Origin of the sequence: Streptomyces sp. NPDC007875, assembly GCF_042868035.1 — a bacterium.
GTDB lineage: Bacteria > Actinomycetota > Actinomycetes > Streptomycetales > Streptomycetaceae > Streptomyces > Streptomyces antimycoticus.
In genome coordinates this window covers 1-57,671 of record NZ_JBIADZ010000025.1, presented here as the reverse complement: position 1 = coordinate 57,671, position 57,671 = coordinate 1, and the positions used below count along the sequence as shown (strand labels likewise).

Annotated in this window: 41 protein-coding genes and 1 rRNA gene (1 of these 42 running past the window's edge); 23 read left to right on the top strand and 19 right to left on the bottom strand. The window is 71.7% G+C overall.

Annotation, left to right across the window (positions count from 1 at the left end; translation table 11 throughout):
* The 4 genes from ACFYOY_RS37195 to ACFYOY_RS37180 form a co-directional block, all read left to right on the top strand.
* Positions 1–3,777: the 3' portion of an FtsK/SpoIIIE domain-containing protein gene (locus tag ACFYOY_RS37195; RefSeq protein ID WP_388592060.1), read on the top strand. Its footprint begins 897 nt before the window's first position; 3,777 of the gene's 4,674 nt are visible here — the last part of the coding sequence; the start codon falls outside the window, past its left edge; its stop codon occupies positions 3,775–3,777.
* Positions 3,778–4,054: 277 nt separating this feature from the next.
* Positions 4,055–5,413, top strand: a complete 1,359-nt coding sequence (locus ACFYOY_RS37190; protein WP_351896048.1) for an extracellular solute-binding protein — start codon at positions 4,055–4,057, stop codon at positions 5,411–5,413.
* Positions 5,414–5,437: 24 nt separating this feature from the next.
* Positions 5,438–6,808, top strand: a complete 1,371-nt coding sequence (locus tag ACFYOY_RS37185) for a sugar ABC transporter permease (RefSeq protein WP_351896053.1) — start codon at positions 5,438–5,440, stop codon at positions 6,806–6,808.
* Complete coding sequence (locus tag ACFYOY_RS37180) at positions 6,805–7,686, top strand: carbohydrate ABC transporter permease (RefSeq protein WP_059144547.1); 882 nt, start codon at positions 6,805–6,807, stop codon at positions 7,684–7,686. The genes ACFYOY_RS37185 and ACFYOY_RS37180 overlap by 4 nt, the downstream gene beginning before the upstream one ends.
* A 69-nt stretch (positions 7,687–7,755) precedes the next feature.
* Here ACFYOY_RS37180 and ACFYOY_RS37175 read toward each other — a convergent pair whose 3' ends face one another.
* A complete protein-coding gene (locus tag ACFYOY_RS37175; protein WP_388592057.1) occupies positions 7,756–8,343 on the bottom strand; it encodes an SRPBCC family protein in 588 nt (195 codons plus the stop codon).
* A 116-nt stretch (positions 8,344–8,459) separates the two neighbouring features.
* Here ACFYOY_RS37175 and ACFYOY_RS37170 point away from each other — a divergent pair, with 116 nt between their 5' ends.
* The 7 genes from ACFYOY_RS37170 to ACFYOY_RS37140 all read left to right on the top strand — a co-directional run bounded on the left by ACFYOY_RS37170 (position 8,460) and on the right by ACFYOY_RS37140 (position 13,954).
* Positions 8,460–9,119, top strand: a complete 660-nt coding sequence (locus ACFYOY_RS37170) for a TetR/AcrR family transcriptional regulator (RefSeq protein WP_351906255.1) — start codon at positions 8,460–8,462, stop codon at positions 9,117–9,119.
* 410 nt (positions 9,120–9,529) lie between these two features.
* Entirely contained in the window at positions 9,530–10,573 is a 1,044-nt protein-coding gene (locus ACFYOY_RS37165) for a medium chain dehydrogenase/reductase family protein (RefSeq protein ID WP_388592054.1), read from the top strand.
* 218 nt (positions 10,574–10,791) lie between these two features.
* The gene (locus ACFYOY_RS37160) at positions 10,792–11,403 is read left to right on the top strand and encodes an ABC transporter permease (RefSeq protein WP_388592052.1); all 612 of its coding nucleotides are present in this window, start codon (positions 10,792–10,794) and stop codon (positions 11,401–11,403) included.
* A 36-nt stretch (positions 11,404–11,439) separates the two neighbouring features.
* Positions 11,440–11,853, top strand: a complete 414-nt coding sequence (locus tag ACFYOY_RS37155) for a Dabb family protein (RefSeq protein WP_351903356.1) — start codon at positions 11,440–11,442, stop codon at positions 11,851–11,853.
* Between the two features lie 23 nt (positions 11,854–11,876).
* Positions 11,877–12,086, top strand: a complete 210-nt coding sequence (locus tag ACFYOY_RS37150) for a DUF397 domain-containing protein (protein ID WP_388592050.1) — start codon at positions 11,877–11,879, stop codon at positions 12,084–12,086.
* Positions 12,087–12,203: 117 nt separating this feature from the next.
* Entirely contained in the window at positions 12,204–12,746 is a 543-nt protein-coding gene (locus ACFYOY_RS37145) for a DUF4232 domain-containing protein (protein ID WP_351903353.1), read from the top strand.
* 308 nt (positions 12,747–13,054) lie between these two features.
* Positions 13,055–13,954, top strand: coding sequence for a hypothetical protein (locus tag ACFYOY_RS37140; protein ID WP_388592048.1), 900 nt, complete (start codon positions 13,055–13,057; stop codon positions 13,952–13,954).
* A 12-nt stretch (positions 13,955–13,966) separates the two neighbouring features.
* Here ACFYOY_RS37140 and ACFYOY_RS37135 read toward each other — a convergent pair whose 3' ends face one another.
* On the bottom strand, positions 13,967–14,491 hold the full coding sequence (locus ACFYOY_RS37135; protein ID WP_351903350.1) for a MarR family transcriptional regulator: 525 nt from the start codon (positions 14,489–14,491) through the stop codon (positions 13,967–13,969).
* A 42-nt stretch (positions 14,492–14,533) separates the two neighbouring features.
* Here ACFYOY_RS37135 and ACFYOY_RS37130 point away from each other — a divergent pair, with 42 nt between their 5' ends.
* Positions 14,534–15,499, top strand: a complete 966-nt coding sequence (locus ACFYOY_RS37130) for a DMT family transporter (RefSeq protein ID WP_388592046.1) — start codon at positions 14,534–14,536, stop codon at positions 15,497–15,499.
* Here the strand turns inward: ACFYOY_RS37130 and ACFYOY_RS37125 are convergent, their stop codons facing one another.
* Together ACFYOY_RS37125 and ACFYOY_RS37120 are read right to left on the bottom strand one after the other, a co-directional pair.
* Positions 15,500–15,820 carry a transcriptional regulator gene (locus tag ACFYOY_RS37125; protein WP_014061154.1) on the bottom strand — a complete coding sequence of 107 codons (321 nt, stop codon included), beginning with the start codon at positions 15,818–15,820 and terminating at the stop codon, positions 15,500–15,502. It abuts the gene before it with no gap.
* Positions 15,807–16,331: a hypothetical protein gene (locus ACFYOY_RS37120; protein WP_351903343.1), complete on the bottom strand. Its 525-nt coding sequence runs from the start codon at positions 16,329–16,331 to the stop codon at positions 15,807–15,809. Before ACFYOY_RS37120 ends, ACFYOY_RS37125 begins: the two co-directional genes overlap by 14 nt.
* A 307-nt stretch (positions 16,332–16,638) precedes the next feature.
* On the opposite strand from ACFYOY_RS37120, the gene ACFYOY_RS37115 reads away from it, so the two are divergent.
* The 3 genes from ACFYOY_RS37115 (at position 16,639) to ACFYOY_RS37105 (ending at position 22,045) form a co-directional block, all read left to right on the top strand.
* Positions 16,639–19,083, top strand: coding sequence for a CDP-glycerol glycerophosphotransferase family protein (locus ACFYOY_RS37115; protein ID WP_388592043.1), 2,445 nt, complete (start codon positions 16,639–16,641; stop codon positions 19,081–19,083).
* Positions 19,084–19,169: 86 nt separating this feature from the next.
* Positions 19,170–21,011: a stealth family protein gene (locus tag ACFYOY_RS37110; protein ID WP_388592041.1), complete on the top strand. Its 1,842-nt coding sequence runs from the start codon at positions 19,170–19,172 to the stop codon at positions 21,009–21,011.
* The gene (locus tag ACFYOY_RS37105) at positions 20,984–22,045 is read left to right on the top strand and encodes an FkbM family methyltransferase (protein WP_351903334.1); all 1,062 of its coding nucleotides are present in this window, start codon (positions 20,984–20,986) and stop codon (positions 22,043–22,045) included. Before ACFYOY_RS37110 ends, ACFYOY_RS37105 begins: the two co-directional genes overlap by 28 nt.
* 357 nt (positions 22,046–22,402) lie before the next feature.
* On the opposite strand, the gene ACFYOY_RS37100 is transcribed toward ACFYOY_RS37105, so the two are convergent.
* Positions 22,403–24,088 (bottom strand): hypothetical protein, encoded by a 1,686-nt coding sequence (locus tag ACFYOY_RS37100; protein WP_388592039.1) that lies wholly within the window; start codon positions 24,086–24,088, stop codon positions 22,403–22,405.
* On the opposite strand from ACFYOY_RS37100, the gene ACFYOY_RS37095 reads away from it, so the two are divergent.
* The 3 genes from ACFYOY_RS37095 (at position 24,078) to ACFYOY_RS37085 (ending at position 28,517) form a co-directional block, all read left to right on the top strand.
* A complete protein-coding gene (locus tag ACFYOY_RS37095) occupies positions 24,078–24,206 on the top strand; it encodes a hypothetical protein (RefSeq protein WP_388592037.1) in 129 nt (42 codons plus the stop codon). The genes ACFYOY_RS37100 and ACFYOY_RS37095 overlap by 11 nt on opposite strands.
* A gap of 62 nt (positions 24,207–24,268) precedes the next feature.
* The gene (locus tag ACFYOY_RS37090; protein ID WP_388592035.1) at positions 24,269–26,299 is read left to right on the top strand and encodes a hypothetical protein; all 2,031 of its coding nucleotides are present in this window, start codon (positions 24,269–24,271) and stop codon (positions 26,297–26,299) included.
* Positions 26,300–26,513: 214 nt separating this feature from the next.
* Positions 26,514–28,517, top strand: a complete 2,004-nt coding sequence (locus tag ACFYOY_RS37085; protein WP_388592033.1) for a glycosyltransferase — start codon at positions 26,514–26,516, stop codon at positions 28,515–28,517.
* Positions 28,518–28,533: 16 nt separating this feature from the next.
* On the opposite strand, the gene ACFYOY_RS37080 is transcribed toward ACFYOY_RS37085, so the two are convergent.
* From ACFYOY_RS37080 to ACFYOY_RS37070, 3 genes are all read right to left on the bottom strand, one after another.
* On the bottom strand, positions 28,534–30,543 hold the full coding sequence (locus tag ACFYOY_RS37080) for a glycosyltransferase family 2 protein (RefSeq protein WP_351903319.1): 2,010 nt from the start codon (positions 30,541–30,543) through the stop codon (positions 28,534–28,536).
* Positions 30,544–30,593: 50 nt separating this feature from the next.
* On the bottom strand, positions 30,594–32,855 hold the full coding sequence (locus ACFYOY_RS37075; protein ID WP_388592031.1) for a CDP-glycerol glycerophosphotransferase family protein: 2,262 nt from the start codon (positions 32,853–32,855) through the stop codon (positions 30,594–30,596).
* 376 nt (positions 32,856–33,231) lie between these two features.
* Positions 33,232–38,190, bottom strand: a complete 4,959-nt coding sequence (locus ACFYOY_RS37070) for an NAD-glutamate dehydrogenase (RefSeq protein WP_351903313.1) — start codon at positions 38,188–38,190, stop codon at positions 33,232–33,234.
* A gap of 492 nt (positions 38,191–38,682) precedes the next feature.
* Here ACFYOY_RS37070 and ACFYOY_RS37065 point away from each other — a divergent pair, with 492 nt between their 5' ends.
* Positions 38,683–39,249, top strand: coding sequence for a DJ-1/PfpI family protein (locus ACFYOY_RS37065; protein ID WP_043241320.1), 567 nt, complete (start codon positions 38,683–38,685; stop codon positions 39,247–39,249).
* Positions 39,250–39,430: 181 nt separating this feature from the next.
* Here the strand turns inward: ACFYOY_RS37065 and ACFYOY_RS37060 are convergent, their stop codons facing one another.
* Positions 39,431–40,099, bottom strand: coding sequence for an HAD family hydrolase (locus ACFYOY_RS37060; protein WP_351903310.1), 669 nt, complete (start codon positions 40,097–40,099; stop codon positions 39,431–39,433).
* 35 nt (positions 40,100–40,134) lie between these two features.
* Positions 40,135–40,641 (bottom strand): DUF6912 family protein, encoded by a 507-nt coding sequence (locus ACFYOY_RS37055; RefSeq protein ID WP_093462289.1) that lies wholly within the window; start codon positions 40,639–40,641, stop codon positions 40,135–40,137.
* Between the two features lie 726 nt (positions 40,642–41,367).
* Between ACFYOY_RS37055 and ACFYOY_RS37050 the strand changes: the two genes are divergently transcribed.
* Positions 41,368–41,760, top strand: a complete 393-nt coding sequence (locus ACFYOY_RS37050; protein ID WP_388592028.1) for an Rv3235 family protein — start codon at positions 41,368–41,370, stop codon at positions 41,758–41,760.
* 225 nt (positions 41,761–41,985) lie between these two features.
* On the opposite strand, the gene secA is transcribed toward ACFYOY_RS37050, so the two are convergent.
* Complete coding sequence (gene secA / locus ACFYOY_RS37045) at positions 41,986–44,829, bottom strand: preprotein translocase subunit SecA (protein WP_351903304.1); 2,844 nt, start codon at positions 44,827–44,829, stop codon at positions 41,986–41,988.
* Between the two features lie 242 nt (positions 44,830–45,071).
* Here secA and ACFYOY_RS37040 point away from each other — a divergent pair, with 242 nt between their 5' ends.
* Entirely contained in the window at positions 45,072–45,728 is a 657-nt protein-coding gene (locus tag ACFYOY_RS37040; RefSeq protein WP_351903302.1) for a GNAT family N-acetyltransferase, read from the top strand.
* Positions 45,729–45,834: 106 nt separating this feature from the next.
* Positions 45,835–47,019, top strand: a complete 1,185-nt coding sequence (locus ACFYOY_RS37035; protein WP_388592025.1) for a winged helix-turn-helix domain-containing protein — start codon at positions 45,835–45,837, stop codon at positions 47,017–47,019.
* Between the two features lie 166 nt (positions 47,020–47,185).
* On the opposite strand, the gene ACFYOY_RS37030 is transcribed toward ACFYOY_RS37035, so the two are convergent.
* From ACFYOY_RS37030 to mtnA, 7 genes are all read right to left on the bottom strand, one after another.
* Positions 47,186–47,935 carry a response regulator transcription factor gene (locus ACFYOY_RS37030; RefSeq protein WP_351903296.1) on the bottom strand — a complete coding sequence of 250 codons (750 nt, stop codon included), beginning with the start codon at positions 47,933–47,935 and terminating at the stop codon, positions 47,186–47,188.
* 221 nt (positions 47,936–48,156) lie between these two features.
* Positions 48,157–48,846 (bottom strand): ribosome hibernation-promoting factor, HPF/YfiA family, encoded by a 690-nt coding sequence (gene hpf / locus ACFYOY_RS37025; protein WP_351903293.1) that lies wholly within the window; start codon positions 48,844–48,846, stop codon positions 48,157–48,159.
* Positions 48,847–49,160: 314 nt separating this feature from the next.
* Complete coding sequence (locus ACFYOY_RS37020) at positions 49,161–50,006, bottom strand: ComF family protein (protein WP_388592109.1); 846 nt, start codon at positions 50,004–50,006, stop codon at positions 49,161–49,163.
* Positions 50,007–50,126: 120 nt separating this feature from the next.
* On the bottom strand, positions 50,127–52,004 hold the full coding sequence (locus tag ACFYOY_RS37015) for an LpqB family beta-propeller domain-containing protein (RefSeq protein WP_351903290.1): 1,878 nt from the start codon (positions 52,002–52,004) through the stop codon (positions 50,127–50,129).
* A complete protein-coding gene (gene mtrB, locus ACFYOY_RS37010; protein WP_388592022.1) occupies positions 51,994–54,030 on the bottom strand; it encodes an MtrAB system histidine kinase MtrB in 2,037 nt (678 codons plus the stop codon). Before mtrB ends, ACFYOY_RS37015 begins: the two co-directional genes overlap by 11 nt.
* A 1-nt stretch (position 54,031) precedes the next feature.
* A complete protein-coding gene (gene mtrA / locus ACFYOY_RS37005; RefSeq protein ID WP_030416996.1) occupies positions 54,032–54,709 on the bottom strand; it encodes a two-component system response regulator MtrA in 678 nt (225 codons plus the stop codon).
* Complete coding sequence (gene mtnA, locus ACFYOY_RS37000; RefSeq protein ID WP_388592020.1) at positions 54,706–55,863, bottom strand: S-methyl-5-thioribose-1-phosphate isomerase; 1,158 nt, start codon at positions 55,861–55,863, stop codon at positions 54,706–54,708. Before mtnA ends, mtrA begins: the two co-directional genes overlap by 4 nt.
* A gap of 149 nt (positions 55,864–56,012) precedes the next feature.
* Here mtnA and ACFYOY_RS36995 point away from each other — a divergent pair, with 149 nt between their 5' ends.
* On the top strand, positions 56,013–57,281 hold the full coding sequence (locus ACFYOY_RS36995; protein WP_351903233.1) for a hypothetical protein: 1,269 nt from the start codon (positions 56,013–56,015) through the stop codon (positions 57,279–57,281).
* 299 nt (positions 57,282–57,580) lie between these two features.
* Here ACFYOY_RS36995 and rrf read toward each other — a convergent pair.
* Positions 57,581–57,671, bottom strand: a 5S ribosomal RNA gene (gene rrf / locus ACFYOY_RS36990); the annotation flags it as partial.

Here is a 57,671-nt window from a genome sequence, read left to right as displayed (position 1 = left end):
GGTGACGAGCCTCACTCGGCGTCCGGGCCGTACGAGGCCGGCGCGGGCGCCGGGGCGCGGGACCCCCGCCGGGGCGAGGAGGACTGGGGCCCGGGCACGGGACCCACCGAGGGGCGCGGCACGGGCGCCGGGGTGCCGGGCGGGGCGGGGGGCCACAGCCACCGGGACGACGACGGATGGCACCCCGGCGAGGGGGCCGCCGCCGGGAGGCGCGGCGGCGCGGGCGGTCGCGGGTCCGGCCACGAGGACCAGGACGGGCAGGGCGGCCACTGGCCTAGCGGCGGCTCGGTGAGCCCGGGCGGCTCTCCTTACGGCGCCGCGGGTGCCGTTCGGCGCGGTGAGCGGCCGCGTGGCGAAGGACACGGCGAAACGGGCGGACGCGGCCGGGGCCCGCAGGGGCCCTCGGCCCCCGCCGACCAGCCGTACGACGACCCGTCCACCACCCCCACCCGACGCGGCGAGCGCATCCCCCGGCCGGGAGCCGCCGGACACGGCCCGGCGGGGCAGCCCGAGCGGACAGCCCAGGACCGGCCCGGCACGCGCGGCAGCGGCGGTCAGCCGAGCCAGGGCCAACGGCCGACCGACCCCCAATCCCCGGGTGCCACCCCGCGCGGCGGGCACCCGCACGGCCAAGGGCGCGGCGAAACCCCCGAGCGTGCGTACCCCGGCGGCCAGCCTGGGCCGCGCGCCGGACACGGCCCGGCCGACCGCTCGGCCGACCCTGGCCGCACAGGCCGCGGCGCGGCTCCCGGCGACTCGCCGTACGGCGGCGCGGGCCGCGGTCGGCAGGGCGAGGGCGACGCGGGTTACGGCGCCGCCCCACGCGGCGGGCAGCCCTACAGCCAGGGGCACGGCGACACGGACGGGCGCGGCCGACGCCCACAGCGGCCCTGGTCCGCGGGCAACCAGCCCGCCGACGCGAGCCCCGGCGGCTCGCCGTACGGCGGCGCGGACGCAGGCCACAGCCGCCACCATGACGGCGACGCCGGCTCCGGGCGGCAGCCGGGTGCCGGTTACGGCGCCACCCGGCGCGGCGGGCAGCCATACGACCAGGGACGCTCCGCCACCGGCGGACAGCCCGCCGACACGGGCTACCAGGGAACGCCCTACGACGGCCCAGCAGCCGCTCCCGGACAGCGCACCCCCTACTCCGGCGGCCAGCCGGGCGCCGGGCCGCGCGGCGGACGCGGCCCGGGCGACCGCTCGGCCGACGCCGGGCGGCCACGGCCCGGGGGCTCAGGCGCCGACGGCCCCGGGCGGCGTGAGGCGGGGGATCGTACGCATGCCGGGGCCTATGCGCTGGACGCGCCGGGGGCGCAGGCGCGGCGGCGGGGGATAGGGGCCTGGGTGCGGCAGCTGGCCGGGGGGAAGGCGGCCGAGCGGGGCGGGGTGCGGCAGGACGGGGGCGCGCGGGGCGCGGCGGAGCGGGCGGCCGCGGAGGCGGAGGTGCTGCAGCGGCGGTGGCCGGATCCGGCCACCGTGTTGATGACGGCGCTGGGGCCCGGCTCCCGGTTGTGGGAGCGCACCCAAGGGCATCCGGACGCGCTCACCGTGCGTCTCGGCTCGGCCGACCAGCTGGCGGCCGACGGCGGGTTGCTGGCCGCCGCACCCGTGACCGTCGATCTGCGGCGGTCCGGCTCGCTGGGGCTGGCGGGGCCGCGGGCGCGGGTGGCGGGGCTCGCCCGCTCCGTCGTGGCGCAGTTGGCGGCGCTGCACTCACCGGCCGCGCTGGAGATCGTCCTGATCAGCGGCGAGGAGCGGCTCGCGGAGTGGTCGTGGCTCGGCTGGCTGCCGCAGCTCCAGCCGATGCGCGGCCAGGACTGCCGGTTGCTGCTCGCGTATGACGGCGAGCAGGCCACGGCCCGTACGGACGAGCTGACCCGGCGGCTGGAGGACGGGCCGCTGGGCCCCGGCTGGGCGAGCGCCTCCCCCGCGGCCGCGGCGTCCGCGGCGGCGCGCCACGTCGGGCCGCGCACCGTGGTGGTCGTGGACGGCGCCCCCGGTCCGGCCGCGCTGCACGACACGCTCGCCCGGCTGGCGGTGAGCGGCTCCGCGGCCGGAATCCATCTGCTCTGTCTGACCGAGGCGCCCGCCGCATCGCCCGTGTCTCCGCTGCCGATGAGCTATGAGGCCGCGTGTGCCGCGTCCGCGGCCTTCGCGGCCTCCGGGGTGGCGGCCGTGCTGAGCGGCGATGTGGCCACGGGGCTGCAGATCGTCCATGGGGACGGGGACGGAGCCACGTCCGGCATCGCCGGGGTCACTGGTGTCTCCGGGGTCACCGGTGTCTCGGGGATCACCGGCGCGACCGGCGCCACCACGACCGTGACCGTGGACGCGGTGTCGGGGGCGTGGGCCGAGCGGTTCGCGCGGGCGCTCGCGCCCCTGCGCCCGGCCGCCTCCGCGCAGGGCGGCGCGTTCGGCGGCTCCGACGGCCCACCGACCGTTCCGCTGCCGGACTCGGCGCGGCTGCTGGACGAGTTGGGCCTGGCGCGGGCCACGCCCGCGTCGCTGCTGGCCCGTTGGGCGGCCGCGGCGGACGAGGTCCCGGCGGGCGGCCGGGCGCTGGCGGTGCTCGGTGCCGGGCCGCGCGGCGCGCTCGCGGTCGATCTGGCCGCCGACGGTCCGCACGCACTGATCGACGGCACGGCGGGCACCGGTAAGACGGAGCTGCTGCGCTCGTTCGCCGCGTCGCTCGCGGCCGCCGAAAGGCCGGACCGCCTCGAGCTCATCCTCGTCGACGGAGCCGGGGCCGGAGCGGGCGAGGGGCTGCAGGTGTGCACGGATCTGCCACATGTCTCGACACATCTGGCGGCCACCGACCCGGTACGGATGCGGGAGTTCGCGCAGGCGCTCAGCTCGGAGCTCAAGCGCCGCGCCGAGTTGCTGGACCGGCTGGATTTCACCGCCTGGCACGCCCGGCCCCACCACGGCGACGGCGAGGGCGGCAGCGGTGGAGGTGACGGCGCCGCCGACCCGGGCGGCACTCCTGGCGCCCCCGGCCCCGGTTCGGCCCGCGTCGTCGCGCCCCGCCCGCCCGGCGATATCGACCCGCCGCCCAGCGACACCCTCCACACGCTCAATCTGCGCGCTCAGCGCACCGCGAGCGCGGCAGCCACAGCGGCAGCTACCCGCTCCCGCCCCTTCCTCCCCCGTCTCGTCGTGCTCGTCGACGATTTCGACGCGCTGGTGGCCCCGGCCCTCGGCAGCCCCGGCCGCCCGGCGGCCGGTTCGGTCGTCCGCGCTCTGGAGGCGATCGCCCGCGACGGCGCCCGCCTCGGGGTGCATCTGGTCGTGGCGTCCGGCCGCCCGGACCGTACGGCGGACACGGTGGCCGTCGAGCGGGCCGGACTCCGGATCGTCCTGGACCCGCGCCCGCTGAACCCAGCCCACCCCACGGCCCCCACCCACCCCGCCCACCCCGGGGAGCCCGAGCGGCCCGATGCGGCCCCCGCCGCATCGCCACGCTCGGTCACATCCGCCCCCGCAGCCGCAGCTGCCCCGGGCGGCGACCCGGCCCCGGGCCGTGGACGGCTGTTCCGCCCGGATGACACCGGGGGGACCCCGTTTCAGGCGGGCCGGGTGACTGGACGGATACCGCGCACCGCCACGCAGCGGCCCACCGTCGTGCCGCTGGAATGGCGGCGGATGGGCGATCCGCCCGCCCGCCGGCCGCTGCGCGAGCTGGGCAACGGCCCCACCGACCTCGCACTTCTGGCCAGTGCGCTGCAGCGCGCCGCGCAGTCGGCGGACGCGCCCACCGCACCCGCGCTGATCTGACCGCCCTTGCTCGTCACTGCCCGCCGCGGGCCGCGCCCTGCCCGTTTCCCGACCGTTCCCGAGCGATCCTGTCGGTCCTGACCGGCTTTCCGAGCCGTTCTGCCCAACCTCCCGTCTGACCCACCTGCCCCGTTCTCTGCCGATCGTTCATCACGGCCCGATCACGATCCGTGAGTGAACGCCGAACGCAGTATTGCCACGTTCGGTGACCGGGCGTAGGACTACTCGCACGGGACACGGCCGCACGGGGGCGGTCGGCATCGGAGGGAACACGGGGATGCACGTATCGCTTCCTGCGAAGCGTTCGACACGAGCTGCGGTGGCCCTGCTGGCGGCGGGAGCACTCATGCTCACCACCGCGGGCTGCGGCGGTGACGACGGAGACACGGTAAGCGGCGGTCCGCCGCCGAACACCGTGAAACTGCCGAATCTCAAGGGGCAGAAACTCCAGGTCACCGCGGTATGGACGGGTACCGAGCAGGAGAACTTCACCAAGGTGCTGAAGGAGTTCGAGAAACGCACCGGCGCCAAGGTCTCCTTCGTACCCAGCGGTGACGACATGGCGGGCTTCGTCGGCTCGAAGGTCGCGGGCGGCGCCCCGCCGGATGTCGCGATGGTCGGACAGGTCGGCGTCATGCGCGAGTTCGCCCAGAAGGGCTGGGCCAAGCCGCTCGGCGCCGCCGCCAGTGCCGAGCTGGCCAAGAACTACGCCAAGGGCTGGCAGAACCTCGGCTCGTACCAGGGCAAGCCCTACGGGGTGTACTTCAAGACCAGCAACAAATCCCTGCTCTGGTACAACACCTCCGCGTTCGACTACGCGGGCGCGAAGGTGCCGAAGACCTGGCAGGAATTCCTGGCGCAGGCCCAGCTGGTCTCCGACTCCGGCACCGACGCGGTCGCGATCGGCGGCCAGGACGGCTGGACGCTCACCGACTGGTTCGAGAACGTCTATCTCTCCCAGGCGGGCGCGGAGAAGTACGACCAGCTCGCCCAGCACAAGATCAAGTGGACCGATCCGTCGGTGAAGAAGGCGCTCGAGACGCTCGCCGAGCTGTGGGGCACCAAGGGCCTGGTCGCGGGCGGCCGGAGCGGTGCGCTGCAGACCGCGTTCCCGGACTCCGTCACCAAGGCGTTCGGCAACAAGGCGGAGCCGGACGCGGGCATGGTCTTCGAGGCCGACTTCGTCGCCGCCAACGTCGCCGACGCGGGCGCGGAGCTGGACCAGGACGCGAAGGTGTTCCCGTTCCCGGCGGTGGGCGACAAGGCACCGGTGGTGACCGGCGGCGACGTCGGCGTGGCGCTGACGAACAGCAAGGCGGCGCAGGCGCTGCTCACCTTCCTCGCCTCCCCGGACGCCGGGACGATCTGGGCCCAGTCCGGCGGGTTCATCTCGGCGAACAAAAACGTCAAGTTCAGCGCCTATCCCAATGCCTCGATGCGCAAGATCGCACAAGCGCTGATCGCGGCGGGCAATGACTTCCGGTTCGACATGTCCGACCAGGCTCCCGCCTCCTTCGGTGGCAAGCCGGCCCAGGGCGAATGGAAAGCGCTCCAGGACTTCCTCAAGAACCCGAGGAATGTCGAAGGCATCCAGCGCCAGCTGGAAGCGGATGCCGCCAAGGCGTACAAGAACTGACCACTCGACCGGGAGAACCACATCATGTCGACCGCGACAGCGGACGGCGCGGCCACACCTGGCCGGGCATCGTCCGCCCCACCGGCAAACCGACCGGGCGCCAAAAAGAAGAGCGTCATGGGCACCCGCCCCTGGCTGGCGGCGGTGTTCCTGCTGCCCGCCCTGGTGCTGCTCGGGGCGCTCGTCGTCTATCCGATCGGCTACTCCGTCTACCGGAGCTTCTTCGACGCCTCGGGCAATGGCTTCGTCGGCCTGGACAACTACCAGGAGATGTTCTCCGACGACGCCACCAAGACGGCGATCAAGAACAACATCATCTGGCTGATCCTGGCCCCCACCGTCTCCACCGCCCTGGGCCTGATCTTCGCCGTGCTCACCGAACGGGTGCGCTGGGCCACCGCCTTCAAGCTGGTCGTCTTCATGCCGATGGCGATCTCGATGCTGGCGGCGGGCATCATCTTCCGGCTGGTCTACGAACAGGACCCGGACAAGGGCGTGGCCAACGCCATGTGGGTGAGCGTGCATGACTCCTTCAGCGAGTCGCCGCCGTTCCCCGGCGCCCATCCGCGTCCCACCGCCGGGCTGACCGAGGCATCCAACGGCTCGTTCACCACCCGGGACACCGTCCGCGCCGGCACCCCCGCCTCGCTGCCGCTGGTCGCGGCCAAGCGCGGGGACATCAGCGGGGCGCAGGACGCGAAGGCCGCCAAGGCCGAGCCGGGGAAGGTGACCGGCACCGTCTGGTTCGACTTCACCCGGGGCGGCGGGGGCGAGCAGGGCGCCATCGACAAGGGCGAGAAGGCGATGGCCGACCTCAAGATCGAGGCGGTCAAGGACGGCAAAGTCGTCGCCCGGACGACATCGGGGGCGGACGGTACGTACACCCTCCCGGCCAAGGCCGAGGGCGCCCAACTACGGCTGCCCGCTTGGAACTTCGCCCAGCCGTACAACGGCGTGGACTGGCTCGGCCCGTCCATCGTCACCCCGGCCATCATCGGCGCCTACGTCTGGATCTGGGCCGGTTTCGCGATGGTGCTGATCGCGGCGGGGCTCGCGGGAGTGCCGCGTGAGCTGATGGAGGCCGCGCGGATGGACGGCGCCACCGAGTGGCAGGTCTTCCGGCGGATCACGGTGCCGATGCTGGCGCCGGTGCTCTCCGTCGTCGTCGTCACACTGATGATCAACGTGATGAAGATCTTCGACCTGGTGTACATCATCGCGCCGGGCCCCTCGCAGGACGACGCCAATGTGCTGGCGCTCCAGCTCTTCCAGTCGTCCTTCGGCACCGACGTCAACCAGGGCCTCGGCAGCGCGATCGCCGTGCTGCTGCTGTTGCTCGTGCTGCCCATCATGTTCATCAACATCCGCCGGATCCGAAGGGAGAGCCGCCGATGACCAGCGCGGACACGGTCGTACAGGCGAAGCAGTCCCTGGTCGCGCGGATCGCCGCCCGCGCCGGCGGCGGGGTGATGCGGGTCGTCCTCCTCCTGATCGGCCTGCTGTGGCTGATGCCGACCGCCGGACTGCTGCTGTCCTCCCTGCGGGACCCGGCCGAGGTGGACCTCTCGGGCTGGTGGAAGGTCTTCACCGACCCCGGACAGCTCACCTTCAGCGGCTATGACGAGATCCTGGGCAATCAGCAGATCACCGACTCGCTGTGGACCACCCTCGCGATCACCGTCCCGGCGACGCTGCTGGTCGTGGTGATCGGCGCCCTGGCCGGTTACGCCTTCGCCTGGATGGACTTCCCCGGCCGCGACTGGTGGTTCCTCATCGTGGTCGGCCTGCTGGTCGTCCCGGTCCAGGTCGCGCTGATCCCGGTGGCCAAGCTCTTCGGCGAGATCGGCATCTTCCAGACCACCACGGGCGTGGTCCTCTTCCACACCGCCTTCGGCCTCCCGTTCGCGATCTTCCTCCTGCGGAACTTCTTCGCCGAGATCCCCCGCGAACTGCTGGAGGCGGCCCGCCTCGACGGCGCGGGCGAGCTGCGGCTCTTCCTGCGCGTGGTGATGCCACTGGGCGGCCCGGCCATCGCCTCGCTGGGCATCTTCCAGTTCCTGTGGGTCTGGAACGACATGCTGGTCGCCCTGATCTTCGCGGACAGCGGCAACCCGCCGATCACGGTCGCCCTGCAGCAGCAGGTCCGGCAGTTCGGCAACAACATCGACATCCTCGGCCCGGGCGCCTTCGTCTCAATGCTCATCCCGCTGGCGGTCTTCTTCGCCTTCCAGCGGCAGTTCGTGGCGGGCGTGATGGCGGGCGCGGTGAAGTAACCACCGCGTCCTCCAGCCACCACCGGCCCGGCGCCCCCTCCAAGGGGACGCCGGGCCGCCCCTTTGTGGTCAGTGACAGCCGGACCGCGTCTCGGCGGTGTCCTTCAGTCGTTGCATCCAGTCCTTGAGGCCCGCGTCGAGGCTGCTCTGACTGCCGGGGATGTCGGCTTCGACGGGAGGGCCTGCCCAAGACTCCTCCGTGGTGGCGAGCACGCCGCCCTTGACCGGCTTGAAGGTGAACAGGTGGACACCGGTGATGCCATTCACGGGCGCGCCCCATGCGGTGCACCGCAGCGGCTTGACCGTTTTGACCGTCGACTTGACCTTCATGTTCTGCGGTGACCATTCGAAGGACGAACCCGGGCGCAGCGGCCCCGGTGTCGTCTTCCGCGCCGGGGTGATCTCCGGTATCCAGCTCGCCCAGCTGTCGATGTCCGTGTGCAGACGCCAGACCGCCGTCAGAGGCGCCTTGATGAGAACACTGGCCCTGCTGATCACGGGGGCGTCCTTGTCGACGGTCACCCCCTGGCAGTCCTGGTAGGTCCGGGCACTCGGCCGCGCCTCGTCCGCCGCCGCCACTGGCTGCACGGCCAGAGTCACCGTCGTGCCGAGTGCGGCGACAGCGACACCCTTCAGGAGCTTGCGTCGTGCGTTCATCAAGGTCTTCCTCTTCTCGATCGCTTACGCGCATGCTTACAACCGTAAGGCTACGACTGTAAGTCGAGCACGACAAGAGGTTCACGCCAATAAACTTCGGGGTGTAAGGTTACGGAGTGGAGAAGACCAGCGCGGCAGGCCCGGCCGCACCAAAACGGGCGCGCGCACGCAACCGTCGCGGCGAGGGCAGTCGCCTGCGCGAGGACATCGTCTCCGCCGCCGCGGCACTGCTCGACGAGACCGGCGACGAACACGCCATCACCCTGCGGTCGGTCGCCCGCAAGGTGGGCATCGCCGCCCCGTCGATCTACCCGCACTTCCCCGACCAGCCGGCCATCATGCTGGCCGTCGTACAGCGGGAATTCGCCGAACTGGAAACCCTCCTGCGCTCCGTCGTACAGGAGGCCGGCGATGACCCACGAGAACAGCTGTATGCGGTCTGCCGGTCCTACCTCGCCTTCGCGAAGAGCCACCCCGAGCGCTATCGCACGATGTTCGGCGGCCTCTGGATGCCAACCCTGGGCGACAACTCCCTGACCGAGGAGGACCTCGTCACCCTCGGCTCGACGGCCATACAGGTGCTCGTCGACGTACTCACGGACTGCGCCGCCGCGGGCCAGTGCGCCATCAGCGACCCGGCGCTCGACGCGATCACCCTGTGGCTCAGCCTGCACGGCCTCGCGCACCAGCGTGCTGTCATCCGCGCCTTCCCCTGGTCCGAGGAGCGCATCGCCGACTCCATCATCACCAGGATCACCTGCCTCAAAGACGCCTGATCGCCGCCCCGGGGAACACCCGATCACCGCCCCGGGCAACGCCTGGCCACCGCCCCACGGCAACGCCTGATCGCCCCCTCGGCCACGTCTGGCCACCACCCCCGGACAACGCCTGATCGCCACCTCCGGGCTACCCACACACCCACCCAGGGACGACGGACGCGCCGTCGGCGACAGTGACCCCCGCCCACCCCGCACGGCACCCGGAGGCCGAGGGCGGTGAGCCCGGCGACCCCCTCTTCGAGGGCCTTCACCCCTTCTTGAGACCGGTCCACATCGAGGCCCGCGCCGGTCTTCTTCGATTCGTAACCTTACAGCGCGAAGTTTACAGCCGCATCCTCTTGTCGCACTCGACTTACATGCGTAGCCTTACTTGCGTAAGCACACAGTCGAAGCCTCGAGGAGCCCCCATGAGCACGCCGGTCGTCACCCGCGCCACCGAGATCGTCCTGCCCGGCGCGGTCGAGCCGAGCGGCCTGGAGGTCCGGACCCGTGACCTTCCCGCTCCGGACACGGGCCGGGTCCTCCTGCGGATGGACGCGACCGGAGTCTGCTTCGCCGAGCAGCAGATGCGCCGCGGCAAGTACTACGACCAGCCGCCGTTCCCCTTCGTGCCCGGGTACGACGTGGTGGGCACCGTTACCGCGACGGGGCCCGGCGTGGACGCGGGGATGACCGGACGCCGGTTCGCCGCGGTCACCAAGGTCGGCGCATGGGCCAGTCATCTGCTCATCGACGCCGCGGAGCTGATGCCGGTGCCGGACGGCATGGACGCGGCCACCGCGGAGACCGTGGTCGTCAACGGGATCACCGCCTGGCAGATGCTGCACCGGACGGCCAAGGTGCGCGCCGGCGGAACCGTCGTGGTGCTGGGCGCCAACGGCGGTGTCGGCTCCATCCTCGTGCAGTTGGCCCGGCACGCCGGGATCACGGTGATCGGCACGGCCTCGGCACGGCACCACGCGAGCGTGCGCGAACTGGGGGCGATCCCGGTCGACTACCGCGACCCGGCCATGTACGACCAGATCCGGGAGATCGCGCCGGACGGCGTCGACGCGGTCTTCGACCACGTCGGCGGCCCCGGAGTGGCGCAGTCATGGCGACTGCTGCGCCGGGGCGGAACCCTGGTCTCGTACGGCACCGCGGCGACGAAGAACGAAGAGGGCAGCTCGCAACTGCCGGTGCTGAAGCTGTTCGGGCAGCTCGCGGCATGGAACTCGCTGCCCAACGCCAGGAGCGCGCACTTCTACAACTTCTGGGCGGGCCGGCGCTGCCGGACGGAATGGCGGCGCCGACTGACCGAGGACCTCACCGAGGTGCTGCGCCTGGTGGCCGATGGCGTCCTCACCCCGCAGATCGCCGCCGAGATCCCGCTGTCCGACGCCGCCTCGGCGCTGGCGCTCGCCGAGTCCCGCACCGTTATCGGCAAGGTCGTCCTCGTCCCGGGGGCCTGACCGGCGCGTTCTGCACCCGCACGCCTCTGACCACGGCGGCCGACGCGCTGATGCCGCGCGGCATCTCGCGGCCCACCGCCACGCACCACCCACTCAGCCCGGTACGGGCAGCTTCCCGGACCACGTACGACGTATACGTGCCGACTCTCGGCCACCTCTGCCGGTCCGTCCATCGCGTCAGTTCCCCCCACCCCCACCACCACCCCGGAGGTTCCGTCATGCCCCTCGCCACCGCTGTCCCCCAGGTCACCGCCCCCAGCACCGCCGCCGCAATGCGCTCACCGGGCGAGGTCGACAACCGCCCGGCCTACATCGGCTTCGGACTCGCCTACGTGTTCGGGCACGGCTCCGCCGCACTCTCCAAGGGCACCAGCCCGCTGCTCGATCTGCCCGCCTGGCTGCCCATGGCACTCCTCGGCGCCGGACTCGCGGCCGGCACCGTCCAAGCCACCCGCGCCGCCCTGCGCGCCCAGCGCGGCGCCGCGGGACCGGACCTCCTGTCCGGCAAACTGCTCGGCGCCTCCTGGCTCATCGGCTTCGCCGCCCTGTTCCTCGCCATCACCGGCCTGTCGTCCGCCGTCGAGATGCCCGACCTGCAGTCCATGCTCTGGCCCACCGGATCCGGCCTCATTGTCGGCTTGCTCTACGTCAGCGAAGGCGCCGCACGCCGCAACGTCCTGCACTACGGCCTCGGCGTCTGGCTCGCGCTGACCTCCACCGCCGCGCTCTTCCTCGGCACCCCCGGCCTCTACTGGGTCCTCGCCATCGCCGGTGGCGGCGCCTACGCCGTCGCCACCGTCCTCGAACGCCGCCGCCTCGGCGTCCGCTGACCGCCCGCCTTCACCCACCACGGCAAGGAGAACCCGATGATCTACCACGGCATCCGCATGAAGCTCAGGAAAGGCGTCACCTCCCAGCAGATCGACGAGGCGCTGGACTGCCTCAAGGACCAGGGCCGGGCCATCCCCGCGGTGAAATCGTTCATCTTCGGCCGCGAATACAACAGCGACTTCGACTGGAGCGCGGTGTTCGCCCTGGAAGATCTGGATGCGTACTGGGAGTACCTCATCCACCCGGCGCACGTGACATCGGAACGGGTCGGCTTCCCTCTGATCGAAAGGTTCGAAAGCTTCGACATCTCCGACACCCCCCACCCCGAACTGGGCGCCAAGATCGCAGAGCTGCAGAAGCGGCACTACGAAGCCGACCCGGGACTCGCCGAGCTGCTGTCCGGCCTCGACTCCCACACCGGCAGCAGCGCCCTTGCGCACAAGAGTTGACCCGCGGCAGTTTGACAACCACCGTGGAGCGAGTGTCCCGTCCCGATCTGAACGGCGCCGCGTGGCGCAAGAGCAGCTACAGCAATCAGGCGGGTGGCGACTGCGTGGAGGTGGCCGACGGCATACCCGGCGTCGTCCCCGTCCGTGACAGCAAGCGGCCTGACGGCCCCGCGCTGGTCTTCCCGGCAGGTTCCTGGGCCGCCTTCATTGATGAGCTGAAGTTGGGAGCATGACTGTCGGAAATTGGCTCTCCGGCGCACGGAACCTCCCCCGGACGTCGCACATCTTCAGGTGCGCAGGCGCGCACTGACTTCGCGCGCCGATTGGCATCCGAGGGGACCCAAAACTTCATGAAGAGCAAGCTGACCGCCGTGGCCCTTGCGGCCCTCGTCGTCGCGGGCACTGCCGCTACAGCCATCCCGGCCTCGGCCGCCACCGCCAAGGCCGCGCCGACCCGCTGCCACACCGCCGACCTGAAGGCCGGCTTCGCCATGGGGGAGGACGCGAAGCCGGAGATGGATCAGACCGAGAGGCAAACCCAGGCGTACATCTGGTTCACCAACCAGAGCAACCGCACCTGCACCCTGTCCGGCTTCGCCGGTGTCGACATGATCGGCGCTCAGAACACCGACGGCACCTGGTCACTGGCGCGCTCCTCCAAGGCGCCCGAAAAGATGATCCTGGAGCCGGGAGACACGACGGACTTCAGCATCAACCTGCTCCCGGTGGCCGATTCCACGCCGCAGAAGGAGAAGTTCGTTCCGGCGAAGTTCCTGGTCACCCCGCCGAACGAGACGGCGCACTTCACCCTGAAGTGGCCCTTCGGCGGCCAGATCCTCAAGCAGGACGGCGCCACCCACCCGGCCACCTATCTCAACCCGGTCGGGCTGTAACCAAGCCGGACAGCCTCTCGCCGCCGTCCCTGAGTCGGCGAGGGGGCCGGTCGGCGTGGTCGTTCCGGACCCGCCGGACCCTCGTACGCGAGGGTCCGGCGGGCCACGAACTCCCCCGCAGAACCGGGATAAAGAACTACCCGCCCACCCACCCTTCCTCCTGGTCACCCGTACGAGTGACCAGCTTGCGGGCGAAGTACACCGGTCGTTACGTTCACCGCAACACAACCGTAAACAGACAACGGCCCCCGGCCGGGACGGCAATCCCGATCGAGGGCCTGACCGATCAGGAAGCAGGACCTTCCCGAATGGCTGAGCCGCAGTCTAACGCGCACCCGCGCGCCGACGCCGGAGCTCCGACCTCCGGCGTGATCCACGTCCGTACCCAGCTCACCGCCGACTTCACCGTGATCGCCAACGCCCTCGCGCAGCGGCGCGGAAGCGCGGTCACGATCGGCGTCGCGGCGTACATCTCGTCACTCCCCGACGGCACACCCGTGAGCATCGCCGCACTGTGCGAGCACTTCACCGAGGGCGAGATCCTGATCTCACGGGCGTTGCGGGAGTTGGAGTCCGCCGGCTACCTGGAGCGACGGCGGGAACGCGGCCCCGGGGGCGTCATCCGCACCCGGACCTACTTCTACAACGTCCCAAGGGGCGGTGGCTCACCCACCCCACCGCGTCCCCGAAGGCCCCGACCGAACGGGGCGCAGAAGGCACCCGCCGCGCAGACAACACCGCACGCACCCGGGCCAGAAGCCGCTGCCGAGACCAGCCCCACCCCGCCCCCGCCCTCACTCACCGACGCCGACGAACAGGCCGTCGCCATCCTCACCTCGCTGCGCATCGCCGACCCCCGGCTCATCCTGTCCCGCCGGGACGTGGCCGAACTCGCACCCGCCGTCAGCCAATGGCTGGCCGCAGGGGTGGGACCCGCGCAGATCACCCGTGCGCTCACCGCACGACTCCCCGACCGCCTGCTGACCCGCCCGGCCCGCATCCTCGCCTTCCGTCTCAGCGAACCTCCGCTCCCCGTACCCGCCCCGATCGCCCCGCCCAGCCCACCGCCCGTCCTCCCCTGGCGCACCTGCGACGGCTGCGACCGCGCCTTCCGCTCCGCGAACGACGGCCGCTGCCGCGACTGCCGAGCGGCACACGAAGAACCCACGGCCGCCGCCTCCGGGGAGGATCTGCGGACGGCCTGCTGAGCGGCGGGTGGGTCAGTCGCTGTCGGACGTGTGGAGGTGCTCCATGGAGGAGAGCCACGTCGTCAGGAGCGTTTCCAGCGCCGAAGCGTCGGTGGGCGTCAGGAGATCCAGCAGGCGGCGTTCGTTGCGCATGTGGTCGGCGAAGGCTCGGTCGATCAGCTCCAGTCCGGGGCCGGTCAGGGCGACGATCCGGCCCCGTTGGTCGCCGGTGGAGCGGCGGCGGGTGACAAGGCCGGCGCGCTCCAGGCGATCGATTCTCTTCGTCATCGCACCGGTGGTGACCATGGTGTGCACGGCGAGTTCGCCGGGTGCGCGTTCGTACGGCTCGCCTGCGCGGCGGATGGCGCACAGCACATCGAACTCACCCTCGCTCAAGCCGTAGCGGCTGTAGACGAGGCGGAGTTCTTCGCCGAGCCGGTCGGCCAGGCGATGCAGTCGGCCGATCACTCCTTGCGGGGTGACATCGAGCTCGGGTCGCTCGCGGCGCCACTCTGCCTGGATACGGGCCACATGGTCCATCGGTCGTCGATCCTCCATCCTCAAGACAATATAGCTTCCTGGGAAGCTATATTGTCTTCCATGGAAGCTAGTGTGCGCTGGGTGGCGCTGACCGCGGTCGCGCCGGTGGCCTGGGGGGCCAACTACTTCGTCACCCGTGAGTTCCTCCCGGCGGACCACCCGCTGTACGGGGCCGCCCTGCGGGCGCTGCCCGCGGGGCTCGCGCTGCTGGCCGTGCGGCGGCGACGGCCTCGTGGCGTGTGGTGGTGGCGGTCCGCCGTGCTGGGGCTGCTCAATGTGAGCGTGTTCTTCGTCCTGGTCTATGCCGCCTCGCAGCTGCTGCCGACGAGCGTCGCCTCGACGGTCATGGCGGTGTCCCCGCTGACGATGATGTTCATCGCATGGCCCCTGGTGGCCGAGCGGCCCCGGGCCGCGCCCCTGTCCGGTGCCGTGATCGGGCTCGCCGGTGTATGTCTCATGTTGCTCATGGGGGCAGGGGCGAGCGTGCCGGGGATCCTTGCCTCGGCGACCGCCGTACTGGTGTCATCCTTCGGCCACGTCCTGACCAAGCGGTGGAGCGGCAACGCCGATCTGCTCGCCTCGACCGCCTGGCAGCTCACCGCAGGAGGGCTGTTCCTGCTTCCGGTGGCCGCGGCCGTGGAGGGCACTCCGCCCGCGCTCTCGCCATCCGTATGCATCGCGTTCTGCTACGTCGCCCTGGTGGCCACCGCCCTGGCCTTCACCGCCTGGTTCACCGGACTGCGCCATCTGCCCGCGGGCACCGTGGGCCTGATCGGACTCCTCAACCCCGTGACGGGCGTGCTGCTCGGCACGGCGCTCGCCGGAGAGGCGCTGACCATGCAGCAAATATGCGGGCTGGCCATGGTCCTGGCGGGCGTCGCCCTGGGGCGCCCCACGCGCGCCGTCCGACGCGTCGGCGGCCGGGCAGCCAACGACGGGAACGTCAGCTCCCCCGGCCCGGACCAGACGCCCGCCTTGGCGGCGCACGCATGCGATCCATCCGCGGAACGGCCCCGCCAATGCTGATCAGGCGTCGGGGCGCTCCGCGGCCGCCCGCTGCGACTCCTCCACGACGCGGTGCAGCGCCGCCACATGTCTTTCGAGTGCGGCCCGTCCGGTCGGGGTGAGGGCGAGCCAGGTGCGGGGGCGCTTGCCCACGTAGCCCTTCTTCACCTCGACATAGCCCCGGGCCTCGAGCGTGCTGACCTGCTTGGAGAGCGCGGAGGGCGACATGCCCACCGTCTCGCGCACCCATCCGAACTCGGCCCACTCCACACTCACCAGCAGCGACACGATCGACAGCCGCGTCGGGTCGAGCAGGGCGGTGTCGAAGTCAGCGGGATCCATGGGCGAGACCGTTCATGCCGTCGTTACCGTCGCCGCGCATCGCCAGGGAGTTCAGCCCCCGCTGCAGACTGCGGCCGAAGACGATGAGGGTGGCGCCGAGCACCGCACCCGCCACCGTCCCCGCGTACGGGAACAGGTGGTCCGGCAGGAAGCGTGCCCCGACGAAGCCGAGCAGCACGACGGCGACGATCGTCAGCTGGGCCAGCCGCGCGAAACGCGGGGAGATTTCGCTCCTGCGCACGCGGGTGGGCCGGCCCAGGAGGGCGCCGCCGCGGGGGGTTCGCAGCATCACCGCGTACGCCACGATCAGTGCGGTGACCGCCAGGGAGATCCCGGAGCGCACGTCGTCACCGAAGAAGTCGGGTGCCGCCAGCTCGGCGAAGAGCGCGACGCCGAACACGACGCTGACCCAGCGGGATTCCTGCTCCGAGGCGCGGCCCTGGGCTCGGAGTCGCTCGATGTCGCGCAGTGCGCGAGCGGCCTCGGCGGGCGGGGTCACACGGTCGGACATGGGGTACCTCCAGGAGCTTGCGCATGCTTCAACCGAACCAGTTTCCTGATTGGAAACTAGTTCTTCACAGTGGAATAGTCAACCGCAGGACAGCCGTTTCCTGAGGGCAGGGACCTGAGCGCAGCGGGCGACGGGAAAGCCCCGTCCGGGGAGGCCCCCAGGCCGAGCGCAACCACGGAAGCCGCCGGGCATTGGGCCGAACGGGGGGCTTTTGCGGGGCGGTCCGCCACGTCGCCGCCCCATCTGACAGACGTTCAGATGATGGTGTGAGAAATCATCATTGCCGCGTCGACCGATGGGATGCCCCGTGCCCCGGTTCAGCGTCATCGTGCCCGCATACGAGGTCCAGCCGTATCTGAACGACTGTCTGCGGTCCGTGCTGGAACAGGACTTCACGGACCTCGAGCTGATCGCGGTCGACGACCACTCCCCGGACGCCTGCGGCGCGATCATCGACGAGGCAGCGGCGCGCGACCCCCGCGTGCGGCCCGTCCACCTGCCGGAGAACGCGGGGCTCGGCCGGGCCCGGAACGCCGGGATCCGCCGGGCCACCGGCGACTATCTGCTCTTCCTCGACGGCGATGACACCCTCGCCCCCTGCTCGCTGCGCGCCATCGCCGACCGGCTGGCGCGGACCGGCGAGCCGCAGGTGCTGGTCTTCGACTACGCGCGCGTGGACTGGACGGGCGAGGCCGTGCGGAACGTCCGGGCCGAGCTGCTCCGGCAGGGGGATCCCGAAGATCCCGAGGACCCTCACACCCGTCAGGTCTTCCGGCTCGACCAGCGGCCCGAGCTGCTGCGGCTGCTGATGGTCGCCTGGAACAAGGCGTACCGCCGGGACTTCGTCCGTAAGGAGGGCTTCGCCTTTCCGCCCGGCTTCTACGAGGACACCCCCTGGACCTTCCCCGTGCTGCTCACCGCCGAGTCCATCGCCGTCCTGGACCGGGTGTGCGTCCACTACCGGCAGCGGCGGCGCGGCGGGATCCTGCGCACCACCAGCCGTCGCCACCTCGATGTGTTCGAGCAGTACGACCGGGTGTTCCGGTTTCTCGACGCCCGGCCCGGACTGGCCCACTGGCGCCCGGCGCTGTTCCAGCGGATGGTCGACCACTTCGGTGTGATCGCCGCCGCGCCGGGGCGGCTGCCGGTGCGGGCCCGGGCCGAGTTCTTCCGCCGGGCGGGCGCGCACCACCGCCGCTACCGGCCGCTCGGCGCGGCCACCCCGTCCGGCCGCGCCCGGTGGCGGGGTCTGCTGCTGCGGCTGGGCGCCCGCCGGGCGTACCAGCTGCTGCGCGGCGCCGACCGGCTGCGCCGCCGCACCGCCGGCTGCGGCCGTACGGCGTATGCGAGGGCGCGCGCGGCGGCGCTGTGGCTGCACTACCGGCTGCAGCGGTGCCGGCCCGTCGATCCCGGGCTCGCCGTCTTCGCCGCGTACTGGCACCGGGGCTACGCCTGCCATCCGGCGGCCATCGAGGCGAAGGTCCGTGAGCTGGCGCCGGGGGTGCGCACCGCCTGGATCACCACCCCCGAGTACGCGCACACCCTGCCGCCCGGGGTGCGGCGGCTGCACCCCGGCTCGGCCGCGTACTGGACGGCGCTGGCCCGCGCCCGCTTCCTCGTCAACAACGTCAACTTCACCCAGGGGATGCGCAAACGGCCCGGTCAGATCCATCTCCAGACCCACCACGGCACCCCGCTCAAGCACATGGGCCTGGATCTGCGGGACCGCCCGGCCGCCGCCCGCGGCATGGACTTCGGCCGGCTGCTGGAGCGGGTGGACCGCTGGGACTACAGCCTCTCCGCCAACCGCCACACCACCCTGGTCTGGGAGCGGGTCTACCCCTCCGGCTACACCACGCTCCCGTACGGCGCCCCGCGCAACGACGTCTTCCAGCACACCACCGAGGACGAGGTGGCCCGGCTGCGCGCCCGGCTGGGCATCCCCGCCGGTACCGTCGCCGTGCTGTACGCGCCGACCCACCGCGACTACCAGCGCCGCTATGTGCCACGGCTGGATCTGGAGCGGGTGGCCCGCGCGCTGGGCCCCGGGTTCACCCTGCTGGTCAGGACGCACTACTTCCATGCCCCGGCCACGGGCGCGGTGAGCCCCAGCGGGCGGGGGCTCGACGTCCCGGGGAACGGCCGGGTGCTCGACGTCTCCGGGCACGGCCGGGTGGAGGAGCTGTGTCTGGCGGCCGACGCGCTGATCACCGACTACTCGTCCCTCATGTTCGACTACGCCAACCTCGACCGCCCCATCGTCATCCACGCCGACGACTGGGACGCCTATCGCGCCGCCCGCGGCGCCTACTTCGACATCACCGCCGCCCCGCCCGGCCCGGTTTCCCGCACCGAGGACGAGCTGATCGCCCTCTTCGCCGGAGGCGCCTGGTGCGGTCCGCGCTCGGCCGCGCTGCGCGCCGCGTTCCGGGCCCGCTTCTGCCCGTACGACGACGGGCGGGCGGCCGAACGCGTGGTGCGCCGGGTGTTCCTCGGCGAGCGCCACGCACTGCTGCCGCCCGTCGTCCCGCTCGCCGAGCGCCGCCCGGCCCCCGCCGCCGTCCGCACCCTTCCGAACGGTCCCGCCGGTGCTGCCGGTCCCGCCGGTCCCGACCGGCCCGCCGAGCCCCGGACGGCGCGGCGGGCCGGGGTGGTGTGCGCCGCACCGACCGGCCCACCGACCGCCTCACCGGTCGCCACCCCCGCCACCGCGCCCGCCACCTCACTCCCCCACCGGAGCCGCCCCCACTAGCCCCCGCCAACTCCACCGGCCCCCGCGCCCCATCCACCGCGAGGACCCCGCGCCCGCCGTCCCGACGCCCCGACCCAGGACGCACGATGCCCCTCACCGCACCGCCCGCCGCCCCCCGCCCCTGGCTCGCCGACCCGCCGCCGCTGGTGCGCGGATACCGGCGTACGGTCCCGCTGCCACTGCGCCGCGCGGTCGTCGCCGTGACCGGCCCCGGGCTGCGCCGGGCGGCCATGCGGGGCCTCGGCGGGCTGTCGGCCGCCTCCGGCGCGCTGCGGCTGCGCCGGGCGCGGCGGCGGATGCGCCGGGCCGGGCTGCTGGCGGGGGGCAACCGGATGGTGATCGCGAGCCGGCGGGGCGCCCTCGTGGCGACCCTGGCCCCCTCCCCCACCCCGCTGTTCGCGCGCGGAGAGAATCTGCGGCTGGTGTGCGAGGCCCTGGACGGGGCGCGGATCGACCACTTCGTGGTCCGCTGCTACAGCAACGTCGGCTCGGCCGTGGGCGTCCGGGCCGATCAGCGCGCGGAGGTGGTCAAGGCGCTGTCCGCGCTGTGCGCCGAGGAGGCCGGGTATGTCTCCCTGCCCCCGCGGCGGGGCCGGGCGACGGCCCCGCCCCGGCTCGGCGGTACGCGACGGGCCTGGCGGCGGCTGGCCGCCGCCCCCGTGGTCCGCTTCACCCGCTTCCACGCCGGGCCGGATGGACGGCTGGTCCTCGGCCCGGCGCACGGCTGCGACATCGAGTTCTGGGAGCCCGGCGGGCAGGGTGAGGAGGGGGTGCTGATCGCGCCGCGCTTCAACCGCACCACCGCCTCGGTGCCGCTGGTGGGCGAGCCGGTCCGCGCCCCCGACCAGCTGTTCACCCGGCTCGCCCCGGCCATCGGCTGGCAGCCGGGGCCGCTGGTGCGCACCCGCCCGGAGTTCCTCACCCGGCTGCCGGACGAGGTCCGCTTCCCCATCGATGTCGTCTACACCTGGGTCGACGGTTCGGATCCGCAGTGGCAGCGGCGGCGGGCGGCCCTCGCGGGTGCGGGCTATCACGCCCAGGCCGCCAACGCCGCGCGCTACGCCAACCGCGACGAGCTGCGCTACTCCCTGCGCTCGCTCTACATGTACGCCCCCTGGGTGCGCCACATCTATCTGGTGACCGACCGTCAGGTGCCCGCCTGGCTCGCGGTCTCCCACCCGGGGATCACCGTCATTGACCACCACGACATCTTCGACGACGACAGTGTGCTGCCCACCTTCAACTCCCACGCCATCGAGACCCGGCTGCACCACATCGACGGGCTCGCCGAGCACTTCCTCTACTTCAACGACGACGTCTTCCTCGGCTCGCCGGTCACCCCGCAGGACTTCTTCCTGGCCAACGGCGTCTCCAAGTTCTTCCCGTCCCGCGCGCTGATCCCGCTGACCCCCGTGGGTCCCGGCGACGTCCCCGTATCGGCGGCGGGCAAGAACAACCGGGCCCTGCTGGAGGAACGGTTCGGCCCGGCCGTCACCCAGAAGATGAAGCACACCCCGCACGCCCTGCGCACCAGCGTCCTGGCCGAGATCGAGAAGGAGTTCCCCGACGCGGTCCGCGCGACCATGGCCAGCCGGGTGCGGTCGACGTCGGACATCTCCGTACCGTCCTCGCTCCACCACTACTACGCCTTCCTGACCGGACGCGCGGTCCCCGCCCAGCTGCGCTACGACTACTTCGACCTGGCCCAGCCCACCATCCGCGCCCGGCTGGCCAAACTGCTGCGGGCGCGCCACTGCCAGGCGTTCTGCCTCAACGACACGGTCTCCTCCGAACACGACCTCGAGGACCAGCTGGCTCTGGTCCGCCCCTTCCTCGACGCCTACTTCCCCCTCCCCAGCCCGCTGGAGCGGGCCGTCACCCGACAGGAGACGCGGCAGCCATGCCCCTCGCCATCACCCTTCCCTTGAACCCGGACGTCCTCGAGGCGGGCGGGCCGTATCCGCGGGCGCTCAATGTACTCAGCCGCAAACAGACCGCCGTGCAGCGGCAGTTGCGGCGCGCCGGGCTCGCGGGCTACGAGCCGACCACCCAGGCCACCTTGCTGGCCCTGGCTCAGCAGGCGCCCGAGGGCAGCGCGGTGTACGACATCGGCGCGCACATCGGGCTGTACTCGGCGCTGATCAGCGCGGTGTACGGGAACGGCGGGCGCGGGCCGCGGGCCATCGCCTTCGAGCCGACCCCGGAGACGGCCGCGCTGTGCCGCCGGATCCGGGACTGCAACCGCCTCGGCTTCGAGGTGCAGCAGACCGCGCTGGCCGCCGAACCGGGCACCGCCGAGCTGTACTTCTCCCACAAGTCGGAGTCCTCCAACTCGCTCAACCCGGCCCACCGCCGGCACACCGAGTCGGTCACGGTGCCCGTCACGACGGTCGACGCGTTCACCGGGGAACGCGGCATCACCCCGCATCTGATCAAGATCGACGTGGAGACGCTCGAGGCGGCCGTGTTGCGCGGGTCGTACGAGACGATCCGCCGCCACCGTCCCTGGATCGTCTGCGAACTCCTCCCCGGCGCCGACCACAACGCGCTGCGCACCGCCCTCGTGCCACTGACCGCCATGGACTACGCCCTCCACCCGATCACCCCGGAGTCGCCCTGGCACCGCTACGACGAGACGACCTACCGGTCCGCGGTGAGCGGGCAGTGCCGTGACTGGCTGCTGGCCCCGCGGCCGCTGACCCCCGCCTTCCACCGGGCGGTGCGGCGGTGGCTGATCGCGATTCTGGCGTGCGACGAGACGACCAACATCATCAGCACCGACAAGGCGTCGTTCCCCTACGGCTGGAACGCGCCGTACCGCTCGCCGCGGGGTGCGACGCGGGTGCCCCGGACGGGGCTGCTGCGGTTGGCGGGTGCGGCCGCGCTTGCCCGGCGTGCCGTGGTCCCGGCGCGGCGCGCGCCTGGTGCCCAGGCGACGGGCAGTGGTTCGTTGCGGGGGTGAGGGGGTGGGGGGGTGGGGTGGAGGTGGGGCTCGCGGTGGGGGTTCGCTGGTCGCGGGCGGGCCCTGGCTTTCCCCCCACCCCGCCCCTTCCCGAACCAGGGGGCTCCGCCCCGAACCCCGGGGCGATCCGCTGTGCGGGCCATCAGCGGGGCCCCCGGGAGCGGTTCACCACGCAGGTGACCGGCAGGGCCTTCGGGGAACGGTTCACCCCGCGGGTAACCAGCGAGGCCCGCAACAGCGGCTCGCCGGGCGGGTGACCGCCGTAGCCTCGGGACTTTGCTTTCGGGCAGCGGAACTCCGGAGGTCCTCGCTCAGCGGTGACACCCCCGGGCCCTCGGGACCCTCTGGGCGCTCCGTTCAGCGGGCGGGCCCCGCCCGCACATAGTGCTCCAGCCGGATGCCGGGGAGGCACAGCGAGTACGCCAGTTGGAAGCGCCCGGTCAGCACGGTCGCCTTCGCCCGGCGTGTCTCCGGCTCATCGGCCGCGATCACCCATGCCGACCGCGCCCCGCCGAGCCGCCGCAGCAGCTCGGAGGGGCCGACGTCGACCCCGTAGAGCGTGCCGGAGGCGGGGCCGGGCGTGCCCAGCGCGATGTCGCGCAGCCCGGCAAGGGGGCGCGGATAGGCGATCGCGATCCGCCGTTCCTTGGGCGGGTCGTACAGCACCGGCTCACCCGGCCGGGTGAGCCTGCCCACCGCTTCGGCCAGCGCCGCCAGGTCGTCCTGACGGCTCAACGGCTCCCGCTCCCGCTGGTGCAGCGGGAGCTGCCAGACGAAGCCGCAGCCGACCGCAAGAACCCCGGCCGCCGCCACCACGGCCCGACGCCAGCCCACCACGGCGCGAGGCCGATTGGTCAGCACCCCCGCCAGCCGGTCCACCCCCGCCGCCGCCAGTAGGGGGATGCCCGCGAGGGCGAAGAGGAGATAGCGCTCGTGGAAGCAGGGGCGGTGGAGGGCGAGGGCGAAGAGGAGGACGGGCGGGACGCAGAAGAGGGGCAAGGCCACCGCGGTCAGCGAACGCCATCGGGGGCGGACCACAGAGACCGCGATCAGCAGGAGGTCGAGGGCCAGGACGAGTGCGCTGGGCCCCGCGAACTCCTCGACCACCGCCCACAGCCGACCCGGCGTCGGATGGCGGATCCAGGCGATCTGCGCGCTCTGCCGCCGGGCCAGCGCCGCCAGTGGCACCACCGCGCCCACCGCCCCGGCCGCCGCGCTCCCCCAGCCCCACCACACGCGGCGCGGGGCGCGCGAGACGAGCAGCGTCAGGGCGTGCGCGGCGAGCATGAGCACCGCGAAAACGTGCAGCAGCGCGGTCACGGCCACGACACCTCCGTACGCCGCCCACCGCCACCCCGCTCCCGACGCCGCCCGCTCCGGGCCCGGTGCCGAGGCGGCCCGCGCGACGCGAGGCACGCCGCCGCGGACCAGTACGGCCGAACGGATGCGTGCGCCCGACGCCGCCCGGTCCGCCTCCCCGGCCGCTCGGTCCGGCCCTGCCGCTCCGGCAGGCCCAGCCGCTCGGGACACCGCCCCGAACCCGGGCGTGGGCGCCTGCCCCGGCGCAGGCCGGTCCGCCGGGGCGCCCCCCGAAGTGGCCCCCCGGGCGCCCACCCGACCGGCCCCCGGGCCGAGCCCCGCCGCGCCCACCAGCAGATACGTCGCCCACGCCGCGCCCGCCGCGACCAGTGCGTAGGAGCGGCCCTCCTGGGCGTAGTGGGTGACCACAGGCGTGGCCGCGTAGAGCAGGCCGGCCCACAGGCCCACCCGGGGGCGGGCTAGGCGACAGCCGAGGGCGGCGACGAGGGCGGTGGTGGCCACGGCGGCCAGGACCGAGGGCAGACGCATGGTCACCTCGGAGGGGTGCAGCGCCAGCAGTGGGTGCATCAGGAGGTAGTAGAGGCCGTGGACGGCGTCCACGGTGCCGAGTGCGTCGCGGATCTGAGGGAGGGTCCGCCGTGCCATCTGGTACGTCGCGGACTCATCACGCCACATCGTGCCCCGGTCCAGGCCCCACAGGCCCAGCCCGAGCATGACGGCCATCGGGAACATGATCGCCGTCGGCACGGAGATTCCAGCACGCTTCCGCACCCTTACCCTCGCCCTCGCCCTCGCCCTCGCCTTCACCCTCATCCACTCCACACGACAACAAAAGGCATAAATACGACTATTCGCCTACAGTGTGCAGTCAGGACGACACATCCGCCGCGAAGGGCACGCGTCATGAACCGCCTCGGTATCGAAAACCCCCGCGGTCTCGTGGCCTTCGCCGCGCTGACCGGGTGTCTGGTGACCCTGGCGGTGGCGGCGCTCACCGGGGCGGGAGGGGTCTTCGCCGCGGCGGGGCTGGCCGGCTGCGGCTGTGAGCTGCTGCTGCACCGCACCGAACCGGGGCTGATGGCCCGTCTGGCGCGGCTGCACATGGGTGCCACGTCCCGCTTCGAGATCCGCTGCGTCCTGCTGCTTCTGCTGCTCGGCCGACTCCATGTCACCGGCCCCATCGGGCTGGCCGCGGCCATGACGCTGGTGCTGTGTCTGCTGGCCGGGCAGGCCCTGCACGCCGCGCTCATCACGCTGATCCGGCGGCGCCGCGCCCTCGCGGTCGCGGCCCGCAACATCGATCTGCGGCGGCTGGACATCAGCGACCGGCCGCCCCGCCGACTCACCGAATGGCCCGGTCAGCGGATGCTGGTCTACGAGCTGTCGGCCCTGCTCGGGCTGACCGCGTCGCTGATGACCGGCGACGCCCGCTGGGTGGTGGCGGCGCTCACCCTGGCCGCCGGATCCTGCCTGATCACGGTGGTGGCCCTCGTTCCGTACCTCGTCCGGGCCATCCGCCGACTGCCCGGCGCCGCCCAGGTGCTGGCCGAGGTCGACGCCTGGCTGATCCATCGGCGCCCCCGTACGGTGCTGTACTTCTCCGGTCCGCGCGACCGCGCCGACCAGCTCACCCGATGGCTGGGGCCGGTGGCCGCGCTGCCCACCCCGTCCCTGGTCATCGTGCGCGAACGGGAGCTGCTGGAGGCCCTGGAGCCGACCCCGCTGCCGGTGCTGTGCGTGCCGAGCGCCGCGCATCTGTCGCGGCTGGACCTGGGCGGTGTGCGGGTCGCGCTCTACCCCGCCAACACCGGCCGGAACATCCACCTCCTGCGGATCCCCACCATGCAGCACGTCTTCCTGGCTCCCGGGGGCGACGGCGACGAGGCCGCCGCGATCGATCCGTACAGCAAGGTCTACGACCAGGTGTGGGTCGCGGGCGAGGCGGGGCGCCGGCGCCATGTCCAGGCCGCGGTCGGCGTCGAGGACGCCGACATCGTGGAGATCGGCCGCCCCCAGCTCGACGGACTGCGCGTCGCCGGAACCGGCCACACCCCCGCACCCCTGCCCACCGTGCTGTACGCGCCCACCGGGGACGGCGCCGCGGGTGAGCCGATCGTACGGGCGCTGCTGGACAGCGAACGCCCCCTGCGGGTGCTCTACCGGCCGCATCCCCCCACCGGCCACCGCACCCCCGAGGCCCGCGCCGCCCACCGCCGTATCGTCGCCCTGATCCACGCCGCGAACGAGCGGCGCACCGCGGACGCCCTCGGCGAGGCGCCCGAGGACGCCGAGGCGCAGCGCACCGAGGACGCCCGCCGTCGCGCCGAGCTGACCAAGCGCATCGCGGCGCTGGACGCGCGGCTGCGCCGGGCGGACGCTGACGAGGCCATGCTCACGCGGGACCGCGCCGCACCCGATCCGGCCCTGCTCACCGAGGCCGAGGGCCTGCGGCGGCAGTGGCACCAGGCCCACTGGGCGGCCTCACCGCCCTGGCTCCACCAGGTGATCGAGGGGGACATGCCCACCCTCCACTCCTGCTTCGACCAGGCCGATCTGCTGGTCGGCGATCTCTCCGACGTGGTCGGCGACTTCCTCGCCACCCTCAAGCCGTACGCGCTCACCGTTCCGGCGGGGCTCGGCGAGGAGGAATTCCGGCGGCAGAACGTCGTGGCCAGGGCGGCCTATCTGCTCGATCCCGGGGCATCCGGCATGCAGGACCTCCTGCGCCCGCTCTTCGACCCGTGCCTCGACGAGCTGCGCACCGCCCGCCACGAGGTGAAGGAGTTTCTGCTCGGCCCCACCACCCCACCGTCCATCCAGCGCTTCACCGACGCCGTCGACGCGCTCGCCGAGAAGAGCGAGACGGTCGTCCGGCTGCGTGACCCCCACACGGCCCCGCCCCCCGGCGCCGGACGCTGGTCCGTCATCCGATAGCACGACATCCCACAGGTACGTCATCCGATAGCACGACACCCCACAGGTACCTCACCCCACACGTACGTCACCCCACAGGTACGTCACCCGGTAGCAGCACATCCCACACTCGGACCTCACCCCAGGCCCTCACCATGAGCTTCCACCCCAGGCCCCGTCCCCAGGAGCCCCCTCCCACACCTCCTGAGCCCCCCGCATACCCTCCGGAGCCAGCATGCCGCGCAATCACCGCCCCGGCCCGCCTCCCCGTGTCAGCGTGATCGTCCCCGCCCGTGACGCCATGCCCGGGATCACCCGGGCCGTCACCTCCGCCATGGAGCAGACCCTCGGGCTCAGCCGACTCGACATCATCGCCGTCGACGACGGATCGGCCGACGGCACCGCGGAGGAGCTGGACCGACTCGCCGCCGGCTGCCCCTCGCTCCATGTCGTCCGCAACCCCCACTCCTGCCGCGGCGGCGCCGGCGGCCCCCGCAACACCGGACTGGCCCGCGCCCGCGGCGACTTCGTCTTCTTCCTGGACGCCGACGCCCGCCTGGCCCCCGACGCGCTGCGCCGCATGGTCGCGATGGCGGACCAGAACGGCACCGACGTGGTCCTGGGCAAGATGGTCTCCCCGGACGGACGCGGCGTCCCCAAGGCGGTCTTCCGCCACAACCAGCTGCGCACCGACGCCCACAGCTCCCACGCCTACGCCACTCTGGAGCCCTGCAAGCTCTTCCGCCGCTCCCTGATCGAACGGCTCCGGCTGCGCTTCCCCGCCCACCTCCACCACGGCGAGGGCAAGCCCTTCACCGCGGCCGCCTATCTCAACGCCTCCGGCATCTCCGTCGTCGCCGACTACGTCTGCTACCACCTGGGCCCGGGCCGGGGCCATACCGCCGCCGGTCTCGCCGACCGCGTCGACGCCATGCGGCCGCTGTTCGAGACCGCCGCCCGGCACACCCGGCCCGGCACCCGCCGCGACACGGTCATGCTCCACCACATCCGGCGGGAGCTGTGCCCGGCGCTGCGCGCGCTGCCGCGCGAGGACGAGACCGAGGCTCGCGAGCGGTTCCTGCCCGAGCTGCGCCGATGGGCGCTGGCCCACTGCTCCGACACGCTCTTCCCCACCCTCACCGCCCCCGAGCGGCTGATGGTCCATCTGCTGCGCACCGGCCGCTTCGAGGATCTGCTGTCCGTCGTGCGCAACGCCAAAAGGGACGCCCGGTGCGGCCATCTGGTCGAGAAGGGCAGCGTCTACTGGCTCCACCCCTTCTTCCGCGACCCCGACGCCGAGGTCCCCGACGCCTGCTTCGACGTCACCGACCGGCTGCCGGTCCGCCACCACCTCGCGGGCGCCGCCTGGCACGACCGCAGCACCCTGCGGGTGCGCGGCCGGGCGGCCATCAACGGGCTGGAGACCGACCCCGAGGAGGACCGCGCCGAGCTGGTGCTGCGCCGCCGCGAGGCACGGGACGAGGTGCGGATCCCGGCGGTGGCCACGGCGGAGGACGACCCGGCGGAGTTCACGGCCGATGTGAACATCGCCGCCGCCGACGGCGGGGCACCGCTGCGTCCCGGTGTCTGGGACGTCTTCCTCGACGTCCGCGCCCAGGGCATCAGCCGCACCGTGCGGTTCGGCAACCGCCATGACGACACCCTCGACATCGGCACCGCGCGCCGGGTGGTGGCCGCCGGGCCCGGGCTGCGCGCCCGGGTCACGCCGTACTTCACCAGCCCGTACCGCAATCTCTCCCTCGACATCGGCCCGGCCCCACGCGGCGCGCCCTGCGAGGTGACCGAGGCCGTATGGCATCCGTCGGACAAGGGCACGCTGGTCGTCGCCGGACGGCTGCTGCCGCCCGGCACCCCGGCGCGCGGGCGGCTGCTGCGGCTGCGCGCCGAGCACGCCGACGGAAGGGTTTTCGACCATCCGGTGCGGTTCGCCGCGGGGCATCCGGCGGGTGCCTTCACCGCCCGGCTGCCGGTGCGGGACCTGGGCCGCGGCCGCTGGACGGTGACGCTTGCCGTCATCGGCCCCGGCGACCAGGCCCCGGGGCGCCCCGCGCCCGCCGCGCCGGTGCCGCCGCCCGCCCGGCTGCCCGGCGCCCGCTGGGTGCGCCGCGGCCGTCCGTACTACGCCAAGCCGCTGATGGGGCGCGGCGAGGTGACGTTGGAGCTGCGGGTGGCGCCGGTCCGGCTGCTCGCCGCCGTACGCAACCGGCTGCGGTGGTGACCGCGTTGGCGGTGGCTCACCCCCGCAGCCGCCGCCGCACCCCCGTGGCGACCTTGATCGGAGCCACCTCCAGGCCGAGAGCCCGGGCCGGGCCCAGAGCCACCGGCTTGGCGTAGTACGGACGGCAGCCGAAGCGGAGCCAGCGGGTCGCGGCCAGCCGGTCGAAGTACGGCACGGCCGCGGCACGGCGCGGCGCGTCCTCGCCGGGGCCGTCCATGATCAGCGTCAGCGTCCAGCGCCCCGTCCCCAGCCTGCCGACCGGCAGCCGGGCGGTGAAGACGGACGAGGAGCCGCCGGGCTCACAGCACACCGGCAGCTCGTGCACCGTGCCCGTCCCGCCCTCGGCGCGCAGCAGCAGCGTCCCGCCGTCCCGGACGGCCTCCTCGGTCAGCCGTCCGCCGACCAGCAGGGTGCTCCGGGTGCGCCAGAGGGTCCGGAGCACCTGGCAGGGCGGGTCGAGGGGATGGGCGACCTCGCCGACATCGAGCGAGAGATTGCCGTACGGGGTGTAGTACGGCACCACCACCTCCGCCCCCTGGGACGTGGTGACGCGGCGCCGGGACGGATGGGTGACCTCACCGCCCTCGCGGCGGTTGCCGAACCGCACCGTACGGCTGACGCCCTGGGCGCGGACGTCGAGGTAGATGTTCCACAGCCCGCGTTCCAGCGGGGCCCCGCCGTCGGCGGTGGCCGGGTCGATCTCGGCGGTGAAGCCCGCCATCCCGTACCGCCGCCCCTCCCCGGGCAGCGGGTTGGCGGAGAGGCACGGCGTGGTGGGCAGCCGCACCTCGGGGCGGTCGGCCCGGTACTTGCGCAGCACGATCTCGGTGGCCGGGTCCAGGGCGTCGACGTCCTCGATATAGGCGTGGCCGGCCAGCCGCAGCGCCCCGCCGTGCCAGCTCGCCGCCTCCAGGTGGTGCTGGACCGGCAGCCGGTCGGTCACGTCGAAGCAGACGTCGGGGACGGCGGCGGCATGGTCCCGGAAGAACGGATGGAGCCAGTAGACCCGGCCCTTGTCGACGAGATGGCCGCGCCGCCCGTCCCGCCCCGCGTTCCGGGCCACGGTCAGCACCTCCTCGAAGCGGTCGGCGCGCAGCAGCTGGATCAGCAGCCGGTCAGGGGCGTCGAGCCGCTGGAAGAGTGCGTCGCTCACCCACGTCCTCGCCCAGTGCCGGAACTCCGGGAAGAACCGCTCCCGCGCCTCCTGTTCGCTCTCGCGGGGCAGCAGGGCGCGCAGCGGACCGCACAGCTCCCACTCCACATGGCGGCGCATGATCTGGTCCCGGCGCGGGCCCGGTTCCAGATAGCGGGCCACGGTCTCGAAGCACAGCCGGGTGCCGTCCATGCGATGGGCGAGATCGGCGGCGGTGAGGGTGAGGTTGTTGCGGTTCTCGCGGTAGCGGACGTAGTAGCAGTCGTAGTCGGCGACCACCGAGATGCCGGAGGCGTTGAGGTAGGCGGCCGCGGTGAACGGCTTGTCCTCGCAGTTGCGGTAGGGCGGGAAGCGCAGGTGCAGCCGCTCGATGAGGGAGCGGCGGAACAGCTTCCACGGGCCCAGGGTCAGATAGGCGTGGGAGGAGAAGACGTCGGTACGGGGCTGGTTGTGCTGGAAGACGGCCCGGGGCACGGCCCGTCCCCCGACGGATGCGATCTTGCCCAGCACGATGTCGGTGCCGTGGGCGTCGGCCATGGCGACCATGCGGCGCAGCGCGTCCGGCCCCAGATAGTCATCGGAGTCGAGGAAGAAGACGAAGTCGCCCCGGGCGTGGTCCAGTCCGGTGTTGCGGGGTATGCCCGCGCAGCCGGAGTTCTCCTGGTGGATGACGCGCAGCGCGGAGCAGGTGCGGGCGAGCCGCTCCAGCTCCTCGCCGGTGCCGTCGGTCGAACCGTCGTCCACCGCGATGATCTCGACCCGGTCCGGGCCCAGGGTCTGGTCCATCGCGGAGGTGACGGCGCGGGTCAGCTCCGGCAGGGCGTTGTAGGCGGGGATGATCACACTGACACGAGGTCGGGATACAGCGGGCATGACGGCCTCCTGACTCCGGGCTCTCGACGGGTCGGGGTCGGGGGTCGGGGTCACTCGGCGGTGAGGACGCCGCCGCGCGGCCCCGCCGGGGTGCTGTCGCCACCGGCCGACAGGAGCCGCGTCCGCGGCGCGGGCGCGAGAGGGAGCGCCGTGTCGTCCTGGCCCAGCATCAGGGTCCGTACCACCCGTTCGGCGGCGTGGCCGTCGTCGAACCGGCAGAAGCGGGCCCGGAAGGCGGTGCGCAGCGCGCTCGCGTCCGCGTCGCACCAGCGGCCCTCGCGGAAGACCTCGACCAGCTCCCGCTCGGTGCGGGCGACGGCCCCCGGGGTCTCGCCGGGAGATCCCGAGAGGAGGTCGAAGTAGACCCCGCGGGAGGACCGGTAGATGTCCCAGTCGTCGGCGTAGATGACGATGGGGCGGTCCAGGAGGGCGTAGTCGAACATCATCGACGAGTAGTCGGTGATCAGCGCGTCGGCCGCCAGGCACAGTTGCTCCGCCGACGGGTGGTGGGAGACGTCGATCACCAGCCCGGCCTCCTGGAGCCGGGCCAGCTGGTCCTGCGGCCGGTAGGAGTAGTGGGCCCGCACCAGCAGCGTGGTCCGCGGGCCGAGTTCGCGGCTGAGCCGCTCCAGGTCCAGCCGGGGGGTGAACCCCTTCTGGTAGTCGCGGAGAGTGGGCGCGTAGAGGAGGGCGGTGTTCCCGGCCGGGATGCCCAACTCCCCGCGGATCCGCCGGATGTCCTCCTCCGACGCCGTGAAGAAGACGTCATTGCGCGGATATCCGTATTCCAGCAGCCGGTACGCGGCGGGATAGACCCGCTCCCAGATCTGGCTGGAGTGGGGATTGGAGGAGAGGGCGACGTCCCAGCGGTCGATGCGCTTGAGCAGATTGCCGAAACTCATGCCGCCCGCGGCGGCCGGATAGTGCTGCTGGTCCAGCCCCATGCATTTGAGCGGAGTGCCGTGGAAGGTCTGCAGATGCACCGTGCCCGGCCGTTTCACCACCTCATTGGGGAAGTTGACGTTGTTGATGAGGTATTTCGCGCGGGCCACCGTGCGGTAGAAGTCGCGGGTACCGGTGACGACGTAGTCGACACCTTCCGGGAGGGACTCGATCTCCGACTTCTTGACCGCCCACACCCCGTGGATCTCCGGTGCCAGCTCCCGCGCCTTGTAGTAGATCGCCCCCGGATTGCACAGCACCCCACGGCCCCAGTACGCGGAGTAGACGGCCAGCAGGGGGTCCACGGGGCGCTGGCGGTGCAGCCGGTACAGGCCCCGCTTGGCGCGTGCGGCCAGGGGCGGCCGGACGGTCCGGCGCAGCTTGCGGGCCCCGGCGGCCGCCCGTACTCCCAGTTCGCGTTCCCGGTAGCGGAGGAAGGAGCCGGACGCCAGCGCCTCGAAGCGCCACCGGCCCTCGACCGGCGGGGTGAACCCGGCGGGCAGCCGGTCGCGGTACCACGCGGCGGCCCGTCCGAAGAAGCGCGGCCGGTCCGCCGTCGCCACCCGGGACGTCCGGTCCAGACAGAACAGGAAATGCGAGACGGCCCGTTCGAAGAGCAGCGGGCGCAAAGGGTCCAGCCGCGGGTGGTCGTCGAGGAAGTCGAAGAGCCGGGCGTACTGCTGGAAGATGACGAAGTGCTTCTCCCCGGGGCTTCCCGTACTGGCCCCGACCCGCCGCTGCCGGTATTCCAGGCCCACCAGGTCGACACACGCTATTCGCCGCGCGGTGAGCATCGTCTTGTACGAGAGCAGGGCGTCCTCGTAGATGCCCTCGCTGAACGCGAAGCCATGACGGGTGTAGAAATCCCGTCGGTAGACGCGGTTGGACGACATGGCGAACAGCCGCAGGAATTCCGGGCGTTCGACGACGGAGAAGACATCGGTGCCCGCCGATGCCAGCAGATCCCCGAAGAGGCTGGGGGCCCGGCGCTCCGACCAGTAGGTGCGCACATGGTTGAAGTAGAGGATGTCCGGGTCATGGGTGAGGGCCAGCCGGTCGGCGAGGCCCTGGAGGGTGCCTGGGGCGAGGGTGTCGTCCCCGTCCAGGAAGAGCAGATAGTCCCCGCGGGCCCGCTCGACACCGGCGTTACGGGCCCGGCCCGGCCCGGAGTTGACCCGCTGGTGCACGGGCACGACCCGGCTGTCGCGCGCCGCGTACGCGTCGATGATCGCGCCGCAGTGGTCCGGCGAGCAGTCGTCGACGGCGACCACCTCCACGTCCTGACACGACTGGCTCAGCGCGGAATCCAGGCAGGCGCTCAGATAGCCCTGGACGCGATAGGCGGCGATGACGATGGTGAAGCGGGGCATAAGGCTCCTCGGGACGCGACGGCGGTTCGAGGTGCGAAGCACTCACTGACCACCCACGCTAGGTGGGTTCGTCCCGGTATGCCCGCTCGGTCGTTGGACGGGCGCCCAAGCGGGTGACAAACGCCCCCGGCGGACATGAAGTCCGCCTGCGGCGTCGGAGCCCGCCACATCCTCCTCCCGCGGCCTTCCCTCCGCATTGGCGCGGCGCCGCGCTTCACGGACGTACGGCGCCGCGCCCCCAGACACCCGGGCCCTGGCCCGATGTCGCGGACAAGTGCCGCGCAGGGGCCATGCGTCGCCGCGGGTCATGGCTCGGACGCACCGCGCCGCCCGGGGCGCGGGGCCCCGGGCGGCGCGGTGTCAGCTCGGTGGAGGATCAGCTATGCGTGCGCAGCAGCGTCCGCATCGTCCGCATCGCGACCGACAGATTGGCCAGGTCGAAGGTCTCCGACGACTGGATCTCATCGAGCGTGGTGCGCGCACGCTGCAGGATCGCGGCGTTCTTCTCCTCCCACGCCTTGAAGCGCTGCTCGGGCGTGGAGCCGCCGTTGCCCACCGACAGCACATCGGAGGTCAGGGCGGCCTGGGCCGCGTACAGGTCCTCGCGGATGGAGACCCGGGCCATGGACTGCCACCGGTCGGCGCGCGGCAGCTCGATGATCCGGTCCATCAGCTGGCTGATCCGCAGCCGGTCGGCCAGGTCGTAGTAGACCTCGGCGACCGCCAGCGGCTCCTTGCCGGTGCGGTCCGCGATGGCGACGATGTCCAGCGTCGGGAAGGCCGAGGAGAAGCCCGCCACCCGGGTGGCCAGGTCCTCCGGGACGCCCGCCGCGGTGATCTCGTCGTAGATCCGCTGGTACCACTCGATGTCGGAGCCGCGCAGCAGCTTGGGCATCTGCGCCCGGACCGCGGCGACCCGCTCGCCGAAGAAGTCGATGGTCTCGGCGAGCGCCAGCGGCTGCGGCCGGTTGTTGAGCAGCCAGCGGGTGCCGCGCTCGACCAGCCGCCGCGAGTGCAGCCGCATCCTGGTCTGGATGTCGGCGTCGACGACCGTGTCCAGCGCCTCGACCTCGTCCCACACCTGGTTCAGCTCGAAGATCGCGCGGGCCGCGGTCTGGGCGCGCACGACCTCCTCGGTGGAGGCCCCGCTCTCCTCCCGCATCCGGTGCAGGAAGGTCGTCCCGGCGGTGTTGAGCGTGTCGTTGACCAGCACCGTGGTGATGATCTCGCGCCGCAGGGCATGGCCGTCGATGTACTCGGGGAACCGCTCCCGCAGCGCCTGCGGGAAGTAGGCGTGCAGCAGCCGCTGCAGATACGGATCGTCGGGCAACCCGGTGGTGATCAGCTCGTCGGCCACCGTGATCTTGACATAGGCGAGCAGCACGGCCAGCTCGGGCTGGCTCAGACCGCGCCCGGCGGAGAGCCGCTCGCGGATCTGGCGGTCGGTGGGCAGGAACTCCAGCGCCCGGTCCAGCCGCCCCTCCCGGCCCAGGCGGCGCATCAGCCGCTGGTGGGCGTGGAGCAGGCTGGGGGCCTGGACGACGGAGTTGGCCAGGGCCACGTTCTGCGCGTAGTTGTTGCGCAGCACCAGCGCGCCGACCTCGTCGGTCATCTCGGCGAGCAGCTTGTTGCGCTGCTTGAGGGTGAGGTCGCCCTCGGTGACCAGGGCGTTGAGCAGGATCTTGATGTTCACCTCGTGGTCGGAGGTGTCCACACCGGCGCTGTTGTCGATCGCGTCGGTGTTGATCCGGCCGCCGCCCGCGGCGAACTCGATCCGGCCCAGCTGGGTCAGGCCCAGGTTGCCGCCCTCGCCGACGACCTTGACCCGCAGGTCCTGGCCGTCCACCCGGATCGCGTCATTGGCCTTGTCGCCGACATCGCCGTGCGATTCGGTGGACGCCTTGACGTAGGTGCCGATTCCGCCGTTCCACAGCAGGTCGACCGGGGCCTTGAGGATCGTCTTCATCAGATCGGCCGGGGTCATCTTGGCGACCCGCTTCTCGATGCCGAGCGCGGCCCGCACCTGCGGGGTGATCGGGATGGCCTTGGCGGTACGGGGGTGGATGCCGCCGCCCGCCGACAGCAGCTCGGTGTCGTAGTCCTCCCACGAGGAGCGCGGCAGCTCGAACAGGCGGCGGCGCTCGGCGTAGGAGGTGGCCGCGTCCGGGTTGGGGTCCAGGAAGATATGCCGGTGGTCGAAGGCGGCGATCAGCCGGATGTTCTCGCTCAGCAGCATGCCGTTGCCGAACACATCACCCGACATGTCGCCGACGCCCACGACGGTGAAGTCCTGGGTCTGGGTGTCATGGCCCAGCTCGCGGAAGTGGCGCTTGACCGACTCCCAGGCACCGCGGGCGGTGATGCCCATGCCCTTGTGGTCGTATCCGGCGGAGCCGCCGGAGGCGAAGGCGTCGCCGAGCCAGAAGCCGTACGCCTGGGCGACGTCGTTGGCGATGTCGGAGAAGGTCGCGGTGCCCTTGTCGGCGGCGACGACGAGATAGGTGTCGTCCCCGTCGTGGCGGACCACGTCCTTGGGCGGCTCGACCTGGCCCGCGACCAGGTTGTCGGTGATGTCGAGCAGACCGGAGATGAAGGTCTTGTAGCAGGCGATGCCCTCGGCCATCCAGGCGTCGCGGTCGACGGACGGATCCGGCAGCCGCTTGCCGACGAAGCCGCCCTTGGCGCCCACCGGCACGATGACGGTGTTCTTCACCATCTGCGCCTTGACCAGGCCGAGGATCTCGGTACGGAAGTCCTCACGCCGGTCGGACCAGCGCAAGCCACCGCGCGCGACCTTGCCGAACCGCAGATGCACACCCTCGACCCGCGGCGAGTACACCCAGATCTCGTACGCCGGGCGGGGCGCGGGCAGATCGGGCACGGCCTGCGGGTCCAGCTTGATCGACAGGTAGTCGTGCGGCCTGCCGTCCCCGTTCATCTGGAAGTGGTTCGTCCGCAGAGTGGCCTTGATCAGGGTGAGGAAGGAGCGCAGGATGCGGTCCTCGTCCAGCGAGGCCACCTGGTCCAGCGCCGCGTCCAGCTCCTCCAGCAGGGCGTCGGTCAGCTCCACGCCCGCCCGCTGCCGCTCCGGCGACATCCGCGCCTCGAAGAGGGAGACCAGCAGCCGGGTGGTGTGCACATTGTTGCGGAGGGTGTCCTCCATGTACGACTGGCTGAAGGTGGAGCCGGCCTGCCGCAGATACTTGGCGTAGGCCCGCAGCACCATCGCCTGCCGCCAGTCCAGCCCGGCGCCCAGCACCAGCTGGTTGAAGTTGTCGCTCTCGGCCTGCCCGGTCCACACCGCGGCGAACGCGTTCTGGAAGCGCTCACGGGCGTCGTCGGCCAGCGCCTCGCCCTCGCGCAGGGGCAGCCGCAACCCGAAGTCGTAGACCCAGGCGGTGGTCTTGTCCGAGCAGCGCAGCTCGTACGGGCGCTCGTCGACCACCTCGACGCCGAGGGTGTTGAGCACGGGGAGCACCGCGGACAGCGAGATCTGGGCCCCGGCCCGGTAGATCTTGAAACGGCGCTCGGCATGGGCCGCGCCCACCGGCTCGTAGAGGCTGAGCCCGAATTCCTTGCCCCGGTCCTTCAGCCGCTCCAGGTGCTGGAGGTCGGCCACGGCGCCGCGCGGGGTGTGGTCCGCCTTGTACCCCTCGGGGAAGGCGTGCTGATAGCGGCGCAGCAGCTCGGCCGCGCGCTCCTCGCCGACCTCGGAGACCAGCGCCTCGGCGAAGCCGTCGGCCCAGGAGCGGGCGGCCTCGACCAGCCGGCTCTCGATCCGCTCCACATCGGCGTCGGTGAGGTCGGGCAGCTCGGTGCCGGGCTGGAGGCGGACCACGAAGTGCAGCCGCGAGAGCACCGATTCGGTGTGCAGGGCGGTGAAGTCGACCGGCGGACGGCCGCTCAGCTCCTCCAGCAGGATGTCGGTCAGCCGCAGCCGCACATCGGTGGTGAAACGATCACGCGGCAGATAGACCAGCGCGGAGTAGTAGCGCCCGTACTCGTCCTGGCGGAGGAACAGCCGCAGCCGGCGGCGCTCCTGGAGGTAGAGCACGCTGGTGACGATCGAGCGGAGCTGGTCGACCGGGGTCTGGAAGAGCTCATCGCGCGGGTAGGTCTCCAGGATCTGCAGCAGATCCCGGCCGTCGTGGCTGTTGGGCGCGAAGCCCGCGCCCGCGAGCACCTCGACGACCTTGCGGCGGATGACCGGGACCCGGCGCACCGACTCGGTGTACGCGGCGGAGGAGAACAGCCCCAGGAAGCGGCGCTCGCCGATCACATTGCCCTCGGCGTCGAACTTCTTCACGCCGATGTAGTCGAGGTACGAGGGGCGGTGGACGGTGGCGCGGCTGTTCGCCTTGGTCAGCACCAGCAGCTTGCGCTCACGCGCCTTGGCGCGGGCGTCGGCCGGAAGCCGGTTGAAGGACGGCGACCCCGGGCCCCCGTGGGTGCTCTCGTCGCTGTCCTTGTGCTGCGGATCGGAGCGGAGGATGCCCAGGCCCGTGCCGGGCACCGCGGTCAGCACGTCCTCCTCGCCACCGGCCTCGGTGGGGACCTGGGTCAGCTCGTACTCGCGGAAGCCGATGAAGGTGAAGTGGTCGTCGGCGAGCCAGCGCAGCAGCTCACGGGCCTCCTCGACCTCCTCCTCGCGGACCTCGGCGGCCTTGGGCTCGTCCGGCAGGCCCTCGGCGATGCGCAGCGCGGACTCGCGCATCTTCTCCCAGTCCTCGACCGCCTCGCGGACATCGGACAGGACGCGCAGGAGATCGGCGGTGATCTGCTTCAGATCGCCGCGGTCGGTCTCGCGGTCGGTCTCGACATGGATCCAGGACTCCACGACCGCGTCATGCGGGAGCTTCTTCCTGGCCGGGGCGTCCGGGGAGACATCGAGCAGCTCGATCAGCTTGCCGGTGATGTCACGGCGCACGATCACCTGCGGGTGGATCACGACATGGATGCCGCGCCCCTGGCGGGTGAGCTCATTGGTGACCGAGTCGACCAGGAACGGCATGTCGTCGGTGACCACCTCGACCACGGAGTGGCTGCAGGTCCAGCCGTGCTCCTCGACGGTCGGGGTGTGCACACGGACGTTCGCCGTGCCTTGCGGACGCACCTCGGCGAGCCGGTAGTGGGAGAGCGCCGCACCGAAGACGTCAACCGGGTCGCGGTCGGCGAGGTCCTCCGGAGGCGTGTGCAGGTAGTAGTGCTGGAGGTATGCGGTCAGGGTCTCCGGTCCTGGGCCCTGAACCGGTTTTCCCCCGGCAGGGCTGTTCTCAGCGACCCGGGCGGCCCGTTCGAGCAACTCGGCCTTGGCTTCGTCCAGCTTGGTCTGCATGTCCTCTGGCTCCTGTCGCGCGCCGTTGCGTGACATCGATGGCGGTGGCATGACGCCGCGACGCGAAAAATCCGGTCGTTGACGACGGTATGCCGGATCGGGGAATGGCCGGGGTGTACTGGGCCGTAAGTGACCAAGAACCCACGCGCCACGGGTCAGCGGCGGCTCGGGCCCGGGGCCGGTGGGGCTCCGGGCGCGGAGCGAGGGCCTCGTTGCCCTCACGGACTATCGCGCTGATCACGCAGTAAGGCTATCGCTCCTCCCCAGGGGGTCGTCATGAGCCGTTCGTGTACAAAACCGAGCCCTGAAGTTTGACGAAATGGACAGCGACCACAGGCGCGCGCGAACGGATGATGTGCGGATCATGCCCTCTTGGCAACGCGCCGGCGCGGGTGCACCGTGATCGGGACGGTGGTAAGCGTGGACGTGAACGTGGAGGTGGGCGGTATGGGTGGCACCGGCGGCACGGACGGCACAGGCAGCACGGGCGACATGACTGCGAAGATCCTTCTGGTGACCGGCGACGCGGCCGAATCCCTGGAGGTGCTCTACCCCTACCAGCGGCTGCGCGAGGAAGGGTACGAGGTCCATATCGCGGCCCCGACCCGCAAGACGCTGCGCCTCGTGGTCCATGACTTCGAGGAGGGTTTCGACACCTACACCGAGAAGCCGGGCTACACGCTCCCCGCCGACCTCGCCTTCTCCGAGGTCGACCCAGGTCAGTACGGAGCCCTCGTGATCCCGGGCGGCCGGGCCCCGGAGTATCTGCGCAACGACCCCGAGCTGCGCAAGATCTGCAAGGCGTTCTTCGACGCGGACAAGCCGGTGGCGCAGATCTGCCACGGCCCGCTGCTGACGGCGGCCGTGGGCGGCCTGAGCGGGCGGCGGGTCACCGCGTATCCGGCGCTGGAGCCGGACATGCAGGCGGCCGGGGCGGAGTACCAGGACGCGGAGGTCGTGGTCGACGGCTCGCTGGTCTCCTCACGGGCCTGGCCGGACCATCCGGCGTGGATGCGGGAGTTCCTGGCGGTGCTGCGGACGAAGGCGCCGGTGGTGTGAGGGGTGGTGGGGGGCTGTGGCCGCGCGGGGGCGTATGGAGGCAAGAGGGGGCGCACGAGGTGGTGAAGAGCCTGAGACGGACGCCGAGGAAGTCCAGGACGGGCCCCGAGGAGTCCGGGTGGCCCCTAGCGGCGGCCCCCGCCCAGCGCCCCAAGGCTGACTCCCGACGCGCCGCTCCGGCTTACTCGTCGGCCATGCGCTCGGCCTCCCGTACGGCCTCCTCGAGCGTGTCCACGACCGGCACCCCGGCCGCCTCCAGACTGACCCGGCTGTGCGAACCGCCCGTGTAGAGCACGGCCCGCGCCCCCACATGACGTGCCGCCACCGCGTCATCCACGGCGTCCCCGATCACCACCATCCGCCGCGGGGGCACCCCTTCGAGCTCGGCGATATGGCGCATCATCTGCTCGGCCTTGCCGGTGTTGCTCTGGCCGACGCGGCCGTCCACCCGGATGAAATGGCGCTCGATGCCATGCGTCCGCACCAGCGGGACCAGATGCTCATGCGGGGCCAGTGAGCACAGCGACTGGGTGAGACCCGCCTCCTGCCACTCGACGAGCAGCTGCCGGGCGCCGATCGCCAGCCCGGCGCTCTCGGCCAGCGCCCAATAGTGCCGGTGGAACGCCTCGTCCATGACCGCCCACTCCTCGTCGGTGGGCAGCCGCCCCATCAGCCGCTCATAGAAGCGCGGAACCGGGACGCAGTACAGGTCGCGATAGCGCTCGAGGGTGATCGGCGGCAGGCCGACCTCTCCGAACGACGCGTTCGTCGCCGAGATCACGGCGTCGATGTCGTGGAACAGCGTGCCGTTCCAGTCCCACACGAGGTGCGTCACGTGGTTCTTCCCCATCCCACGACCGTACCTGCCGGGTCCGACAGCGGGCATCACTCGATGAGATTGGGGATCTCCTGGGTGGCGTACCAGAGCAGCTCATGGTCCTCGGCGCCGTCCACGGTGAACTGCGCGTCGTCGTCACCGAGGTCCGCCGCGCCCAGCGCGTCGGCGGCCGCGGCGATGTCGCGCTCGGCGTCATCGGCGTCCAGGTGCACGGCGGCGGCCTTCGCCAGCGGTACGGCGGCCTTGATCCGCACCTCGCCCAGCGCGGACTGGTCCAGCCCCCGGTCCGGATCGGCGACCGCCTGCCCGTCGGGCACGTCCACGGCCACCACGACCCGACGGCGGGGGGCTTGCGGGTCGACGGCGAGCAGCCGCAGCGAGGCTTGCGCGGCCCGGCTCAGCGCCGCGTACTCCAGCTCCTCGATGTCGTCGGACACATACCACTCGCGGAGCGCGGGGGTGACCGCGTAGGCCGTCAACGGCGTCGGTCCCAGTTGGCCCTCCTTGTGCGCCTCGGCGAGAGCGGAGAGGGTCAGGGGGACGTAGACGCGCATGTCTGCCGCTTTCATCAGAGACCAATAGGCCCCCAAGCATACGATCGCCCGTCCCCAGTCCCGAGCCTTCTACGAAGGCCCGGTGGTCCCCTTTCGGGGGACGGGGTGCGACGGCGCCGCACACAGCTCGGAACAAGCCCGGCCCGAGCCCGCGACCAGGGGCGATGGGCGCCCGTATGCCCCGAATAGGTGAACCGCGGCGTCGGCCGCGGCCGGGGGCCGCGCTCATTGCGGAGGCCGAAAAACCCCCGGTAGAAGACTCCCCGACGAAAGCTACCACCCGGTATTCGACCGGGCCGGAGAGAACGGGGCGAAGGCATGCGCGAGGGCGTCCGGGCGACGGATCGGGCCACGGCGACCGGGGAGGGCGTACGACGGCGCGGCGGCAGCGGACCGGGCCGAAGCGGCCCCCCAGTCCGCAAGGACCCCCGCCGCCCCCGCACCACCCCGACGACGTCGGCACCACCCACCACGACAGCCGCACCACCCACCCCGACCGCCCCGCACAGCACAACCACCACCCACGACACCCCCACACCACACGACGTAGCCGCCCCGCCCACCACCACACCCCCCACAACGCCCACGCCCCCCACAACGCCCACACCCCCCACAACGCCCACGCCCCTCACCGTCACCCGCGCCGCCGCCGTCTCCCGCACCGCGGCCGTGTCGCCCACCACGACAACCACAACCCGCACCCCCACCGCATCCCGCACCGCCGCCGTGTCGCGCACTGCGGCCGCCGCCGCGGCGTGTCGGCAGCGGGACCGGCTGCCGCGCTACTGGTTCGCCAACCGGCTGGTGCTCACCCTCAGCGGTCAGCGCCCCGTCCACACCCTCCTCGGGCACGCCCTCCCGGCCGCCTACGACCGGCTGATCGAACTCGCCCCGCGCGCCCCGCTGCGCCCCGCCTCAGGACGTGCCACAGCGCCCGTCGTACGGCGCTGTGGCGAGTACCAGCCCCGGCACGGGGTCATCGAGGCGTTCGCCCGGATCGCCTCCGGAGACCGGCTCAGCGCGCTCGCGTTCCGGCTGGAGCTCGGCGCCGACGCCCGCTGGCGCTGCGCCGCCATCGACCTCGGACCACTCGCCCAGGCGGTGTCCGACGGATCGTGACGCCCGCGGCAGGCTGCTCCCCTCCCCGCCTCTTCCCGCAGCATCGATGCGGGAAGAGGCGGGGAGGGGAAAGACCCGCCCGACACCGCCGGGCACCCCATAGGCCCACAACCACAACCACAACCACAACGCGACGGGCCGGTGCGCCGCGCTCTCGCGCGGCACCCCGGCCCGTCCACCAAGGCCCTGCCGAACCAAGGCCCTGCCGAACCAAGGCCCTGCCGACTACTTCTTGCGGCGGCGCCCCTTCTGCGCCTTACGCCGCTCCGCCCGCGTCAACCCGTCGGACTCCGACCGGGGCGCCGGCGGCGTCTCACCGTTGGGGAAGTCGCCCTCGACGACACCGCCCTCACCGTCCACCGTCGGGGCGGAGAAGTGCAGCCGGTCCGGACGCTGCGGGGCCTCGAGACCCTTGGCGCGGATCTCGGGGCGACCCGAGGAGCCCGCGGCCGGCGCGCCCGCCGGCACCGCGTCCTCCACGTCCTTCGCGAGGGCGACCTTCTCGTCCGCCGCCTCGACCGGGACCTCCTCGACCTGCTGCTCGACCTGGACCTCCAGGTTGAACAGGTAGCCGACGGACTCCTCCTTGATGCCCTCCATCATGGCCTGGAACATGTCGAAGCCCTCGCGCTGGTACTCGACCAGCGGGTCCTTCTGGGCCATCGCGCGCAGCCCGATGCCCTCCTGGAGGTAGTCCATCTCGTAGAGGTGCTCGCGCCACTTGCGGTCCAGGACGGAGAGCACGACCCGCCGCTCCAGCTCACGCATGATCTCGGAGCCGAGCTGCTCCTCGCGCGATTCGTACTGCTGGTGGATGTCGTCCCTGATGGACTCTTCGATGAACTCGGCGGTGATCCCGGCGCGGTCGCCGGCCATGTCCTCCAGCTCATCGATCGTCACACTGACCGGGTAGAGCTGCTTGAAGGCGCTCCACAGCCGGTCCAGGTCCCACTCCTCGGCGAAGCCCTCGACCGTCTCCGCCCGCACATAGGCTTCGATCGTGTCGTCCATGAAGTGGCCGACCTGGTCCTGCAGGTCCTCGCCCTCCAGGACGCGGCGGCGCTCGCCGTAGATGACCTCACGCTGCCGGTTCAGGACCTCGTCGTACTTCAGGACATTCTTACGGGTCTCGAAGTTCTGCTGCTCGACCTGCGACTGGGCGGAGGCGATGGCCCGCGTCACCATCTTGTTCTCGATCGGGACATCGTCCGGGACGTTCGCCATCGCCATGACGCGCTCGACCATCTGCGCCTTGAACAGCCGCATCAGATCGTCGCCGAGCGAGAGGTAGAAGCGGGACTCGCCGGGGTCGCCCTGACGGCCGGAACGGCCGCGGAGCTGGTTGTCGATCCGGCGCGACTCGTGGCGCTCGGTGCCCAGCACATACAGCCCGCCGAGCTCCTTGACCTCCTCGAACTCGGCCTTGACCGCGGCCTCCGCCTTCTCCAGGGCGGCGGGCAGCGCGGCGGCCCACTCCTCGGAGTGCTCCACCGGGTCCAGACCGCGCTGGCGCAGCTCGGCCTCGGCGAGGTCGTCCGGGTTGCCGCCGAGCTTGATGTCGGTACCGCGGCCCGCCATGTTGGTCGCGACCGTCACGGCGCCCTTACGGCCGGCCTGGGCGACGATCGTCGCCTCCCGGTCGTGCTGCTTGGCGTTGAGCACCTCATGCGGCACCCCGCGCTTGGCGAGCTGCTGGGAGAGGTACTCGGACTTCTCCACGGAGGTGGTGCCGACCAGGACCGGCTGGCCCTTCGTGTGCTTCTCGGCGATGTCGTCGACCACCGCGTCGAACTTCGCCACCTCGGTGCGGTAGATCAGGTCGGACTGGTCGATCCGGGCGAGGGGGCGGTGGGTCGGGATCGGGACCACGCCGAGCTTGTAGATCTGGTGGAACTCGGCGGCCTCGGTCATCGCCGTACCGGTCATGCCGGAGAGCTTGTCGTAGAGGCGGAAGAAGTTCTGCAGGGTGATCGTGGCGAGCGTCTGGTTCTCGTCCTTGATCTCGACCGCTTCCTTCGCCTCGATGGCCTGGTGCATGCCCTCGTTGTAGCGGCGGCCCGCGAGGATACGGCCGGTGTGCTCGTCGACGATCATGACTTCGCCGTCCATGACGACGTAGTCCTTGTCCTTCTTGAAGAGCTCCTTGGCCTTGATCGCGTTGTTGAGGTAGCCGACCAGCGGGGTGTTGACCGACTCGTAGAGGTTGTCGATCCCCAGCCAGTCCTCGACCTTGGTGACACCGGACTCATGGATGCCGACGGTGCGCTTCTTCTCGTCGACCTCGTAGTCCCCGGTCTCCTCCACGCCCTTCTGCGGCTCGGCGGCCTGGCCCCTGCTGAGCCGGGTGACCAGCTTGGCGAAGTCGCCGTACCACTTGGTGGCCTGGTCGGCCGGGCCGGAGATGATCAGCGGCGTACGGGCCTCGTCCACCAGGATCGAGTCGACCTCGTCGACGATCGCGAAGTTGTGGCCGCGCTGCACCAGCTCGTCCTGCGACCACGCCATGTTGTCGCGCAGATAGTCGAAGCCGAACTCGTTGTTGGTGCCGTAGGTGATGTCGCACGCGTACTGCTCGCGGCGCTGCGCCGGGGTCATGTTGGCGAGGATGCAGCCGACCTCCAGGCCGAGGAACCGGTGCACCCGGCCCATCCACTCGGAGTCACGCTCGGCCAGGTAGTCGTTGACCGTGATGAGGTGAACGCCCTTGTCCGACAGCGCGTTCAGATACGCCGGGAGGGTGCCGACCAGGGTCTTGCCCTCACCGGTCTTCATCTCTGCGACATACCCGAGGTGCAGCGCCGCGCCGCCCATCAGCTGGACGTCGTAGTGACGCTGGCCGAGCACCCGCTTGGCCGCCTCGCGCACCGTGGCGAACGCTTCGGGCATCAGGTCGTCGAGGCTCTCACCGTCGGCGTACCGCTGCTTGTACTCGTCGGTGAGGGCGCGCAGCTCGGCGTCGGAGAGGGACAGGAAGTCCTCTTCGATGGAATTGACCTGGTCCGCGATGCGGTGCAGCTTGCGCAGGATCTTTCCTTCGCCTGCACGCATGAGCTTGTTGAGGACGGACACGTAGGCTGGCTCCTTGCCGGTCGGGCCTGGCACGGTCGGGGTGCGCTGGCGCGGCATTGTCAAGGGGCGCAGGCCCCGCCGCAACGGCCATCGTAAGACAGACCCCGGCACGCCGGGAGGTCCGTCACCACGAGGACCGGATGTCACCTCACCGTGTCAACGCCCGAGAGCTCCCCCAGGTGCCCTCCAATTCACCGAAACCGCTCGCGGTGAGTGACGACGGCGGCGCAGACTCGGGGCGCATGGAGCCTGTCACCCTCACCACCGAGCGTCTGGTCCTGCGCCCCTTCCGGCCCATCGACACGGACGCGGTCTTCGCAGCTTGTCAGGACCCGGACATCCAGCGATGGACCACTGTGCCCTCTCCGTACGAACGTGCGCACGCGGAGGACTTCACCGGCCGGATCTGCCCGGAGAACTGGCGCGACGACGTGACCTACGACTTCGCGGTGGTCACCAAGAGTGACGGCGCCCTCGTCGGTGCCATGGGCCTGGTGCGGCTGACCCATCTGCGCACCCCCGAGCACCAGGCCGAGCTCGGCTACTGGACGGCACGGGAGCACCGGCGGCGCGGCTATACGGACGAGGCGGCGCGGGCCGTGATCGAGTGGGCGTTCACCCGGCTCGGGGTGGAGCGCCTGGAGTGGTGCAGCGAGGCCGGGAACGAGGGCTCGCGGGCGGTCGCCCTCGGGGTGGGCTTCCGGATGGAGGGGACGGACCGCGCCCGGATCGTCCACCAGGGGACGCGGCGGGACGCCTGGCGGGGCGCGCTGCTGCCCTCCGACTGGGGGCTGCCGTCGACGACGCCGTATCTGCCCTCCAAGGCGTCGGAGGCGTCCCACGCGCCTGAGGCTTCCGAGCCGTCCGGCCGGGCGTCCACGGCGCCGTCAGCGGTCTGAGAGAGGCCGTGAAAGGCCGCCGACCCGAGGGCGGCGGCCCAGGGGCGTCGGGCGGGGATCGGCGGCATGGGCGGCGTTGTCAGCGGGTGCTACTACGGTGGCGCGCATGACGAACGCCGCCACCGGGTCCGCCGTGGACCGCACACCCGAGGCCACGCTCTCCGCCGACGAGGCGCGCCGGATCGCGCTGCGCGCCCAGGGGCTGCTGGGCGCCCCGGACCGGCGTGGCGGGGTGCGGGGCGTGCTGCGCCATCTGGGCGCGGTCCAGCTCGACACGATCTCGGTGCTGGCCCGCTCGCATGAGCTGATTCCGTACGCACGGCTCGGCGCGGTCGGCCGTAAGACGGTCGAGTCGGCCTATTGGAGCGACACCCACGCCTTCGAGTACTGGTCGCATGCCGCCTGTGTGCTGCCCATTGAGGAGTGGCCGCACTTCGCCTTCCGGCGCCGCGCCTACCGCCTCCGTCCGCACTGGCACCACGAGCTGCCGGACGGGGTGTACGAGACGGTGGTGAAGCAGCTGCGCGCCGAGGGCCCGCTGACCGCGACCGAGCTGGGCGGGGCCAAGAACGGCGGGCCGTGGTGGGACTGGTCGGCGGCGAAGATCGCGGTCGAGCGGGCGCTGATGTTCGGCGAGGTGGTGTGCGTCGAGCGGCGCGGCTGGAAGCGGGTGTACGACCTGGCGGAGCGCGCCGTGCCAAACGCGCTGCTCCATGACGACCTGGACGACCGGGAGTGTCTGCGCCGGCTGGTCCGGCTGGCCGGGCAGTCGCTGGGCGTGGGCACGCGGGCGGATATCGCCGACTACCACCGGCTCAAGGGCGAGCAGGTGGACGCGGTGATCGCGGACTCCGGGCTGGTGCCGGTGGCGGTCGAGGGCTGGGACAAGCCGGCCTGGGCGGACCCCGAGGCGCTGGCCGCCCCGCCGCGCGGCCGGCACCGCACCACGCTGCTGTCGCCCTTCGACTCGCTGATATGGGACCGGGCGCGCACCGAGCGGATCTTCGGCTTCACTCATCGGCTGGAGGCATATGTGCCCAGGCCCAAGCGGATCTACGGCTACTTCGCCATGCCGCTGCTGTCGGGCGGGCGGCTGCTGGGCCGGGTCGATCCGGCCCGGGAGGGGAAGACCCTGATCGCCCGGCAGGTGTCCCTGGAGTCGCCGAAGGCCGTGGCCCCCATGGCACAGGCGCTGCGGGAGGCGGCCGAATGGGTGGGCTGTGACTCCGTACGGGTCGAGCGTGTCGACCACCCGGAGCTCGCCGCACCGCTCGCGGCGGCCGTCGCCTGACCGCCCCAGGCGGACGCCCGGCCGGGGCTCCGGCTCATCCCAGCGTGTCGGCTCACCCTGGGTGCCGGGCTCATCCAGGGTGATGGCTCATGAGGGCTCCGGCGTGCCCGGAGCTCCGCGGGCTCCGGTTTTGGTTCCGGCTCCGGCTCCGGCTCCGGGCGCATCCTCACCTGATCTCGAGGATCTTCTCCCGCATCGCATAGACCACGGCCTCCATCCTGGAGTGCAGCTGCAATTTCTCCAGAATGTTGCGAACGTGGTTCTTCACGGTGTTCTCACTGATGAACAGCTCCTTGGCGATATCCCGGTTGTTCATTCCGGTCGCCACCAGCTTGAGCACCTCCAGCTCCCGGTCGGTGAGCCGGGGCGCGGGCACCAGCCGCCGCTCATCGGTGCGCTGGATCATCGACTTGAACTCGGTCAGCAGCTTGGCCGCCATCGACGGGCTGATCTGCGACTGGCCGTCCGCCACCGCCCGGATGGCGGTCGAGACCTCGTCGGTCGAGATCTCCTTCAGTAGATAGCCCGTGGCACCCGCCTTGATCGCGTCGTAGAGATCGGCTTCCTCATCGCTGATCGTCAGCATGATGATCTTGGCGCTGGGTGCCACCTCCTTGATGGCGGTGCAGGCCTCGATCCCCCCGCGCTTGGGCATCCGCACATCCATCAGGACGATGTCCGGCAGCAGATCCGCCGCCTTGTCCACGGCCTCGGCCCCGTCCCCCGCCTCGCCGATGACCTGGATGTCCTCCTCCTGGGCCAGGACGATCTCCAACCCACGCCGGAAGAGCGCGTGGTCGTCCACGACGAGGACCCGAATCGGCTCCTTGCGCGGTTCGCCGCGCGGCTCGCCCCCGTCCGGACCGACGCCACGGTGTTCACCGGCGTCGGACACGGGCCCGAAGCTGTCCGCCATCGTTCCTCCCCCTGAAGGCCATGGCCCTTGCGGTCCGCACCCTGGGTGCACTCGGTCTGGCGTCAACCGGTGCATTCGATACACCGGTTGGCCGCCCGGCCATGATTTCATGCCCGGACGGCGGAATGTTCCTACCTTGGTCGCACGGCGGTGCCCCGGGGGCGCACAGGCGCTCCGGGGCACCACTTACGTGTCAGGCTGGATTCGGCTGAATTTCTCGGTCAGCCGCCGAGTGCGCCACCGGCGCCGCCGGGTGTCTCTCCGACGAACGCTTCCGGCTGAAGATGAATCACCCCGTAGTCATAACCATGCCGCCGGTAGACGACGCTGGGCTGGTTGGTGTCGGAGTCGACGAACAAATAGAAGTCATGCCCGACCAGCTCCATCTCGTAGAGAGCCTGGTCGAGGGTCATCGGAGCCGCGGCGTGGGTCTTCTCCCGGACCACCAGGGGGCCCTCACCCTGGACTTCCAGGGGGCCCATCCGGGTGGTGGGGACGGTCTCCGTCGTGCGCTGGGGGGCGATATCGCCATGCCCGTTGATGCGGGCCGCGTTGGGCACGGTGACAGCCACGTCGCTGGCCGGAATACGACCGTTTCCACGGCGTGTATGGCGCTTGTCGTGCTGCTTGCGCATCCGTGCTTCCAGCTTGCTGGCCGCCAGGTCCAGCGCTGCGTACGGATCGGCCGCGGCGGCCTCCGCCCGGATCACCGGGCCGCGCGAGCGGAGCGTGATCTCCACTCGGTCGGCGCGGTCGGACTGCCGCGGGTTGTGCTCCTTGGACACCTCGACGTCGAGGCTGATCACCTTGCCGTCGAGCTTCTGGATCTTATCCAGCTTCAGCTTCTCGGCCACGTGCTTCCGGAACCGCTCGGGCACCTCAGTTTTACGGCCCTTGACGACGATGTCCACGCAGAACTCCGTTCCCGGGTAGCTCCAGTCAGTATCGGAGCGTCATCCCTTGTGCACTTGGCTCCGGCATCCTCCGGAGCCATCGGCTTGGCGCTTTCAGCTCCTCCTTCCCACGGAGAGGATCTCAACCCCGTTTGTTCCAAGCCTCACCAGAATGCAGGCAAAACACGCCAAGCGGATGAGCGAGTCATAGCACCCGCCTTCCTCACAACCGAACATAGCTCGACCGGTCGGAAGTCGGCACCCCCTACCGGCACGTACCTCCGATCAGGTGCTTTGCCGCGGTTACCACCTGCAACGACGCGGCTTCGTATTCAGTTCCGGTTGATACGCATCAGGGGTGCGGCCACCACGGCCGCGCCGATGATCAGCCCACCGGCCGCCGTCACCGCCCGCGCCGCCTCCGCGAGCGAGGCCCCGGTCGTCATCAGATCGTCCACCAGAACGACCGGGCCTGCCGCCAGCAGCCGGCCGCTGCCGGGGACCGCCTCCAGCGCACCCGTCACATTCGCCCGCCGCTGCCGTGCGTCCAGCCCCGACTGGTCGCTCACCCGGCGCCGCTGGCGCAGCACCGCCGGGACCCGCGCCGGGCGCCCGCCGCCGCGCAGCACACCCGCCGCGGCGAGCGCGATCCGCCGGGACGGGTCATGCCCCCGGGCGCCCACGGCGCGCCGGGCCGATGGCACCGGCACCAGCAGCAGCGGGCCCCCGCGGCGTCTCGCCCCGGATCCATACCCGGGTCTCGCCCCGGCACACGCTTCCGATCCAGTACCCGGTCTCACCCTGGATACCCGGTCCAATCCCGCGCCCGCCCACCTTCGGGACCCCGCAGCGGCCCCTGGGCCTGGCTCTGGGCCAGGCCCCGGCTCGGGACAGGCCGCCCGTACCGCCCCCGCAAGCGCCTCGCCCAGGGGCCGCGCCAGCCGGAGCGCTCCGCGCTCCTTGTGCGCGAGCAGCACCGCCCGCGCCTCGTCCACGTAATCCACCGCCGCATGGACCACCGGCAGCCCCGGCGGCACCGGGCTCGGCTCCACCCGGCGCGCCCCGGACCCGCGCAGCGCCCCACGACAACGCTCACACAACGCGCCGCCCGGCCGACCGCATCCGGCACAGTCGGCCGGCAGCACCAGATCGGCGATCTCCTGCCACCAGCCCCGCATGAACACCACTGTCCCGGCGGCCAAGCCCCCGCGCCACCCCTTGTGGACAACCGCGCACATGTGGACAACCAGCCACCCCCGACCGGCGTACTGGCCTAGAAGATGCCGCCGCGGCCCCGCCTAACCGGGGTAGACCGGAGCCGAACCGTCCTGGTCCACGGTCTTCCAGTCGGTGTTCGGCAGCAGCCGCACGATGCCGTTCTCCCTGGTCTCGGCGATCAGCGGCCGGGTCTGGTCCTCCGAGGCACCGATCGACTGCACACCGTTCGGGCCCGGCACCTCCGGGATGTTCGCCGGGGAGCCGTCCGTCTCCACGTACTGCAGCTGCTGCACCCCGTCCGACTCCCGGCCCGCGACCACCAGCCGGCTGTCACCCGCCCAGGAGAAGGTGTCCACGTCCTCCAGCTTCGGTGCGACAGCCCGCAGCGCCCCCACCGACAGCTTCGGGGCCGCCTCGGTGCCCCGCCGCTCGATCCGGCCGAGCCGCAGCGTGGTGTGGCCGGACCGCTTGACCAGCATCGCGATCCTGGAGCCGTCCGCCGAGACCCGCAGCGCCGTGATCCGGCCGCCGTCCAGCTGCGGCAGCTCCACCTCGTCCGCCGGTCCGGTACCGCCCCGCAGCCGCAGCAGCCTCGGCCGCTGCGGATTACGGTCGGCCACCCACAGACCGCCCAGCCCGTCCCAGCTCGGCGCTGTCAGACCGTGTTCCACGCTGCCGCCCTGGCTGCGCAGCCGCACCTTGCCGCGCTCGGCGCCGGGAGCCATCTGGGTGACATAGAGCGCCTGGCCGTCGGCGGTGACCCCCGCCGCGTCCCGCTCGTCGCGGGAGACCGCCACCGTGCCCAGACCCGCGTCATCGGAGCCGAACGGCCCCGGAACCGGCTGTGGCTGGTCCTCGTCGTCGGACAGCCGGACCATCCGATGATCGGAGTCCACGAAGTACTGGTGGCGCGGATGGCCCTCCACCCCGTCGGGGGCGTAGGCACGCGCCGCGTCACTGGAGAGGGCGCACAGCTCCGAACCGCTCTGCCGCTCCAGCCGCACCCCGCTGACCTCGGACGACCCCTCCCCCAGATCCTGGACCGTGAACAGCGTCTGCGCCGCCATCCGGGCACACCGCGCCCCGCTGACCTGCGCCGCCCGGTCGCTCAGCCGGACCTTCAGCGTGTTCGAGTCGTCCAGCGACAGCCGCTCGTCCCGGCGGCCGAGCGCCGAACCGCGCGGGAAGGAGCTGCTGACCACCGGCTCCAGCCACTCCGTGGGACCGCCCAGCAGCGCCTTGACGGTCGCGGTCACCGGGTCGATACGACGCCGCACATAGACCGGATCGGCCACCAGCACGTTGTCCCCGGCCGTCGACTCCTCGGCGTCCGGACCCAGATCGGCGAAGTAGTACTTGTTGACCGAGCGGTAGATGCGCTGAAAGTCCGACTCACCGAGGATCAGCCCCCGCGGCGGCCCGTCGATCCGCCACTCCGAACCGCTCAGCGTGAGATGGATGCGCTCCTCGTACGGCTGCTCATCGGGCTTGTAGGCGTGCGTTTCGTCCACGACGGCGATCCGCTTGCCCGACAGCACGACCGTCTTACCGCTGCCGTCCCGGTCGCCCGGGTCCGTCTCCACCCGCACATCCGGAGCCTGCTCCAGCACGGTGGTGGCCGCGAACGGCTGCCACCGCTTGACCGCGCTCTTGGTCAGATACTCCTTCGCGGTGCCGAAGTTCTCCTCGTCGCTCGTCGTGGCCTCCAGGAAGCCGGAGACCAGCTCCGCGGGCTGCTCACCCTTGCCCGGGCTCACCCCGTACACCCGGACCTGCGAATCGACATCGGAGCGCGGTGAGGAGTCCACCCGCCGCACATCGCCGCTGTCGGGCATCGAGGCACAGCCGGACAGCAGCAGGGCGCCACAGGCCAGCAGCACGGGCGTGCTCAGGGCCCGGCCGTCCGGGCGGCGCCCACGGCGGCGGAAGCGGCGGCGGTCGGCACGGTCAGCGCCCACGAGGGCGGCCCTCCCCTTCGTTCGATGTCGTCGGCCGGGCGGCCGGCGCCCTGCCGCCCCGCGGCCCGTCGGACGGCGTCTCCGGGGCGCCGCGCACCACCCGCGACCCATTGCCCGGCAGGGCCGTGGGATCGGCCGACGGCGCCGCGGCTTCGGCGGGCAGCGCGGACCGCGGCTGCGCGGGCACCGCCGCCAGCCGCTCCGCGGGGGGCTGCGGGGCCCCGGCGTCATCCGTACGGCGGTTGCGGCGGGAGTCCTCGGGCTCCAGCGGGATCGGCGAGCCGCGCAGCACATCGCCCGCGGTGCGCGGCAGCGTCAGCCGGAACTGCGAACCGCCGCCGGGCTCACCCCACGCCTGCAGCCAGCCGCCGTGCAGCCGCGCGTCCTCCACCGCGATCGACAGGCCGAGACCGGTGCCGCCGGTGGTGCGCGCACGAGCCGGATCGGCCCGCCAGAAGCGGTTGAACACCCGCGTCGCCTCGCCGGGCTTGAGCCCGACGCCGTAGTCCCGCACCGCGACGGCCACCGCACCGCCCGCCGTCGCGAGCCGCACGACCACATCGCGGCCCTCACCGTGCTCCACGGCGTTGACCACCAGATTGCGCAGCACCCGCTCGACGCGGCGGGGGTCCGCCTCCGCGATCACCGGCGCCTCGGCGCCCCGCACCAGGATCCGGGTGCCCTTGGCCTCGGCGAGCGGCTCGGCCCCGTCCACCACCCGGTGCACCACATCGCGCAGATCGATCGGCTCGGCCTCCAGCGCGGCCGCTCCCGCGTCGAACCGGCTGATCTCCAGCAGATCGCTGAGCAGCGACTCGAAGCGGTCGACCTGGCCCCACAGCAGCTCGGCGGAGCGCGCGGTGATCGGGTCGAAGTCCTCACGCGCCTCGTAAATGACGTCCGCCGCCATCCTTACGGTCGTCAGCGGGGTGCGCAGCTCATGGGAGACATCGGAGACGAAGCGGCGCTGCATCCGGGAGAGCTCCTCCAGCTGCTGAATCTTGAGCTGGAGGTTCTGCGCCATCTTGTTGAACGACTCCCCCAGGCGGGCGATGTCGTCCTCCCCGGTGACCTTCATCCGCTCCTGGAGCAGACCGGCCGCCAGCCGCTCGGAGATCCCCGCCGCCATCCTTACGGGCGTCACGACCTGCCGGACCACCACCCAGGCGATGGCCCCCAGCAGCACCACCACGAACACCCCGGCCGTGGCCAGGGTGCCCTTGACCAGGCTCAGCGACTTCTCCTCCTGGCTGAACGGGAAGAGGTAGTAGAGCTGGTAGGCGTCGCCGTTGTTGTCGTCCAGACGCTTGCCGATGATCAGCGCGGGCTCGGAGTCTCCGGAGCCCGCGTGCACGATCTTTCCGTAGCGCTCATACGGCGCCGTCCGGCCCTCGTCCACCCGACGCCGCAGATCGGCGGGCACGCTGTCCGGCTGGACATCGCCGGAGGCCCGCGGCCCCCGGCTGGCCACATAGGGCGTCTCACCGGAGTCGGAGCTGAGCGCCACCACCGAATACGCGCCCTTGCCGCCGCTGGAGAGCTGCTCCACCAGCGCGTTCAGCCAGGCGCCGGAGTCCTCGGGACCGGCCCCCGGCCCGTCCTGGCCACGGGAATCGCTCTTGCGGTCGGCCATCTGCTCGGCCACCTCGAAACCGCCGACGGCCTGCCCCTGCGCCGCATGGCGCTTGGCGTCCAGCAGACCATTGCGCACCTGCCCGATGACCACCAGGCCCAGCAGCAGCACCACACCGAGCGACATCAGCAACGTGGTGGCGACCACCCGCAGCTGGATATTCCGCCGCCACAGCCGGGCGGCGGGCAGCAGCGGACGGCGCACCCACCGTCCGAACAGCCGGAACACCGGATGGGCCGGCCCTCCGGACGCCCCATCGGGCAGCAGATGCCCACCGCTCCACAACCTCCGCAGCAGCGGTATCTCACCCGCCGGGTCGGGCCGCCCTATCCGGGCACCCTCCGGAGCCCCGCCTCCCGGTCCTCCGGGCTGCGGCGCCGTACCACCCGTCATCTCAGCTTGGCCCGGCCTTGTAGCCGACACCGCGCACGGTCACCACGATCTCCGGCCGCTCCGGGTCCCGCTCGACCTTGGACCGTAGCCGCTGCACATGCACATTCACCAGCCGGGTGTCGGCGGCATGCCGATAGCCCCAGACCTGCTCGAGCAGCACCTCACGGGTGAACACCTGCCACGGCTTACGGGCCAGCGCCACCAGAAGATCGAACTCCAACGGGGTCAGCGCTATCGACTGGCCGTCCCGCTTCACCGAATGCCCGGCCACGTCGATCACCAGATCGCCTATGGCCAGCTGCTCCGGCGCCGGCTCCTCGGAACGCCTCAGTCGGGCCCGGATCCTGGCCACCAGCTCCTTCGGCTTGAACGGCTTGACGATGTAGTCATCCGCCCCGGACTCGAGCCCGACCACCACATCGACCGTGTCGCTCTTGGCCGTGAGCATGACGATCGGCACCCCTGATTCGGCCCGGATCAGCCGGCAGACCTCGATGCCGTCCCGGCCGGGCAGCATCAGATCGAGCAGCACCAGATCGGGCTTGGTCTCGCGGAAGGCGGCAAGAGCCTTGTCGCCGTCCGACACGAACGACGGTTCAAAGCCTTCGCCGCGCAGCACGATGCCAAGCATCTCTGCCAGTGCGGTGTCGTCGTCGACGACAAGGACGCGTCCCTTCATATCGACATCATCCCATTACCCGATCGTGACCTGGCCCACAGCTCGGCGATCCCGTCCGCCGTGACCGGAGAGATCACACCGTCCTCGGTCACGATCGCCGTCACCAACTCCGGTGGTGTGACGTCGAAAGCCGGATTGTGGGCCTGTGTCCCCAGCGGAGCGACCGGCACTCCGGTGCCCGCCTCGTGCCCGGCGATGGGGGCGTAAGGAATTGTGATGTCTGTCACCTCATGTCCAGGGCGCTGCTCGACCTCGATCGAGGCTCCGTCGGGAGTGGCCGGGTCCACTGTGGTGGTCGGGGCCACCACCACAAACGGCACATGGTGGTAGCGGGCCAGCACCGCGAGCGGATAGCTGCCCACCTTGTTGGCCACCGAGCCGTCCGCGGCGATCCGGTCCGCCCCGATCAGCACCGCGTCCACCTCACCGGCCGCGAACAGCGAGCCCGCCGCGTTGTCGGCGAGCAGCGTGTACGCCATACCGGCACGCGCCGCCTCGTACGCGGTCAACCGCGCCCCCTGCAGCAGGGGCCGGGTCTCGTCCACCCAGAGCCGCCGCAGCTGCCCCGCCCGGTGCACCGCCTTGACCACGGCGAGGGCGGTCCCCTCACCCCCGGAGACCAGGGCGCCGGTGTTGCAGTGAGTGAGGATCCGATGACCACCGGCAGGCAACAACTCATCGAGGAGCGCTTGACCATGGGCCGCCATGCGGTCGCTGGCCTCGGCATCCTCCCGGTGCAGGGCCCGGGCCTCGGCGAGAGCGGCCGCGGCGGCCTGAGCGTCGTCCGCGTCGTCCCGGATCGCCGCGTGATACGCGGCGACGGCCCGGCGGACGCCATAGCCGAGGTTGACTGCCGTGGGGCGGGCATGGGCGAGCGATTCGGCGGCCTCGTCCACGTCGAAACCCCGGGCCGCGGCGAGCGCGATCCCGTAGGCCCCGGCGAGGCCGAGCAGCGGAGCGCCGCGCACGGCGAGGGAGCGGATCGCCTCCACCAGCGCCGGCACATCGGTGCACACCAGATCGACCTCTTCGGCGGGCAGCCGAGTCTGGTCGAGAAGTACCAGTACGGGCCCCTCCGGGGGCTCCTCCCAGCGCAGCGCCAAGGCGGTGGGATGTATGGGGGCTTCCGGGGACACCGGACGCTGATCAGCCATCCGCCCAGTCTGCCCTGTGCGCCACCGACTATTGAAGTGCCGGACCGCCCCCAGTGACCGGTACGAGGCGCAATACGCCGTGGCACGATGGCTGGCATACGGCCGCCGCGGACGCCGCGGCCGGTCAACGAACAACCTACGGAGCGACGATGAATGACACTCCGGGCTGGGCCCCGCCCGGATCGTCCCCTTCCGACGAACCGGACCACGGCGCTCAGCAGCAGGACGAGCCCGCCGACCAGCCCGCCCCGGAGCAGCCCACCTGGGGCGGCCAATGGGCCCGGCGCCAGCCGCCGCCCGGCCGCTGGACCGCATCGGGACGAGGCCCCACGCCACCGCCGGTGCCGCCCGCTCCCACGCCGGGCGGCGGATGGGGCACCGGCCCGCGTCAGCCATCTGCTCCCCGCCCCGGTGTCATTCCGCTGCGACCGCTGGCCGTCAGCGAGATCCTGAACGGCGCGGTGGCCATCATGCGCGCCCACTGGCGCACGGTCCTCGGCATCTCGCTGATCGTCTCGATCGTCACTCAGGGTCTGATCACGGCCGCCACAGGACTCTGGTTCAACGACGCCCGCGGCAACGAGAGCAATGTCCTCGACGATCCGGACGTCTCCGTCAGCCAGGCGATGCGCGCCGTCGGCGCCGCGCTCGGGGACAGCGGAGTCACCCTGCTGCTCGGTGTCCTCGGAACGATCGTCACCACCGCCCTGCTGACCGTGGTCACCGCCCGGGCGGTGCTGGGCCGGTCCGTGTCCACCAAGGAAGCATGGAGCGGTGCCCGCCCGCAGCTCCTTCAGCTGTGCGGGCTGCTCCTTTTGATCCCCACCATCGCCGTGGGCGTCATCGCCGCCGGCATGACGCCGGGTCTGCTGCTGGCCTTCGCGGGCGTGCACAGCGAGGGCGCCGCACTCGCCTCTCTCGGCGGGTTCGCCGCGGCCGGCGTCGCCGCCTGGCTCTGGGTCCGCTTCAGCCTCGCCCCTCCCGCGCTGATGCTGGAGAAGCAGGGGATCATCAAGGCCCTGCGACGCTCCTTCAAGCTGGTGCGCGGCGCATGGGGGCGCATCTTCGGCATCCAACTGCTGGCCGTCGTCCTGGTCTTCATCGTCGGCGCCATCGTCGAGATCCCCACCAGCCTGATCGCCATGGTCATCGGCGGGGACAACGCCATGGACTGGCTCTCCGGTGAATCCGTCTCCGTCGGCTGGACCTTCCTGATAGTGGTCGGCGTCGGCGGGGTGCTCAGCTCGACCGTCACCTTCCCGATCAGCGCGGGTGTGACGGCCCTTCTCTACGTGGACCAGCGCATCCGGCGCGAGGCGCTCGACCTCGAACTCGCCCGCGCCGCGGGGATGCCGAGTGACTCCACGGAAGGCCATGGCAAGGACCACTCGACCGTCGCCTCGACGTCCGGGAACTGACGGCACCACAGGCGGGCACGAACGGGGCGTCACCCGACGCCCCTTCACCGCACAGGTCGTCACTCTCACAGGCCCTCACCTCCCCCGTCCGCCCGCTCGGCGTCGCGCCTGCGGCCTGCTGACCGGTCGTCAACGGACTCGTCGGACCCCGGCCTCACTGACAACTCTGCGTGCCATCAACCGCGCCACGCCAGGACATTGAGGGCTTTTCACTCGATCCGGTGGAACATCCGATCGAATGGGAACGCAAAAAAGCCTCGGCCCCGAGCACTAAGTGCTCGGGACCGAGGCTAAAAATTGTTCGGCGGTGTCCTACTCTCCCACAGGGTCCCCCCTGCAGTACCATCGGCGCTGAAAGGCTTAGCTTCCGGGTTCGAAATGTAACCGGGC

Excerpts from the sequence above, each read along its gene's own strand:
- ACFYOY_RS37120 (WP_351903343.1), bottom strand. The coding sequence starts at position 16,331 with ATGTCCGACCGTGTGACCCCGCCCGCCGAGGCCGCTCGCGCACTGCGC.
- ACFYOY_RS37165 (WP_388592054.1), top strand. The coding sequence starts at position 9,530 with ATGAGCACGCCGGTCGTCACCCGCGCCACCGAGATCGTCCTGCCCGGC.
- ACFYOY_RS37185 (WP_351896053.1), top strand. The coding sequence starts at position 5,438 with ATGTCGACCGCGACAGCGGACGGCGCGGCCACACCTGGCCGGGCATCG.
- ACFYOY_RS37095 (WP_388592037.1), top strand. The coding sequence starts at position 24,078 with ATGACGGCCATCGGGAACATGATCGCCGTCGGCACGGAGATTCCAGCA.
- ACFYOY_RS37160 (WP_388592052.1), top strand. The coding sequence starts at position 10,792 with ATGCCCCTCGCCACCGCTGTCCCCCAGGTCACCGCCCCCAGCACCGCC.
- ACFYOY_RS37060 (WP_351903310.1), bottom strand. The coding sequence starts at position 40,099 with ATGGGGAAGAACCACGTGACGCACCTCGTGTGGGACTGGAACGGCACG.
- ACFYOY_RS36995 (WP_351903233.1), top strand. The coding sequence starts at position 56,013 with ATGAATGACACTCCGGGCTGGGCCCCGCCCGGATCGTCCCCTTCCGAC.
- ACFYOY_RS37140 (WP_388592048.1), top strand. The coding sequence starts at position 13,055 with ATGGCTGAGCCGCAGTCTAACGCGCACCCGCGCGCCGACGCCGGAGCT.
- ACFYOY_RS37125 (WP_014061154.1), bottom strand. The coding sequence starts at position 15,820 with ATGGATCCCGCTGACTTCGACACCGCCCTGCTCGACCCGACGCGGCTG.
- ACFYOY_RS37105 (WP_351903334.1), top strand. The coding sequence starts at position 20,984 with ATGCCCCTCGCCATCACCCTTCCCTTGAACCCGGACGTCCTCGAGGCG.
- ACFYOY_RS37085 (WP_388592033.1), top strand. The coding sequence starts at position 26,514 with ATGCCGCGCAATCACCGCCCCGGCCCGCCTCCCCGTGTCAGCGTGATC.
- ACFYOY_RS37155 (WP_351903356.1), top strand. The coding sequence starts at position 11,440 with ATGATCTACCACGGCATCCGCATGAAGCTCAGGAAAGGCGTCACCTCC.
- ACFYOY_RS37055 (WP_093462289.1), bottom strand. The coding sequence starts at position 40,641 with ATGCGCGTCTACGTCCCCCTGACCCTCTCCGCTCTCGCCGAGGCGCAC.
- ACFYOY_RS37190 (WP_351896048.1), top strand. The coding sequence starts at position 4,055 with ATGCACGTATCGCTTCCTGCGAAGCGTTCGACACGAGCTGCGGTGGCC.
- ACFYOY_RS37100 (WP_388592039.1), bottom strand. The coding sequence starts at position 24,088 with ATGGCCGTCATGCTCGGGCTGGGCCTGTGGGGCCTGGACCGGGGCACG.
- ACFYOY_RS37020 (WP_388592109.1), bottom strand. The coding sequence starts at position 50,006 with ATGCGGGGCTGGTGGCAGGAGATCGCCGATCTGGTGCTGCCGGCCGAC.
- ACFYOY_RS37030 (WP_351903296.1), bottom strand. The coding sequence starts at position 47,935 with ATGGCGGACAGCTTCGGGCCCGTGTCCGACGCCGGTGAACACCGTGGC.
- ACFYOY_RS37035 (WP_388592025.1), top strand. The coding sequence starts at position 45,835 with ATGACGAACGCCGCCACCGGGTCCGCCGTGGACCGCACACCCGAGGCC.
- ACFYOY_RS37130 (WP_388592046.1), top strand. The coding sequence starts at position 14,534 with ATGGAAGCTAGTGTGCGCTGGGTGGCGCTGACCGCGGTCGCGCCGGTG.
- mtrB (WP_388592022.1), bottom strand. The coding sequence starts at position 54,030 with ATGACGGGTGGTACGGCGCCGCAGCCCGGAGGACCGGGAGGCGGGGCT.
- mtnA (WP_388592020.1), bottom strand. The coding sequence starts at position 55,863 with ATGGCTGATCAGCGTCCGGTGTCCCCGGAAGCCCCCATACATCCCACC.
- ACFYOY_RS37110 (WP_388592041.1), top strand. The coding sequence starts at position 19,170 with ATGCCCCTCACCGCACCGCCCGCCGCCCCCCGCCCCTGGCTCGCCGAC.
- ACFYOY_RS37070 (WP_351903313.1), bottom strand. The coding sequence starts at position 38,190 with ATGCAGACCAAGCTGGACGAAGCCAAGGCCGAGTTGCTCGAACGGGCC.
- mtrA (WP_030416996.1), bottom strand. The coding sequence starts at position 54,709 with ATGAAGGGACGCGTCCTTGTCGTCGACGACGACACCGCACTGGCAGAG.
- ACFYOY_RS37180 (WP_059144547.1), top strand. The coding sequence starts at position 6,805 with ATGACCAGCGCGGACACGGTCGTACAGGCGAAGCAGTCCCTGGTCGCG.
- ACFYOY_RS37145 (WP_351903353.1), top strand. The coding sequence starts at position 12,204 with ATGAAGAGCAAGCTGACCGCCGTGGCCCTTGCGGCCCTCGTCGTCGCG.
- ACFYOY_RS37065 (WP_043241320.1), top strand. The coding sequence starts at position 38,683 with ATGACTGCGAAGATCCTTCTGGTGACCGGCGACGCGGCCGAATCCCTG.
- ACFYOY_RS37080 (WP_351903319.1), bottom strand. The coding sequence starts at position 30,543 with ATGCCCGCTGTATCCCGACCTCGTGTCAGTGTGATCATCCCCGCCTAC.
- ACFYOY_RS37175 (WP_388592057.1), bottom strand. The coding sequence starts at position 8,343 with ATGAACGCACGACGCAAGCTCCTGAAGGGTGTCGCTGTCGCCGCACTC.
- ACFYOY_RS37135 (WP_351903350.1), bottom strand. The coding sequence starts at position 14,491 with ATGGAGGATCGACGACCGATGGACCATGTGGCCCGTATCCAGGCAGAG.
- ACFYOY_RS37040 (WP_351903302.1), top strand. The coding sequence starts at position 45,072 with ATGGAGCCTGTCACCCTCACCACCGAGCGTCTGGTCCTGCGCCCCTTC.
- ACFYOY_RS37090 (WP_388592035.1), top strand. The coding sequence starts at position 24,269 with ATGAACCGCCTCGGTATCGAAAACCCCCGCGGTCTCGTGGCCTTCGCC.
- ACFYOY_RS37075 (WP_388592031.1), bottom strand. The coding sequence starts at position 32,855 with ATGCCCCGCTTCACCATCGTCATCGCCGCCTATCGCGTCCAGGGCTAT.